General features: G+C 65.8%; 47 protein-coding genes and 1 tRNA gene (2 of these 48 cut by a window edge). 27 read left to right on the top strand and 21 right to left on the bottom strand.

Annotated elements, in window-relative coordinates:
- The 5 genes from purE to VF716_RS10220 all read right to left on the bottom strand — a co-directional run.
- Positions 1–132, bottom strand: the beginning of a protein-coding gene (gene purE, locus VF716_RS10240; RefSeq protein WP_013981400.1) for a 5-(carboxyamino)imidazole ribonucleotide mutase. 357 nt of this gene lie to the left of the window's left edge; 132 of the gene's 489 nt are visible here — the first part of the coding sequence; its start codon is at positions 130–132; its stop codon lies off the left edge, out of view.
- Between the two features lie 160 nt (positions 133–292).
- A complete protein-coding gene (locus VF716_RS10235; RefSeq protein WP_440552646.1) occupies positions 293–2785 on the bottom strand; it encodes an ATP-binding protein in 2493 nt (830 codons plus the stop codon).
- A 110-nt stretch (positions 2786–2895) separates the two neighbouring features.
- Positions 2896–4821, bottom strand: a complete 1926-nt coding sequence (locus VF716_RS10230) for a bifunctional sugar phosphate isomerase/epimerase/4-hydroxyphenylpyruvate dioxygenase family protein (RefSeq protein WP_440552644.1) — start codon at positions 4819–4821, stop codon at positions 2896–2898.
- A 67-nt stretch (positions 4822–4888) separates the two neighbouring features.
- A complete protein-coding gene (locus VF716_RS10225) occupies positions 4889–7624 on the bottom strand; it encodes an AMP-binding protein (RefSeq protein WP_440552642.1) in 2736 nt (911 codons plus the stop codon).
- A gap of 181 nt (positions 7625–7805) precedes the next feature.
- Entirely contained in the window at positions 7806–8714 is a 909-nt protein-coding gene (locus VF716_RS10220; protein WP_125885821.1) for a LysR substrate-binding domain-containing protein, read from the bottom strand.
- Positions 8715–8876: 162 nt separating this feature from the next.
- On the opposite strand from VF716_RS10220, the gene VF716_RS10215 reads away from it, so the two are divergent.
- Together VF716_RS10215 and VF716_RS10210 are read left to right on the top strand one after the other, a co-directional pair.
- Positions 8877–10301, top strand: coding sequence for an aspartate ammonia-lyase (locus VF716_RS10215; RefSeq protein WP_111481781.1), 1425 nt, complete (start codon positions 8877–8879; stop codon positions 10299–10301).
- A gap of 89 nt (positions 10302–10390) precedes the next feature.
- Positions 10391–11650: a dicarboxylate/amino acid:cation symporter gene (locus tag VF716_RS10210; protein WP_049341272.1), complete on the top strand. Its 1260-nt coding sequence runs from the start codon at positions 10391–10393 to the stop codon at positions 11648–11650.
- Positions 11651–11661: 11 nt separating this feature from the next.
- Here VF716_RS10210 and VF716_RS10205 read toward each other — a convergent pair whose 3' ends face one another.
- The gene (locus VF716_RS10205; RefSeq protein WP_014595486.1) at positions 11662–12480 is read right to left on the bottom strand and encodes a helix-turn-helix domain-containing protein; all 819 of its coding nucleotides are present in this window, start codon (positions 12478–12480) and stop codon (positions 11662–11664) included.
- 171 nt (positions 12481–12651) lie between these two features.
- Between VF716_RS10205 and VF716_RS10200 the strand changes: the two genes are divergently transcribed.
- The 3 genes from VF716_RS10200 to VF716_RS10190 all read left to right on the top strand — a co-directional run bounded on the left by VF716_RS10200 (position 12652) and on the right by VF716_RS10190 (position 16104).
- Positions 12652–14073: an alanine/glycine:cation symporter family protein gene (locus tag VF716_RS10200; protein WP_020307965.1), complete on the top strand. Its 1422-nt coding sequence runs from the start codon at positions 12652–12654 to the stop codon at positions 14071–14073.
- A 109-nt stretch (positions 14074–14182) separates the two neighbouring features.
- On the top strand, positions 14183–15166 hold the full coding sequence (locus VF716_RS10195) for an asparaginase (RefSeq protein ID WP_125856161.1): 984 nt from the start codon (positions 14183–14185) through the stop codon (positions 15164–15166).
- Between the two features lie 128 nt (positions 15167–15294).
- Positions 15295–16104, top strand: a complete 810-nt coding sequence (locus VF716_RS10190) for a substrate-binding periplasmic protein (protein WP_125856162.1) — start codon at positions 15295–15297, stop codon at positions 16102–16104.
- 4 nt (positions 16105–16108) lie between these two features.
- On the opposite strand, the gene VF716_RS10185 is transcribed toward VF716_RS10190, so the two are convergent.
- The 6 genes from VF716_RS10185 to VF716_RS10160 all read right to left on the bottom strand — a co-directional run bounded on the left by VF716_RS10185 (position 16109) and on the right by VF716_RS10160 (position 22500).
- Complete coding sequence (locus VF716_RS10185) at positions 16109–16807, bottom strand: carbonic anhydrase (RefSeq protein ID WP_011911437.1); 699 nt, start codon at positions 16805–16807, stop codon at positions 16109–16111.
- Between the two features lie 44 nt (positions 16808–16851).
- The gene (gene glsB / locus VF716_RS10180; RefSeq protein WP_020307968.1) at positions 16852–17760 is read right to left on the bottom strand and encodes a glutaminase B; all 909 of its coding nucleotides are present in this window, start codon (positions 17758–17760) and stop codon (positions 16852–16854) included.
- Positions 17761–17824: 64 nt separating this feature from the next.
- Complete coding sequence (locus tag VF716_RS10175) at positions 17825–18127, bottom strand: P-II family nitrogen regulator (protein WP_014595482.1); 303 nt, start codon at positions 18125–18127, stop codon at positions 17825–17827.
- 1 nt (position 18128) lies between these two features.
- Positions 18129–19070 carry a sodium-dependent bicarbonate transport family permease gene (locus VF716_RS10170; RefSeq protein ID WP_017245951.1) on the bottom strand — a complete coding sequence of 314 codons (942 nt, stop codon included), beginning with the start codon at positions 19068–19070 and terminating at the stop codon, positions 18129–18131.
- 189 nt (positions 19071–19259) lie between these two features.
- A complete protein-coding gene (gene oadA / locus VF716_RS10165) occupies positions 19260–21074 on the bottom strand; it encodes a sodium-extruding oxaloacetate decarboxylase subunit alpha (protein ID WP_440552638.1) in 1815 nt (604 codons plus the stop codon).
- A gap of 10 nt (positions 21075–21084) precedes the next feature.
- Positions 21085–22500, bottom strand: coding sequence for an acetyl-CoA carboxylase biotin carboxylase subunit (locus tag VF716_RS10160; protein WP_014595480.1), 1416 nt, complete (start codon positions 22498–22500; stop codon positions 21085–21087).
- Between the two features lie 238 nt (positions 22501–22738).
- On the opposite strand from VF716_RS10160, the gene VF716_RS10155 reads away from it, so the two are divergent.
- Positions 22739–23698 (top strand): LysR family transcriptional regulator, encoded by a 960-nt coding sequence (locus VF716_RS10155; RefSeq protein WP_279643821.1) that lies wholly within the window; start codon positions 22739–22741, stop codon positions 23696–23698.
- Here the strand turns inward: VF716_RS10155 and VF716_RS10150 are convergent.
- Positions 23643–23855: a PA3496 family putative envelope integrity protein gene (locus tag VF716_RS10150; protein ID WP_011911430.1), complete on the bottom strand. Its 213-nt coding sequence runs from the start codon at positions 23853–23855 to the stop codon at positions 23643–23645. The genes VF716_RS10155 and VF716_RS10150 overlap by 56 nt on opposite strands.
- A 97-nt stretch (positions 23856–23952) precedes the next feature.
- Positions 23953–24819 carry a transcriptional regulator HexR gene (hexR, locus tag VF716_RS10145; RefSeq protein WP_013981383.1) on the bottom strand — a complete coding sequence of 289 codons (867 nt, stop codon included), beginning with the start codon at positions 24817–24819 and terminating at the stop codon, positions 23953–23955.
- A 141-nt stretch (positions 24820–24960) separates the two neighbouring features.
- On the opposite strand from hexR, the gene zwf reads away from it, so the two are divergent.
- From zwf to trhP, 8 genes are all read left to right on the top strand, one after another.
- Positions 24961–26403, top strand: a complete 1443-nt coding sequence (gene zwf / locus VF716_RS10140; RefSeq protein WP_013981382.1) for a glucose-6-phosphate dehydrogenase — start codon at positions 24961–24963, stop codon at positions 26401–26403.
- A gap of 633 nt (positions 26404–27036) precedes the next feature.
- Positions 27037–27552, top strand: a complete 516-nt coding sequence (gene ectA, locus VF716_RS10135; RefSeq protein ID WP_013981381.1) for a diaminobutyrate acetyltransferase — start codon at positions 27037–27039, stop codon at positions 27550–27552.
- Positions 27549–28826, top strand: coding sequence for a diaminobutyrate--2-oxoglutarate transaminase (ectB, locus tag VF716_RS10130; RefSeq protein WP_019407431.1), 1278 nt, complete (start codon positions 27549–27551; stop codon positions 28824–28826). Before ectA ends, ectB begins: the two co-directional genes overlap by 4 nt.
- A gap of 10 nt (positions 28827–28836) precedes the next feature.
- Positions 28837–29238, top strand: coding sequence for an ectoine synthase (locus VF716_RS10125; protein WP_013981379.1), 402 nt, complete (start codon positions 28837–28839; stop codon positions 29236–29238).
- Between the two features lie 67 nt (positions 29239–29305).
- The gene (gene thpD, locus VF716_RS10120) at positions 29306–30214 is read left to right on the top strand and encodes an ectoine hydroxylase (protein ID WP_011911424.1); all 909 of its coding nucleotides are present in this window, start codon (positions 29306–29308) and stop codon (positions 30212–30214) included.
- Between the two features lie 152 nt (positions 30215–30366).
- A complete protein-coding gene (locus tag VF716_RS10115; RefSeq protein WP_013981377.1) occupies positions 30367–31797 on the top strand; it encodes an aspartate kinase in 1431 nt (476 codons plus the stop codon).
- A gap of 184 nt (positions 31798–31981) precedes the next feature.
- A complete protein-coding gene (locus VF716_RS10110) occupies positions 31982–32200 on the top strand; it encodes a YdcH family protein (RefSeq protein ID WP_283259126.1) in 219 nt (72 codons plus the stop codon).
- Positions 32201–32323: 123 nt separating this feature from the next.
- Complete coding sequence (gene trhP / locus VF716_RS10105) at positions 32324–33697, top strand: prephenate-dependent tRNA uridine(34) hydroxylase TrhP (RefSeq protein WP_125871545.1); 1374 nt, start codon at positions 32324–32326, stop codon at positions 33695–33697.
- Between the two features lie 21 nt (positions 33698–33718).
- Here the strand turns inward: trhP and VF716_RS10100 are convergent, their stop codons facing one another.
- Positions 33719–36550 carry a putative bifunctional diguanylate cyclase/phosphodiesterase gene (locus VF716_RS10100; RefSeq protein ID WP_125841888.1) on the bottom strand — a complete coding sequence of 944 codons (2832 nt, stop codon included), beginning with the start codon at positions 36548–36550 and terminating at the stop codon, positions 33719–33721.
- A 257-nt stretch (positions 36551–36807) separates the two neighbouring features.
- Here VF716_RS10100 and uvrD point away from each other — a divergent pair, with 257 nt between their 5' ends.
- The 3 genes from uvrD to VF716_RS10085 all read left to right on the top strand — a co-directional run bounded on the left by uvrD (position 36808) and on the right by VF716_RS10085 (position 41202).
- Positions 36808–38997 (top strand): DNA helicase II, encoded by a 2190-nt coding sequence (gene uvrD / locus VF716_RS10095; protein WP_017245941.1) that lies wholly within the window; start codon positions 36808–36810, stop codon positions 38995–38997.
- 73 nt (positions 38998–39070) lie between these two features.
- Positions 39071–40174, top strand: coding sequence for a TRAP transporter substrate-binding protein (locus VF716_RS10090; RefSeq protein WP_440552634.1), 1104 nt, complete (start codon positions 39071–39073; stop codon positions 40172–40174).
- 185 nt (positions 40175–40359) lie between these two features.
- Positions 40360–41202, top strand: a complete 843-nt coding sequence (locus VF716_RS10085; RefSeq protein ID WP_440552632.1) for a Tim44 domain-containing protein — start codon at positions 40360–40362, stop codon at positions 41200–41202.
- Between the two features lie 160 nt (positions 41203–41362).
- Here the strand turns inward: VF716_RS10085 and VF716_RS10080 are convergent, their stop codons facing one another.
- Entirely contained in the window at positions 41363–42313 is a 951-nt protein-coding gene (locus VF716_RS10080) for an alpha/beta fold hydrolase (RefSeq protein ID WP_125460243.1), read from the bottom strand.
- Between the two features lie 37 nt (positions 42314–42350).
- The gene (locus VF716_RS10075) at positions 42351–42779 is read right to left on the bottom strand and encodes an organic hydroperoxide resistance protein (RefSeq protein WP_019407425.1); all 429 of its coding nucleotides are present in this window, start codon (positions 42777–42779) and stop codon (positions 42351–42353) included.
- 116 nt (positions 42780–42895) lie between these two features.
- Between VF716_RS10075 and VF716_RS10070 the strand changes: the two genes are divergently transcribed.
- The 9 genes from VF716_RS10070 to VF716_RS10030 all read left to right on the top strand — a co-directional run bounded on the left by VF716_RS10070 (position 42896) and on the right by VF716_RS10030 (position 53531).
- Positions 42896–43732, top strand: coding sequence for an AraC family transcriptional regulator (locus VF716_RS10070; RefSeq protein WP_125460244.1), 837 nt, complete (start codon positions 42896–42898; stop codon positions 43730–43732).
- A gap of 145 nt (positions 43733–43877) precedes the next feature.
- Positions 43878–46952, top strand: a complete 3075-nt coding sequence (gene fdnG, locus VF716_RS10065; RefSeq protein WP_148099506.1) for a formate dehydrogenase-N subunit alpha — start codon at positions 43878–43880, stop codon at positions 46950–46952.
- Positions 46952–47890 carry a formate dehydrogenase subunit beta gene (gene fdxH / locus VF716_RS10060; protein ID WP_020307990.1) on the top strand — a complete coding sequence of 313 codons (939 nt, stop codon included), beginning with the start codon at positions 46952–46954 and terminating at the stop codon, positions 47888–47890. The genes fdnG and fdxH overlap by 1 nt, the downstream gene beginning before the upstream one ends.
- A 57-nt stretch (positions 47891–47947) precedes the next feature.
- Entirely contained in the window at positions 47948–48571 is a 624-nt protein-coding gene (locus tag VF716_RS10055; protein WP_017245933.1) for a formate dehydrogenase subunit gamma, read from the top strand.
- 126 nt (positions 48572–48697) lie between these two features.
- Positions 48698–49615 (top strand): formate dehydrogenase accessory protein FdhE, encoded by a 918-nt coding sequence (gene fdhE, locus VF716_RS10050; protein WP_125460245.1) that lies wholly within the window; start codon positions 48698–48700, stop codon positions 49613–49615.
- Positions 49612–51021 carry an L-seryl-tRNA(Sec) selenium transferase gene (gene selA / locus VF716_RS10045; protein ID WP_125864960.1) on the top strand — a complete coding sequence of 470 codons (1410 nt, stop codon included), beginning with the start codon at positions 49612–49614 and terminating at the stop codon, positions 51019–51021. The genes fdhE and selA overlap by 4 nt, the downstream gene beginning before the upstream one ends.
- The gene (selB, locus tag VF716_RS10040) at positions 51018–52934 is read left to right on the top strand and encodes a selenocysteine-specific translation elongation factor (protein ID WP_125460247.1); all 1917 of its coding nucleotides are present in this window, start codon (positions 51018–51020) and stop codon (positions 52932–52934) included. Before selA ends, selB begins: the two co-directional genes overlap by 4 nt.
- 39 nt (positions 52935–52973) lie before the next feature.
- Positions 52974–53069, top strand: a tRNA-Sec gene (locus VF716_RS10035).
- Positions 53070–53213: 144 nt separating this feature from the next.
- Positions 53214–53531, top strand: a complete 318-nt coding sequence (locus VF716_RS10030) for a hypothetical protein (protein WP_111481790.1) — start codon at positions 53214–53216, stop codon at positions 53529–53531.
- 66 nt (positions 53532–53597) lie between these two features.
- Here VF716_RS10030 and VF716_RS10025 read toward each other — a convergent pair whose 3' ends face one another.
- A complete protein-coding gene (locus tag VF716_RS10025) occupies positions 53598–54062 on the bottom strand; it encodes a glycine cleavage system protein H (RefSeq protein ID WP_125460248.1) in 465 nt (154 codons plus the stop codon).
- Positions 54059–54433 carry a DsrE family protein gene (locus VF716_RS10020; protein ID WP_019407417.1) on the bottom strand — a complete coding sequence of 125 codons (375 nt, stop codon included), beginning with the start codon at positions 54431–54433 and terminating at the stop codon, positions 54059–54061. Before VF716_RS10020 ends, VF716_RS10025 begins: the two co-directional genes overlap by 4 nt.
- Positions 54434–54584: 151 nt before the next feature.
- On the opposite strand from VF716_RS10020, the gene cfaB reads away from it, so the two are divergent.
- Positions 54585–55766 carry a C17 cyclopropane fatty acid synthase CfaB gene (gene cfaB, locus VF716_RS10015; protein ID WP_125872509.1) on the top strand — a complete coding sequence of 394 codons (1182 nt, stop codon included), beginning with the start codon at positions 54585–54587 and terminating at the stop codon, positions 55764–55766.
- 47 nt (positions 55767–55813) lie between these two features.
- Here the strand turns inward: cfaB and VF716_RS10010 are convergent, their stop codons facing one another.
- Together VF716_RS10010 and VF716_RS10005 are read right to left on the bottom strand one after the other, a co-directional pair.
- Complete coding sequence (locus VF716_RS10010; protein ID WP_125852486.1) at positions 55814–56665, bottom strand: universal stress protein; 852 nt, start codon at positions 56663–56665, stop codon at positions 55814–55816.
- Between the two features lie 260 nt (positions 56666–56925).
- Positions 56926–57671: the 3' portion of an HD-GYP domain-containing protein gene (locus tag VF716_RS10005; RefSeq protein WP_440552627.1), read on the bottom strand. It continues 472 nt past the right edge of the window; only the last 746 of its 1218 coding nucleotides appear in the window; the start codon falls outside the window, past its right edge; its stop codon occupies positions 56926–56928.

The following is a 57671-nucleotide window of genomic DNA, read 5'->3' as shown; positions in this document are numbered from 1 at the left end:
ATCCGGGGTGCGGTGGGCGGACACCACCGTCACTTCATGGGGAATGCCCAGCTTTTCCAGCATGTCGGCGGTGTGGCTCAGGGTGGACCAGTCGGACTTGGAGCCCATGATCACGCCTACCAGTGCGCTCATCGTCGTGCCTCTCGTCGGGCGCCCGCGGGCGCGTCAATAACAACAAACCACGCAAAAGAGCGTGGCCTGGATGGGCGCGAACCAGCCACAGGCCGCCCGCGCGAAAGCCGCGCAGTATAGCGCAAGGCGTGACCGGCCAGTACCCCGCATGGTCGGGCCGCTAGCTCGATGCGGCCGGCGCCAGCCGTGGCAGCTCGATCCAGAAACGGCTGCCGACGCCCGGCTCGCTGTGCAGACCCATCTGGCCGTTCATCAGCCTGGCGAACTCCAGGCACAGCGACAGGCCGATACCGGTGCCCTGGATCATGCTGTTCTCCCGTCCGAGCCGCTGGAAGGGCTCGAACACCTGCGCCTGCTGCGCGGGGTCGATGCCCAGACCGGTGTCCTCCACCAGCAGCCGTACATGGCTCGGGCTGGTCTCGGCACGCAGGCTGATGTGCCCCTCGGGCACGTTGTACTTCATGGCGTTGGACAACAGATTCAACAGCACCTGGCGCAGCCGCCGCGGCTCGGCGAGCACCAGCAGGCGCTCGTCCGGCAGGCTTAGGTCGAGCCGCAGCCCACGCTGCTGGATGTCCAGCGAGACCAGCTCGGCGCATTCGCGCATCAGCTCGCAGACGTTCACCGGCTGCAGCTCGAGCTGCGCCGGCTCGTTCTGCAGGCTCGACCATTCGAGGATTTCCCCCAGCAGCTGATTGAGGTGCCGGCTGGCCAGCAGGATCTCGTCGAGGTACTCGGCCGCCTCGGCCTGGCTTTCATCGTCGCAGTCCATGCGCATCAGCTGGGCGAAGCCGAGGATGGCGTTGAGCGGCGTGCGCAGCTCATGGCTGATGCCCGACAGCAGCCGGCCCTTGGCTTCGCTGGCAGCCTGGGCCTGCAGCGTTGCCTCGCGCAGCTCCTCCTCGACCCGCTTGAGTGCATCGATGTCCACATGGGTGCCGGCCAGCACGCGCGCCGCGCCGGTGTCCGGATCATGCTCGAGCACGCGCCCGCGACTGAGCAGCCAGTGGTATCCGCCCATGCTGTCGGCGAAGCGGTACTTGGCCTCGTAGCGCTGCTGCAGCCCCTCGCGCACCCGCTCGATCTGCGCCAGCGCCTGGGGCAGGTCGTCCGGGTGGATGCGCTGACGGAAATCGCTGTCGCTGAGCTGCCCGGACGGAAGGCCGAAGCGCGCCACCATCGCGCCACGTACGCGCAGCGAATGGTTCGCCATGTCGTACTCCCAGAGGCTCTCGGTGGCGCTTTCCAGCACCAGTTCCAGGCGCCGCTGCGCTTCCCAGCGCTCGGACTCGCTGTAGGCCAGGCGGCTGCCGATCTCCTGGGTGTGCCGCGACATCTCGTCGAGTTCACGGATCTGCGCCTGCAGCGGCTCAGGCCGCCAGCGACCCAGGCCGATCTCGCCGAGCATCCGCGAGATGCCGGCGATGGGCGTCAGCAGCGCCTGGCTGAGCTGGCGCGCACGCAGCCACATGAGGGCAAAGAAGCCGATGTAGAACAGCACCAGGCCGGCGATCAGCAGGTAGCCGATCTGCCGATAGCGGCTGGCCAGGGCATTGGTCTGACGGAACACCGCGGCCTCGTCGACCACCGTCAGCAGATGCCAGCCGGTCTGCGCCACGGTGGTCCAGGCCACCCGCTGCGGCCTGCCGCCGAGCATCACCTGCTGCACGCCGCTGGCGGCGCCGGATATCGCCGCGGCCAGCTCGGCCGTTTCGGGACGTCGATCGAGGCGAAAGTCCTCGGGCTTGAACATCTCGCTGCGGATCGCATCCAGGTAGGAATGGTTGGTCAGCTCGGCCAGGCCGAAATCCGTCTCCCCGGGCTCCGGCAGGGCCATGATCGTGAGGTCGTCGCTGACCAGCATGGCATAGCCGCCCCAAGGCACCTGCAGCTGGCCGATCTGTTCGAGAATGCCGCTGACGGTGATGTCGATGCCCACCACGCCTTCGAGGAAATCGTCGCGGTAGACCGGTGCGATCGCCGACATCATCCAGCCATGTCCGGCCGGGTCGAGGTACACATCGGTCCAGACCACGCCGCGCTCCGGGTTGTGCTCGGCATCGGCGAGGTAATAGAAGTTGTACTTGGGGATATCCATGTCCGCCGGGTACTGGTCGAGGGTGAAGAACCACGGGTAGATATGGTTGAAGCTGTCCCAGCTGTTGAAGTAGAGGCTGGCGATCAGCGGATTGCGCGCCTCGATCTCCTTCATCAGCGGCTCGAGCTGTCGCAGCCGCGCGATCTTCTCCAGATCGTGGCGCTCGGCGGGCGTCGCTCCGGAGTAGAAGACCGCGGCACCGCCATTGTTTTCCGGGCTGTAGCGCACGCCATCGGCGCTCAGCGCCAGCTCTGGCAGTGCCGCTGGCTCGCCGCTGTGCAGCGCCTGGGCCGTGAGGTTGCGATACACCTGAGTGAGCGCGCCGATCTGGCTGAGCTGCTCGCTGACCAGGCGCGATTCGAGGCTGGCCGACGCCTGCAGGTCGTTCAGCGCAGTCTCGCGCAGGTGCTCGATCTGGGCGTCGCGGATCGCGCTGTTGGTCAGCAGGTAGATGGCAATCAGCCCCGCCTCCACCAACACCAGTGGAATCAGCGCACTGCGAACGAAAGCCCGCCAGATCCATTGACGCAGGCCGATTGGTTTTGGGGTGGGCACGACAGGGCTCCAGCGGCCGCACGAAACAGGCAATCCGCAAGGGGGCGGGCCGCTCGCGATCATAGCATCGCTGCCGCGGCCACAAGCTAGGGCCTTTGGCTAATGAACCATCAGCCGGCGCTGGCCATGACACGTGTGGCCGGGGCAGCGCGGCGGCATTGCTTGGCCATGGCGGCCAGGCGTACCGCCACGTTGGCCGTTCCGTAACCGGCGTAGTCGTTGCAGCGCTGCAGGATCTCGAAGAAGAAACGCCCCTCGAACGGCTCGGTGTAGACGTGGAACAGTTCGCCGCCGTCGGCATCGCGGTCGTACAGCACGTTGTAGCGGGCGAGCTCGGCGAGCAAAGCGTCGTCGAAATCGAAGCGCGCGGCCAGATCATCGTAGTAGTTGCGCGGAATCTTCAGCAGCGGCACTCCGGCCGCCTGCGCCCGCGCGACCTCGGCGAAGATGTCGTCGCAGGCGAATGCCACATGGTGCACGCCGGCGCCGCGGTAACTGGACAGCGCCTGGGCGATCACCGTGTCGCGGTCCTGCGAGGTGTTGAGCGGCAGCCGCACCCGTCCGCAGGGACTGCGCATGGCGCGGCACTTCATCAGGCCGTAGGGATCGGGCAGCAGCAGCTCGTCGTCGGCCTCGAAGTCGAACAGACTGCGGTAAAACAGCACCCAGCTGGCCAAACTCTCGGCCGGCAGTGCGGTGGCCATGTGATCGATGCGCTGCAGGCCAGTGCCTGCTGACGCGACGGCGTGCAGGCGGAAGTCGATGTCGTAGTTGCTCTGCCCCGGCGCGCCGGACTCGAGCAGATAGATCAGGCTGCCGTCCGGCGCACGCACGGCCGGAATCTGCCGCTCGTTCGGCCCGATCAGCCCACGATAGGGCTGACCACCGAAGGCGCAGGCGCGCGCCAGGGCCGAGGCCTCGTCATCGATCTTCAGCGCCATGGCGCACACCGAGGGGCCGTGCGCCTCGAAGTAGTTGTGCGCGAAGGAATACGGCTCGGCGTTGAGCACGATGTTGATCTCGCCCTGGCGGTACAGCTGTACCTCCTTCGAGCGGTGCTGGCCGACGTGGGCGAAGCCCAGCTGCTGCAGCCAGTTGCCCAGGCGCGCGGCATGAGGCTCGTCGACGGCGAACTCGAGAAAGTCGATACCCTCGTAACGGGGCGCGGGTGGCGGTGCGAACAGCGCCTGGGCGGCTGGCGCCGAGCTGGCGCTGGTCGCCAGACGCTGGCCGGTCAGCTCCTCCAGGTGCAACAGCGCACGCAGACCATCGGCGGCGATGCCCCTGGGCGGCGCGGCGCGAAACCCGTCGTTGAACACCTCCAGCGACAGCGGCCCGCTGTAGCCGGCCTGCAGCACCGGCGCGAGGAACCCTGCCAGGTCGAATTCGCCCTGACCGGGGAAACAGCGGAAGTGCCGGCTCCACTCCAGCACGTCCATGGCCAGCACGGGCGCATCGGCCAGCTGCACGAAGAAGATCCGCTCGCCGGGAATCTCGACGATGCCGCTCGGATCGTCGCCCAGGGCCAGGGTATGGAAACTGTCGAGAATCACCCCCAGCGCCGGATGATCGACCTGCCGCACCAGCGTCCAGACATCGCGCCAGGTCTTCACGTGGCGGCCCCAGGCCAGCGCTTCGTAGCCGACCCGCAGCCCGCGAGCGCCGGCGCGCTCGGCGATGAGGGCGAGGTCGCCGAGTAGCGTTTCGCGGTCGCCCAGCGCGTCGGCCTGCACGTTGCTGCACAGCAGCATGAGTTCGGCGCCGAGCTCCTGCATCAGATCGAACTTGCGCTCGGCGCGGTCGAGGTTGCGCTGCAGGCGCTCGCGCGGGCAGCCCTCGAAATCGCGAAACGGCTGGAACAGGGTGATCTCGAGCCCCAGGTCCTCGCAGCGTCGACGAATGTCCTGCGGGCTGCCGGAGTGATAGAGCAGGTCATTCTCGAACAGCTCGATGCCATCGAAGCCGGCGGCGGCCACGGCTTCCAGTTTCTCCGGCAAGGTACCGCTCAGGGATACGGTGGCGATCGAGCGTTTCATGCGGTTACTCCTGTTACCGAGGGACGCGGGAAGCTGTGCGGCAGCAGCGGGCTCGACACGTGCATGATCAGGGCACCAGGCCATCGCGCTCACCCGGCTCGGTCAGCGGCAACATCAAGCCACTCTGACCAGGCATCGCCGCAGCCGAATCCTCCAGCAACGCGCGCAGTGGCGTGGCGATGGAGGCGGTGTAGTCCTTCACGCAGCGGTGGTGGTCGCCGAGCACGTCGTAGCTCTCGAAGCTGGTGCCCATGTTGCGCCAGGCGCGGCTGGTGTAATCGGCGGAGAAGTACACCACCGGTGCGTCGATGCGCTCGGGCAGGTAGCGCGCCATCACCAGCGAGTAGCGCAGGAAGCGCGCGCGCACCTCGCGGTCACGCGCGGTGGGCGGCGTCGGCACATGGCCGGCCAGGCGCTCGCGCACCATGCGCACGCTGCGCCGCGCGACCTTCCAGGCCAGGTTGGCGATGCGCTTGGGATAGGGCCACTTGCTGGTTTCACCGAAGCGGCTGAGGGCCTCGTAGGCCCGCGCCAGGTACATGTCCGGCAGGACGCGATCGAGGCTGCGCAGGATCACCCGCGACCAGGGCCGCACGTTGGCCGTCGGCGGATCGATCAGCGCGACGATCTCCACGCTGTGGCCGGCCTCGCGAAGCATGCGCGCGGCCTCGAAGGCCACCAGCGCGCCGTTGCAGTAGCCACCGATGCGATATGGCCCCTGCGGTTGGCGTTCGAGGATCAGTGGCAGGCGCTCGCGGGCCATCTGCTGCACCGACTCGGGGATCGCCTCGTCGCCCATGCCATGCGGCGCGATGGCGGTCAGCGGCTGCTGCGGCCCGAGCAGGCGCGCCAGGCGCCGGATGTAATAGCCACCGTGGGCGAAATCGCCGTGGAACCAGAACAGCGACTGCCGTCCGGCCTGGGCGTTGAAGTCGATCACCGGGATGACGTGCGAAGCCAGGTTTTCCAGGCGCAGCGCCAGCTCGCGGGCCGTCTCGGCGTCCACCAGCACCGACTCGGGAATCACCCGACCGAGCATCTGTTCCAGTTCGGTGAGCATCTCGGTGGCCAGCAGCGAATCACCGCCGCTGTCGAGAAAGTTGTCCTCAGGGCCGACCGCATCGGTCTTCAGCAGGCGCCTCCAGATGGCCAGCACGTCCTGTTCCAGCTGCGAAGCCGCGACCGCGCCGGTCGCCAGCCGGGCACGCTCGCTGCGCTGCTGGACGTAGTCGTCGGCCAGGCGATGGCGCAGCACCTTGCCGGTCAGCCCGCGCGGCAATGCCTCGACGATCTGCACACGCCGCGGCACCTTGAAGTAGACCAGCTCGTCGCGCAGGAAACGCTGCAGCTCGGCGCCCGTCACCGCCATTGCCGGACGCAGTACCACGGCCGCGGCGACGTCCTGGCCGAGGCGCTGATGGGGTACGCCGAACGCCGCGGCTTCGGCCACGGCCGGATGGCGCAGCAGCGCGGCATCGACTTCCGAAAGGCTGACCTTCTCGCCACCGCGGTTGATCACCTCGCGCAGACGCCCGTGCAGGTGCAGGAAGCCTTCTTCATCGAGGCTGCCGATGTCGCCGGTGTGGAACCAGCCGTCACGCAGCGCCTCGTGGTTGAGTGTCTCGTCGCCGAGGTAGCCAGGCATCACCGTGGCGCCGCGCACGCGGATCTCGCCGCGCTCGCCAGGGGCGACCGGCTGACCGTCCTCGCCGACGATGCTCAGGGTCTCCGGCCAGGGACGCCCGACCGTGCCGGGCTTGCGCGCGTCCGGGGTGTTGGCGGCGATCTGCGCGGCCTCGCTGGAGCCGTAGTGTTCCAGCAGCGGGAAGCCCAGGGTGCGCTCGAAGCTGTCGATGATCTCCTGCCCCAGCGGGGCGCCGCCGGAAGAAGCGAAACGCGGCCGCTGCCGCCCCAGGCCCTCGGGATGCGCGCGGGCCGCCTCGAGGATCGCCAGGTGCAACGCCGGCCCGGCGGAATACCAGCTCGGCCGCAGCGTCTCGAACCATTCATGCACGTCCACCACCGCCGGACTGAGCGGAAAGGCCACGCTACCGCCGCCGAGCAGCGGCGTGAGGATGGTGACCTTCAGGCCGTGGGAGTAGTAAGGCGCCGAAACGCACAGGCAACGATCGCCGTCATTCAGGCCGAACCAGCGCTGCCACTTGCGCGCGGCGGTCAGCATGTTGCGATGGGTGAAGGGAATCAGCTTGGGCAGCGCGGTGGTGCCCGAGCTGCGCAGGATGAACGCCGGGGCGTCCGGTTCCGGCAGCTCATCCGGTGCAGGCTGTGCCGCGACCGGCATCGCGAGTTGCAGCGCCGGCGAGCCGTCTTCCGCCGCCTCGGCGCTGATCAATGGCAGGCCGTGGCGTTCGGCGGCGCGTCGCCCCTGCTGGTCGCCATCGCTGGCAATCAGCAACGCATCGAGCGGAAGCTGCTGGAGGAACTGGTCCAGCTCGGCCGTGCCGAGGCGCGGATCGAGCGGTACGGCGACCGCCGAACAGGCGATGGCGATGATGGCGACCGCGGCCTGCGGCGCTTCCGGCAGCATTACACCGATGCGCGCATCGCGGCCGAAACCGGCCTGGCGCAGCTGCCGGCGGGTCTGCTCGATCACCTGTTGCAGGCCGCGGTGATCCAGCGCTGCGTAGCGCGTGGAGAGCACGGCGGGCTGCTCCGGTACGCGGCTCGCCAGCTGGGCGAATGCCGCATACAGGGTGGTGGACTCGGCGCTGACAGAGTCGGAGTCGGGCGCAGGGCAAGCCGACCCCGATTGGGGCACGGCGGCGTCGAAGTCGTGGTTCACGGCTGTCTTTCCTTGGCTAGGGATCCGGCCTGGCCATGGCACGGATTGCAGACCTAAGACAGCGTGAATGCGAAAAGTTACCACTCAACTATCAACAAAAAGTTGCCGTAAATACTCGATCGCGCCAACTTTTCGTCATATGCATTCGTTAAATCGCCCCTTGTCCCGCTCTGCCCCGGCTCTATTCACCCCCGGGTACCCGGCTCTCCAGTCGTCGCCAAAGCAGGCGCACCGCCCCCTTGCGCATCAGCGAGCAGCGATACAGGCGAATTTCCAGCGGCACTCGCCACTGCTCGCCGCCACAGATCGCCAGCTCGCCGCGCTCGAGTTCCGGCTCCACACTCAACCGCGGCACCCAGGCGATCCCCAGCCCCTGCAGCGCCATGCTTTTCAGGCTGTCGGCCATGGCTGTCTCGTAGACGGTAGTCGAGCGCAACGCGCGCTGGCGCAGCAGCAGGTTCACCGAACGGCCAAGAAAGGCACCAGCGCTGTAGGCCAGCAAGGGCACGGTCTGGCCACTGTCGACGTCATACAGCGGCATGCCGTCGGCGCCGACTGCACAGACCGGCAGCATCTCGGTACGGCCCAGGTGCAGCGAGGGAAACAGTTCCGGGTCGAGCTGCAGCGCGGCATCCGGATCGTAGTAGGCGAGGATCAGGTCGCAGCCGCCCTCGCGCAGCACATGCACCGCCTCGCCGACGTTGGTGGCGATCAGTCGGGTGGCCAGATTCAGCCCATCGTTGCGCAGACCGGCGATCCACGCCGGGAAGAAGCCCAGCGCCAGCGAGTGCGCCGCGGAAATCTGCAGCACCTCGCCCTGCTGGCCTTCGACATGGTGCAGGTGACGCACCACCTCGCCGAGCTGCTCGACCATGTTGCGCGCACTGACCAGAAACAGCTGGCCGGCCTCGGTCAGTTCGATGGGCGTGCGCGAACGGTTGATCAGTTGCAGGCCCAGGGCCTCTTCCAGCGAACGGATGCGCCGACTGAACGCCGGTTGGGTGACGAAGCGGCGCTGCGCCGCCTGGGAGAAGCTGCGGGTTGCCGCGAGGGCGACGAAGTCTTCCAGCCACTTGGTTTCCAGATTCAATATGAAGCTCCTCGATACGATGGCGACGAACGGGAAGTCACACGCTCATTATGCCGTTTCGGCATGGGACAGCCAGCAACGGCATTGGCCGCACACGCCCCGCAGGCCTTATTTTAGGGCCACTGCAGCACTGCCTGCGCCTATCCGAGCCACGTTACCATCATGTCCGAAGTTGCATCATCGCGAATCGAAAAAGACCTGCTTGGCACCCTCCCCGTTCCCTCCGAGGCCTATTACGGCATCCAGACCCTGCGCGCACTGCACAACTTCCGCCTGTCCGGCGTGCCGCTGTCGCACTACCCGAAGCTGATCGTGGCCCTGGCGATGGTCAAGCAGGCGGCGGCGGATGCCAATCGCGAGCTGGGCTACCTGCCCGAAGCCAAGCACGTGGCCATCAGCCAGGGCTGCGCGCGACTGATTCGCGGCGAGTTCCACGAGCAGTTCGTTGTGGACATGATCCAGGGCGGCGCCGGCACCTCGACCAACATGAATGCCAACGAGGTGATCGCCAACCTGGGTCTTGAGGCCATGGGCCACGCCAAGGGTGAATACCAGTACCTGCACCCGAACAACGACGTGAACATGGCGCAGTCCACCAACGATGCCTATCCCACCGCCATTCGCCTGGGCCTGTTGCTCGGCCATGACACGCTGCTGGCCAGCCTGGAGAGCCTTTGCGAGGCGCTGACCGGCAAGGGCCACGCCTTTGCCCATGTGCTGAAGATGGGCCGCACCCAGCTGCAGGACGCGGTGCCGATGACCCTCGGTCAGGAATTCCATGCCTTCGCCACCACCCTGGGCGAAGACCTGCAGCACCTGCGCCGCTTCGCCCCGGAGCTGCTGCTGGAAGTGAACCTCGGCGGCACCGCCATCGGCACCGGCATCAATGCCGACCCGCGCTACCAGGCCATCGCCGTGCAGCGCCTGGCCCAGATCAGCGGCCAGCCGCTGCGCCAGGCCGCCGACCTGATCGAGGCCACCTCGGACATGGGTTCGTTCGTGCTGTTCTCCGGCATGCTCAAGCGCCTGGCGGTGAAGCTGTCGAAGATCTGCAACGACCTGCGCCTGCTCTCCAGCGGCCCGCGCACCGGCTTCAACGAGATCAACCTGCCACCGCGCCAGCCGGGCAGCTCGATCATGCCGGGCAAGGTCAACCCGGTGATCCCCGAGGCGGTCAACCAGGTCGCTTTCGAAGTGATCGGCAACGACTTGGCGCTGACCATGGCAGCCGAAGGCGGGCAGCTGCAGCTCAACGTCATGGAACCGTTGATCGCCTACAGGCTGTTCGATTCGATCCGCCTGCTGCAGCGCGCCATGGACATGCTGCGCGAGCATTGCATCGAAGGCATCACCGCCAACGAAGCGCGCTGCCGCGAGCTGATGGAAAGCTCCATCGGCCTGATCACCGCGCTCAATCCCTACATCGGCTACGACAACAGCACTCGCCTGGCCCGTGAGGCCCTGCTCGGCGGCCGCAGCGTGCTGGAGCTGGTGCGCGAAGAGCGGCTGCTGGACGAGGCCATGCTGGCCGAGATCCTGCGCCCTGAAAACATGATCGCGCCACGCCTGGCCCCGCTGGCGGTGTGATCGCTCCCTGCGCCCGGCATATAGCCGGGCGCTTGCTTTACGGGCCGCCAGCCCGGCCCGTTCGCACAATAAAAACAACAGGAAGACCCATGACTCAGAGTACGACCCTCTCCGCTCCCCTGCGCCTGCTCGTCCGCCTGCCGCTCTGGCAGCAGATTCTCATCGGCCTGGCCCTCGGCGTCGCCGCCGGCATGGCCTTCGGCGCGGATGCGCAGCTGCTGGCCCCCGTCGGCACGCTGTTTCTCAACGCGATCAAGATGCTCATCGTGCCGCTGGTGTTCGTTTCGCTGGTGGCTGGCATCACCTCGATGCAGGACAGCGCCAAGCTCGGGCGCATCAGCCTCAAGACCATCGCCATCTATCTGGTGACCACCGCCTTTGCGGTGAGCATCGGCCTGCTGTTCGGCGCGCTGTTCAGCCCCGGCGAAGGGATGAACATGGTCGCCAGCGGCACCCAGGAGGCCAAGCAGGCGCCCTCGCTGGTGTCGATCCTGGTCGGCCTGGTGCCATCCAACCCGGTCACCGCCTTTGCCGAAGGCAACATTCTGCAGATCATCGTTTTCGCCATTGCCCTGGGTGTGAGCATCAACCTGATCGGCGAGCGCGGCGCGCCGGCGGTGCGCCTGTTCGATGCGCTGGCCGAGACCTTCTACAAGCTCACCGACCTGGTGATGCGCGTCGCGCCGATCGGCGTCTTCGCCCTGACCGCCGGCGTGGTCGGCAGCCATGGCGCCGAAGTGCTGCTGCCGCTGGCGGGCGTGATCGGCGTGATCTACCTGGCCAGCATCGCCCATGTGCTGCTGGTTTACGGCGGGCTGCTCGGCCTTCTGGGGCGGCTCAACCCGCTGCGTTTCTTCCAGGGCATCGCCCCGGCGCTGGCAGTGGCTTTCAGTACGTCCAGCAGCTCCGGCACGCTGCCGGTGTCCATCGAATGCGCACGCAAGAACCTCGGCGTGTCCGAGGGTGTGGCCGGTTTCGTACTGCCGGTGGGCGCCACGATCAACATGGACGGCACGGCGATCTACCAGGGCGTGCTCGCACTGTTCATCGCCCAGGCCTTCGGCATCGACCTCAGTGCCGGGCAGTACGCGATGATCATCCTCACCGCGACGCTGGCCTCCATCGGCACCGCCGGCATTCCCGGCGCCGGGCTGATCATGCTCGGCCTGGTGCTCACCGCCGCCGGCCTGCCGCTCGAAGGCGTGGCGCTGATCGCCGGGATCGACCGCATCCTCGACATGGCGCGCACCACGGTGAACGTCGCCGGCGACCTGATGACCACCACCCTGGTCGGTCGCAGCGAAGCCGAACTCGACCGCGCGGTATACGACAGCAGCAACAAGGAGTGAGGACGCACGACTCACTCGATGCCGAACAGCCCGTTCTCCACACGCGGCGTCGCCAGACGCTCGCGGATGTCCGGGTCGATACGCGGGTCGTCCGGGCTGTAGAGCATCACCTGGCGGTAGGCACTGACGCGGTTGATCTCGCTGCCCAGATATTCCCACACCACCGGCGTGCTGGCCGGGGTACGGCGGTCACCGGAGGAGACGCCGGTCTTCAGCCCGTTGAGGCGGGTGATGCGGCTCTTGAAGCTGGGAATGAGGATGGTCTGGCTCATCTCGTTGAGCGTCAGCGACTCGTAGTCGATCAGGAACAGGCGGTCCTGCAGGCCGAACGCAGCACCCAAGTAACGACAGCGAACCCAGTCCTCGGCCTGGCCGAGCGTCGGGCTGGCGCGCTCCTGGCGCTCCTGGCGCTCGAACAGGTACAGGCCGTCCTCCTCGCGCAGATGCACCAGGGAGATCAGCACGCTGCCCGGTACCGACATGCAGTTGGCGTATTCGAAGTAGTAGCCGCAGTAGCGCGACAGGCTGGAGGCGTGCTCGCGCAACGGCTGCAGCAGGCTCAGCAGCGGGTCGCTGCGCGGCATTGCCTGGGCTTCCGGATGGCGGGCGCCGATCAGCCGAGCGAACTGCTCGGGCGGCATTTCCAGCTCGTAGCCTTCGACCCCGAAGAAGTCGCCGATGCGCTTGAGGTTGAACGGCGTCGGCCGGCTCTGCCCGCCCAGGTACTTGTTGAACTGGGCGCGATTGATGGCGAGCTTGCGGCACACCTCGGCGATGGACCGGTAGTGGCTGCACAGCAGCTTGAGATTTTCAGCAAGGTGGGAGGTCACAGGAGATGGCCCTGATCTGGCGCGAGTGTCGCCATTGTAGCATCAGGTCGCGCCACATCGCGGCCAGCCGCGAAATTGCTCCGCACGCCCTGCTGTTGAAACATCCCCCGCTTGCACGGCGCAGCGGCGCGCGCCGGACGCCCTAACAACGACAACAAGGTGAACATCGCCATGCTCGACCTTCTCAACGACCTTATCTGGAGCAAACTGCTGATCGTCATGCTGATCGGTCTGGGTCTGCTCTTCACCATCCGTTCCGGCTTCGTCCAGTTCCGCTATTTCGGCAACATGTTCACGATCTTCGGCCACGCCTTCGAGCGGCAGCCGGGACAGCTCTCTTCCTTCCAGGCGCTGATGCTCTCGGTAGCCGGCCGGGTCGGCGCGGGCAACATCGCCGGCGTGTCCGTGGCGATCATGCTCGGCGGCCCGGGCGCGATCTTCTGGATGTGGGTGGTGGCGCTGGTGGGCATGGCCACCAGCTATTTCGAATGCTCGCTGGCACAGCTGTACAAGCGTCGCGAGCCCGACGGCACCTATCGCGGCGGCCCGGCGTTCTACATCCAGCACGGCCTCGGCCAGCGCTGGCTGGGCATCCTGGTGTCGATCCTGCTGCTGATGACCTTCGGCTTCGGCTTCAACGCCGTGCAGTCGTTCACCGTCGCCAGCTCGCTGCACGACACCTTCGGCGTACCCACCGTGGCCAGCGGCATCGCCCTGACCCTGGTGATCGGCGGCATCATCTTCGGCGGCATCCGTCGCATCGCCAAGTGGGCCGACGTGCTGGTGCCGGTCATGGCGTTTTCCTACCTGGGCATGGCGCTGTTCGTCATCGGCAGCAACTTCAGCGCGATTCCGGAAACCTTCGGCCTGATCTTCCGTAGCGCCTTCGGCCTCGAGCAGGCCTTCGCCGGCGGTATCGGCGCGGCCATTCTGATGGGCGTCAAGCGCGGCCTGTTCTCCAACGAGGCGGGCCTGGGCAGTGCGCCGAACGTCGCTGCGGTGGCCGAGGTCAAGCACCCGGTGGCGCAGGGTATCGTGCAGTCGCTGTCGGTGTTCATCGACACCATCATCCTGTGCAGCTGCACCGCGCTGATCATCCTGCTCTCCGGCGTCTACGAGCCGGGCATGGACCAGGCCGGCGTGGTGCTGACCCAGACCGCCGTCGCTGCCGTCGTTGGCGAGTGGGGCCGGGTGTTTGTCAGCGTCGCACTGCTGCTGTTCGTGTTCACCACGCTGATCTACAACTACTACCTGGGCGAAAACGCGCTGGGCTTCTTCACCGAGAAGCGCACCCCGGTGGTGATCTACCGCGTGCTGGTGATCATCCTCGTGCTGTGGGGGTCGGTGCAGGACCTGGGCACCGTGTTCGCCTTCGCCGACGTCACCATGGGCCTGCTGGCCATCGCCAACCTGATCGCCGTGGCCCTGCTGTTCAAGGTCGGCCTGCGCCTGATGCGCGACTACGACAGCCAGATCCGCGCCGGCATCGAGCAGCCCGTGCTCGATCCGAAGAACTACGCCGATCTGGACCTCGATCCGGCCGTGTGGCAGGCCAATGCCTCTGCCACGACGGACGCCTCCGCGCGGCGCTGACCGCGACGCGACAGGCCGGTCACCCGCCGCTCCGTTAACATGCGACGGCGGGTGGCCAGCCCACCCGCCCGATTTCCCGACGACCTGCGCCGACCAGCGAGGAGCGCGCGTGAACCCATTTATCCAACGCCTGCTGGTCCTCTACACTGGCGGCACCATTGGCATGCAGCAAAGCGCCGCCGGGCTGATGCCGGCCTCCGGCTTCGAAGCCCGCATGCGCGAACAGCAGGCGCACGAGGCCGGGCCGCTGCCGGACTGGACCTTCGACGAGCTGCAGCCGCTGCTGGACAGCGCCAACATGCATCCACGCCACTGGCAGCAAATGGCCGAGCGCATCCGCAGCGCGGTGACTGCGGGGGGCTGCGATGCCGTCCTGCTGCTGCATGGCACCGACACCCTGGCCTACAGTGCCGCCGCGCTGTCGTTTCTGCTGCTCGACCTGCCCGTACCGGTACTGCTCACTGGCGCCATGCTGCCGGCCGGTAGCGAGAGCAGTGATGCCTGGCCCAATCTGTTCGGCGCCATGCGCGCCCTGCAGGCCGGCCGGGTGAGCGGTGTGCAGCTGTACTTCAACGGTGCGCTGCTGCACGGTGCGCGGGTCAGCAAGCTGCGCAGCGACGCCTTTGATGCCTTCGCCGAAGCGCCGCGCCAGCGCCTGGCGAACGCCACCGCCGAGCGAGCGCCGGCATTGCTGCCGCAGCACTTGGCGCAGGTCATGGTGCTGCCGCTGTATCCCGGCGTCGGCGCGGCACAGGTCCGGGCGCTGGTGGCCAGCGGCGCCCAGGCGCTGCTGCTGGAATGCTACGGCAGCGGCACCGGGCCGGCGGACGACGCCGAGTTCGTCGCGGCGCTGCGCCAGGCACACCGCCAGGGCGTGGTGCTGGCGGCGATCAGCCAGTGCCCGGGCGGCCATGTGGATTTCGGGGTCTATGCTGCCGGCAGCGCGCTGCGTGATGCCGGGCTGGTCTCCGGCGGCGGCATGACTCGCGAAGCGGCTCTGGGCAAGCTGTTCGCCCTGCTCGCCGCCGGCCTCGACCAGGCCCAGGTGGAACACTGGTTCTGCCGTGACCTGTGCGGCGAAATGGCGGGCTGACGCCAGCCCCCGGTGAAACGCCTGCGGCGCCGATCGGCAGCCGCACTGTTGACTGGCGAGACCCGCCCGGCACCGCTACTCTCTGATGCGCCAACAACTACAAAAAAATGCGTCAAGGAGCCGATGCCATGGCCAGATCCCGAACTGCCCGGGCGCTGTTCGCCCTGCTCGTCAGTGCTGCGTTCAGCGTCCGGGCCGAACTGCCCGCCAACTACCCGATCACCCTGCAGACCGACAGTTTCCCGCCTTTCAACATGGGGCCCAACAGCAAGGGCTTCGCCCGCGGCGACGACGTGCAGGGAATCGCTGCCGATACGGTGCGCGACATCTTCCGGCGCGCCGGCGTCTCCTACAACCTGACCCTGCGTGGCCCCTGGAGCCGGCTCTACGAACAGACCCAGCAGCAGCCCGCCCACGGTCTGTTCTCGGTGGCGCGCACGCCGCAGAACGCCGGTCAGTTCAAATGGGTCGGGCCGCTGGCACACCATGACAGCGTACTGCTGGCGCCGGCCGGCAAGGGCCTGAAGTTCGACAGCCTGACCCAGGCCCAGGGCTACCAGATCGGTGGACATGCCAACGGCACCGTCAGCCTGTTTCTGGAGAGTCAGGGCATCCGCACCAGCAACAGCCTCAACGATGCCGAAAACCTGCGCAAGTTGCTGACCGGGCGCATCGACCTCTGGGCCGTGGCCGATCCGGTGTGGCGCTACTTCGCCCGGCAGCAGGGCGTCGAGGAAGGCCAGCTGCAGGTGGCGCTGAGCTTTCGCAGCGAACCGCTGTACCTGGCGCTGAGTCCGGATACCCCCGATGCCGTGGTGAACCGTCTGCAGAAAGCCCTCGACGAGGTGATCGCCGAAGGTTACGCCGGCTGCAGCAAGACACCGGACCTCTGCTACCTGATCCAGAACCGCGGCAAGACGCTGGCCGGCAGCCGCTGAGCCCTCAGCTCGCCTGATAGCGGGCGCGTGGCGTGGCCATTGGCAGTGGGCCGTCGCCGATCATGCGGAACTCGCCTTTCTCGGCGTCGTAGGCGCGGATCTCGCTGGTGCCGATGTTGTAGATCCAGCCATGGATGAACAGCTGACCGCTGGCCAACCGCGCCGCCACCGAAGGATGGGTGCGCAGGTGGTCGAGCTGCGCGACCACGTTCTCCTCGGTGAGGATGCCCAGGGTGTTGTGGTCGGCACAGCCGCAGTTCTGCTCCACGACGATCTTGGCCACCTCGGCATGTCGCAGCCAGCCCTTGACCGTCGGCATCCGCTCCAGCTGCGCGGGATTGAGCACCGCCTTCATGGCACCGCAGTCGGAATGGCCGCAGACGATGATGTGCTGTACGCCGAGGGCCATCACGGCGAATTCGATGGCGGTCGACACGCCGCCGTTCATTTGCCCGTACGGCGGGACCACGTTGCCGACGTTGCGGGTGACGAACAGGTCGCCGGGCGAACTCTGGGTGATCAGCTCCGGGATGATCCGCGAGTCGGCACAGGTGATGAACATCGCCCGGGGTTTCTGCTCGTAGGCGAGCTTCTCGAACAGTTCGCGCTGCTGCGGATACACCTCTTCGCGGAAGCGCTTGACGCCTGAGACGATGTGGTCGAGGGCCTCCTGGGCGGTTTCGCCCGTCTTGTCGTCGCTCATGTTCACTTCTCTCCAGTTGCAAGGGTAGGCGCCATCACGGCGCGTCAGAATACGGACCAGCCAATGCGCTGCGACAGCGCCTCCAGCGCGGCCATGCCGATCAGCGAGTTGCCGGCGGCGTTCAGTTCGGGCGACCAGACGCAGACGGTGAAGCGCCCCGGCACCACCGCGACGATGCCGCCGCCGACACCGCTCTTGCCGGGCAGCCCGACCCGGTAGGCGAAGTTGCCGGCCTCGTCGTAGAGGCCGCTGGTGGCCATGATGGCGTTGACCTGCTTGGCCTGGCGCGGCGTGAGCACGGCCTCGCCGCCCTGCGGGCAGACGCCGTCGCGGGCGAGGAAGCCGAACGCACGGGCCAGATCGACGCAGCTCATACGCAGCGCGCAGTGGTGGAAGTAGCTGCGCAGTACCGCCTCGACGTCGTTGTGGAAGTTGCCGAACGACTGCATCAGGTAGGCCATGGCGGCATTGCGTGCGCGATGCTGGTACTCGGACTCGGCCACCCGGGTGTCGGAGATGACCAGCGGGTTGCCGGACAGGTGCCGGACGAAGTCGCGCATCGACAGTTCGGGCGTGGCGAAGCGCGACTGGTTGACGTCGCAGATCACCAGCGCGCCGGCGTTGATGAACGGATTGCGCGGCCGGCCGCGTTCGAACTCCAGCTGCACCAGCGAATTAAACGGTTGCCCGGAGGGTTCGTGGCCGAGGCGCTCCCATAGCGATTCGCCGCGATGGCCGATGGCCTGCACCAGGCTGAACACCTTGGAAATGCTCTGGATCGAGAACGGCGTCTGCGCGTCGCCGGCGTGGAACAGCTCGCCGTCGGCGCTGCACACGGCGATGCCCAGCTGATCGGGCGCCACGTCGGCCAAGGCCGGGATGTAGCTGGCCACACGGCCCTGCCCGAGCAGCGGGCGCACCCCGTCGAGAATCTCCTGCAACAGCGCGTGCATCGTCAGCTCCATCGGTCCTGGTGGAGGATGGACGCCCGCGCGGGCCATGGCATCACAGCGCGGCTCAGAACTTCTCCGGGCGCAGCACTTCCACCTCGGCCAGGTAGCAGACCATGGCGAAGTTCGCGTAGTAGCGCGCCTGCAGGTGCTCGGCGATCCGCTCGGCCAGCTCGCGGTTGCAGATCACTTCCAGGCGGATGTTGCCATCGGTGTCCCAGCCGGCGCTGCGTACCCCGCGGCTGCCGCTGCCGCGAGCGTCGGACAGGGTCCAGCCCGGGGCACCCAGGGTTTTCAGGTCGGCTTCCAGCTTGTGTTCCAGAGCCGCCTCGCAGATCACGGTCAGCAGTGTTCGGTTGTGCGCGTTCATGTCAGAACCCCCAGGCGATCAGCCGCTCGGCCAGGGCCAGGTAGAGCGGAATGCCGATCAGGATGTTGAACGGAAAGGTGATGCCCAGCGATGCGGTCAGCGACAGCGACGGATTGGCCTCCGGCACCGCCAGACGCATCGCCGCCGGCACCGCGATGTAGGACGCACTCGCCGCCAGCGTGGCGAGCATTGCCGTGCCGCCCAGCGAAAGCCCCATGAAGCGCGCCAGCAGCGCGCCGATCAGCGCACCGATCAGCGGCATTACCAGGGCGAAGGCGGCAAGCTTGACGCCGTAACGCTTGAGCGAGCCGAGCTGGCCGGAGGCGATCAGGCCCATCTCCAGCAGGAAGAACGCCAGTACCGGTTTGAACATGCTGGTGTACAGCGGTTCGAGGGGCTTGATCGCCTCCTTGCCGGCAATGGCGCCGATCAGCAGGCCGCCGAGCAGCAGCATGATGCTCTTGCCGAGGAAGATCTCGCGGCCCAGCTCCTTCCAGTCGGTGTCCTTCGACACACCCTTGGCCAGCAGGATGCCCACCAGGATCGCCGGGATCTCGAGGATCGCCACGAACAGCGGCATGTAGCTTTCGAAGAACACCTCGCGCGCCGCCAGGTACGCCACCACCACGGCGAAGGTACCGGCACTCACCGAACCGTAGTGCGCCGCCACCGCCGCGGCGTTGACCCGGTCGAAGCGCAGGCTGCGCAGCAGGACGAACGCCAGGATCGGCAGCAGCACGCCCAGCGCCAGCACCAGCAGCGACTGGCCGAGCAACGCGGCACTGGCCTGCTCGGCCAGCTCCACCCCGCCATGCAGACCGATCGCCAGCAGCAGCACGATCGACAGCGTCTCGTAGAGCGCTGGTGGCAACTTCAACTCGCTCTTCACCAGTCCGGCGAACAGGCCGAAGACGAAGAACAGCACTACCGGGTCGATACCCATCTAGATTCTCCACAGCTCGGAAATTGAACCGCTCCCTGGCAGACACTGGCTCGAAAAAAAGGAGCCGCTGGGGCTCCCAAAGGGGACACATTGCCAGCGCCTTGCGTTCCGCCGCCCGCTGCACAGCGCGAGCAGATGGATCGAAACGACGCTGGCGTGGCGCGATCGAATCGCCACGCCACCCTTCACTCAGCCCTCGATCTCTATCAAGACTTCTCCCGGGTTCACCCGGTCACCTTTGGCGACGTGAACGGCTTTCACCGTGCCGGCGATGGGCGCCTGGATCTCGGTCTCCATCTTCATCGCCTCGCTGACCAGTACGGTCTGCCCGGCCTTCACCACGTCGCCGACGGCGACCAGCACGTCGACCACGTTGCCCGGCATGGTGGTGCTGACGTCGCCCGGCGCGCTGGCCTGCTTGCGCTGGCTGCCGCCACCGCCGACAAACGCGTTCAGCGGTTCGAACACCACTTCCTCGGGCATGCCGTCGATGGAGAGATAGAAGTGCCGCTTGCCCTCGCCCTTGACGCCGACGCCGGTGATGTCGACGCGGTAGGTCTCGCCGTGCACATCGATGACGAACTCGGTCGGCGTGCCCTCGACGCTGGCGGCCGCGGCCTTGCCGTCGGGGATCGGCAGCAGCACCTCGGGCTGCAGCGTGCCGGCCTCGCGCTCCTCGAGGAACTTGCGGCCGATGTCCGGGAACATGGCGAAGGTCAGCACGTCTTCCTCGCTCTTGGCCAGCTCGCCGATGTCCTTGCGCAGCTTGTCCAGTTCCGGCGCCAGCAGGTCGGCCGGGCGGCACTCGATGACCTCCTCGCTGCCGATGGCCTGGAAGCGCAGGTGCTCGCAGACCGGTGCCGGCGCCTTGCCGTAACGGCCCTGCAGGTAGTACTTCACCTCGGTGGTGATGGTCTTGTAGCGCTCACCGGCGAGCACGTTGAAGAACGCCTGGGTGCCGACGATCTGCGAGGTCGGCGTGACCAGCGGCGGGTAGCCGAGGTCCTTGCGCACCTTGGGAATCTCCGCCAGCACTTCGTCCATGCGGTGCAGCGCACCCTGCTCCTTGAGCTGGTTGGCGAGGTTGGAAATCATCCCGCCGGGCACCTGGTTGACCTGCACGCGGGTGTCGACGCCGGTGAACTCGCTTTCGAACTGGTGATACTTCTTGCGCACGGCGTAGAAGTACAGGCCGATCTCCTGCAGCAGCTCGAGGTCGAGGCCGGTGTCGTACGGCGTGCCCTTGAGCGCGGCGACCATGGACTCGGTGCCCGGATGGCTGGTGCCCCAGGCCATGGAAGAAATGGCGGTGTCGATGTGGTCGGCACCATTCTCGATGGCCTTGAGCTGGCACATGCTGGCGACGCCAGCGGTGTCGTGGGAGTGGATCACCACATCCAGCTCGGGCAGTGCGGCCTTCAGCGCCTTGACCAGTTCGCCCGTGGCATAAGGGGTCAGCAGGCCGGCCATGTCCTTGATGGCGATGGAGTCGACGCCCATGGCCGCCATCTGCCGCGCCTGCTCGACGAACGCCTCGGTGGTGTGCACCGGACTGGTGGTGTAAGCGATGGTGCCCTGGGCGTGCTTGCCGCTCTTCTTCACCGCACGGATGGCGGTTTCCAGATTCCGCACGTCGTTCATCGCGTCGAAGATGCGGAACACGTCGATGCCGTTCTCTGCCGCCTTGGCGACGAATGCCTCGACCACATCGTCGCTGTAGTGGCGGTAGCCGAGCAGGTTCTGGCCACGCAGCAGCATCTGCAGGCGGGTATTGGGCAGCGCTGCCTTGAGCTGGCGCAGGCGCTCCCATGGGTCCTCCTTGAGGAAGCGCACGCAGGCGTCGAAGGTGGCGCCACCCCAGACTTCCAGCGACCAGTAGCCGACACGGTCGAGCTTGTCGCAGATCGGCAGCATGTCTTCGGTGCGCATGCGGGTGGCCAGCAGCGACTGGTGGGCGTCACGCAGGATGGTGTCGGTGACGGTGATTTTCTTCTGGGCAGTCATGGTGCGTTCCTCACAGGCCTGCGTGGGCGGCGATGGCGGCGGCGATGGCCAGGGCCAGTTCGCCCGGCTTGCGTTTGATCGAGTAGTTCAGCAGTTCCGGATGGTTGTCGACGAAGCTGGTATTGAACTGGCCGCTGCGGAAATCCGGATTGGCGAGAATCTGCTGGTAGTAGGTGGCAGTGGTCTTCACACCCTGCACGCGCATGTCATCCAGCGCGCGCGAGCCGCGGGCCAGCGCCTCTTCCCAGGTCAACGCCCAGACCACCAGCTTCAGGCACATGGAGTCGTAATACGGTGGAATGGTGTAACCGGTGTAGATCGCCGTGTCGGTGCGCACGCCCGGCCCGCCGGGAGCGTAGTAGCGGGTGATCTTGCCGAAGCAGGGCAGGAAGTTGTTGCGCGGATCCTCGGCGTTGATGCGGAACTGCAGGGAGAAGCCACGATGCTGGATGTCTTCCTGCTTGACCGACAGCGGCTGGCCCGAAGCGATGCGGATCTGCTCGCGCACGATGTCGATGCCGGTGATTTCCTCGGTGATGGTGTGCTCCACCTGCACCCGGGTGTTCATCTCCATGAAGTACACCTCGCCATCGGCGAGCAGGAACTCCACGGTACCGGCGTTCTCGTAACCCACCGCCTTGGCGGCACGCACGGCCAGGTCGCCGATATAGGCGCGCTGCTCGGGGGTGAGCTGCGGGCTGGGGGCGATCTCGATGAGCTTCTGGTTGCGCCGCTGGATCGAGCAGTCGCGCTCGAACAGGTGCACGGTGTTGCCGAAACTGTCAGCCAGTACCTGCGCCTCGATGTGCTTGGGCTCGACGATGCACTTTTCCAGGAACACCTCGGCACTGCCGAAGGCCTTGGTCGCTTCGGAGATCACCCGCGGGTAAGCCGACTCGAGCTCTGCCTGCGAGTTGCAGCGACGAATGCCGCGGCCACCACCACCGGAGGTGGCCTTGAGCATCACCGGATAACCGATGCGCTCGGCTTCGCGCAGCGCCTCGGCGAGGTCCTTGACGTTGCCTTCGGTGCCCGGCGTGACCGGCACGCCGGCCTTGATCATGCTGCGACGGGCTTCGGTCTTGTCGCCCATGCGGCGAATCACGTCTGCCGAAGGCCCGACGAACTTGATCCCGCGCTCGGCGCAGATTTCCGCCAGTTCGGCGTTCTCGGAAAGGAATCCATAGCCCGGATGCAGGGCATCGCAGCCGGTCTCTACCGCCAGGTTCACCAGCTTGCGCGGGTTCAGGTAGCCGGCCAGCGGGTCCTCGCCGATGAAATAGGCCTCGTCGGCGCGCTTGACGTGCAGCGCATGGCGGTCGGCTTCGGAGAACACCGCCACCGAGCGGACGCCCATTTCGGCACAGGCGCGGACGATGCGCACCGCGATCTCCCCGCGATTGGCGATCAGCAGCTTCTTGATCACGCTGTCTTCCCTCGGATCGTTGAGCAGGCGACCCGCGAGCGGGTCAGGATCACTCGCCTTGCTGGCGATTCGTTTCACCCTACGCCCGTGAGGGGGATTACTGAAAATGAATAATTGTTTTCTTTGGGATAAGTATTTACTTATATGTGTGTCAGGAATGACTGTTTCTTGACCAGTCAGACAGAAACGCCGCAGGTTTGACTGTTCCGCGAAATGCAGGCGAACTACTGGTAAAAAGATGCGAAAATCATTGATGCGCATGACATTGCGCCAGCTTCAGGTGTTCCGCGCGGTCTGCGAGACGCTTTCCTACAGCCGCGCAGCGGAGGAGATGGCGCTGACCCAACCGGCGGTGAGTCTGCAGATCCGCCAGTTGGAAGAACTGGTCGGCCAGCCGCTATTCGAATATGTCGGCAAGAAGCTCTACCTCACCGACGCGGCCGAGGCGCTGCAGCGCGCCAGCACCGACATCTTCGGTCGGCTGGACAGCCTCGACATGCAGCTCTCCGACTTGCAGGGCTCGCTGCAGGGCCAGCTCAACCTCGCCGTGGAGTCCAGCGCCAAGTACGTCACGCCGCATCTGTTCGCCGCGTTCAAGCGCCTGCATCCGGAAGTCAGCCTGCAGCTGGTGGTGGTCAATCATGCCCAGGCGGTGAAACGCCTGTCGGTCAGCCGTGACGACCTGCTGATCATGTCCCAGGTACCCACCGACATGGACCTGGAGTTCATGCCCTTCCTCAACAATCCGATCATCGCCGTGGCGCCCGCCGAGCACCCGCTTTGCCACGCGGCGACGCTGTCGCTGCAGGACCTGACGAGCTATCCGCTGCTGGTACGCGAACCGGGCTCCGGCACGCGCAAGGCCGCCGAGGACTACCTGCGGCAGAAACGCGCGCACTTCACCCAGACCCTTCAGGTCGCCTCGCTGGATGCGCTGCGCGAATGCGTGGTGGCCGGCCTCGGGCTGGCACTGCTGCCGCGCCACGCGGTACATCTTGAGCTGGCCGCCGGCCTGCTGCGGGAATTGCCGGTAGCGGAATTGCCGCTGTATCGCAGCTGGTGTGTGGTGCATCCGCGCGGCAAGCGCCTGAGCCCGGTGGCCCAGGCATTCTTCGCCTTCCTCCGTGAAGAACGCGCGCAGATCAGTGCGCTGGCGGAGCGCTTCGCCGGCCCGCCGACGACTCGATCAGCGAGTTGAACACCAGCGTATCGGCATAGTCGTCCAGTTCGGCGTGCAGCTGGCGCTGCTCGGTGTAGCTTTCGATGGCGCGGCGGAAGCGCATGCGGCGCTCATCCTGCTGCTTGCGACGAGCCTTGCTGTCGAGTGGCGCGGTGACGTCGTTGTGCCGGAGCATGGGCGGTCTCCCAGATCAGGTAACGGGAGACCAGCATCGGCGCTGCGGATGACAGCCTGAAGTCAGCGCGATGACGCGTCCATGAAGCCGCCGCGGCTCACTCCTCGTGCGTCTTCACCGTCTTCGGCGACAGACGCAGGCTGCGCAGGCTGCGCTTGACGCTCTTGAGGTGGTTGACCAGGCTCGGCCCGCGAGCCATGGCCACCCCCATCGCCAGCACGTCGATCACCACCAGGTGGGCGATGCGCGAGGTCAACGGGGTATAGATCTCGGTGTCTTCCTGCACGTCGATGGCCAGGTTGATCGTGGCCAGCTCGGCCAGCGGCGTCTGGCTCGGGCACAGGGTGATCAGGGTAGCGCCCGACTCACGCACCACGTTGGCAGTGATCAGCAGGTCCTTGGAGCGGCCGGACTGGGAAATGCAGATCGCTACATCGGTGGGCTTGAGCGTGACCGCTGACATCGCCTGCATGTGCGGATCGGAATAGGCCGCGGCCGACAGCAGCAGACGGAAGAACTTGTGCTGCGCATCGGTGGCCACCGCACCGGACGCGCCGAAGCCGTAGAACTCGACCCGCTCGGCCTTGGCCATGGCGGTGATGGCGCGCTGCAGGGCATCCGGGTCGAGGCGCTCACGCACCTCCATCAGGGTGTGCAGCGTGGTGTCGAAGATCTTCAGCGCGAAGTCAGCCACCGAGTCGTTCTCGCTGATGGCGAACTGGCCGAAGCTGGCGCCGGCGGCCAGGCTCTGCGCCAGCTTGAGCTTGAGGTCCTGGAAGCCGAGGCAGCCGATGGCCCGGCAGAAGCGCACGATGGTCGGCTCGCTGACGCCGACGGTGTGCGCCAGGTCGGCCATGGAACTGTGCATCACCGAGGCCGGATCGAGCAGGACATGGTCGGCCACCTTCAACTCCGACTTCCGTAGCAGGCTTCTCGACTGGGCGATGTGTTGCAGCAGATTCACGTGGCGGGCTCGCTATGCTCACGACTGAGGGCTCGTTCGGGCGCGACAGGCACCGCTCGGCCATCAGCGGGTTGTAGTGGGGCGGTAGTTATACTACAAGCCTCGCCATGACGCCCATTTTTTGCCCCTGGGAGAGATTCGATGTCGATTTCCTGTGACATGCTCGTGTTCGGCGGGACCGGTGACCTGACGCTGCACAAACTGCTTCCGGCGCTGTATCACCTGCACCGCGACGGCCGCCTGCATGCCGACGTGCGGATTCTCGCCCTGGCGCGCAAGAAGCTTGACCGCGACGGCTACCTGGCCCTGGCCGAGCGTCACTGCCGCGCGCAGGTCGCACGCGGCGACTTCAGCCCGGACACCTGGCAGGCCTTCGCCCAGCGCGTCGACTACTTCGCCATGGACGCCTCCCAGCGCAGCGACTACCTGCGTCTGGCCCAGCACCTCGGCCAGGCCAACGGCCGCGTGCGGGTCTACTACCTGGCCACTGCGCCCGATCTGTTCGAACCCATCGCCGCCAACCTGGAAAGCGCAGGGCTTGCCGGTGACGATGCGCGCATCGTGCTGGAGAAGCCCATCGGCCATTCGCTGGATTCGGCGCTGGAGATCAACGAAGCCATCGGTGCGGTGTTCCCCGAAGCGCGCATCTACCGGATCGACCACTACCTGGGCAAGGAAACGGTGCAGAACCTCATGGCGCTGCGCTTCGCCAACGCCCTGTTCGAACCGATCTGGCGCGCCGGGCATATCGACCACGTGCAGATCACCGTGGCCGAAACCCTTGGCGTGGAGAACCGCGGCGGCTACTACGACAATGCCGGCGCCATGCGCGACATGCTGCAGAACCATCTGCTGCAGCTGCTCTGCCTGGTAGCGATGGAGGCGCCGGTGCGTTTCGATGCCAAGCACATCCGCGGCGAGAAGGTGAAGGTGCTCGAAGCGCTCAAGCCGATCACCGGCAACGACGTGCTGGACAAGACCGTACGCGGCCAATACGGCGCCGGGCGCATCGGCGGTCACGACGTGCCGGCCTACTACTTCGAGCCCAACATCGACAACGACAGCGACACCGAAACCTTCGTCGCGGTGAAGGCCGAGATCGACAACTGGCGCTGGGCCGGCGTGCCCTTCTACCTTCGCACCGGCAAGCGCATGGCGCGCAAGCGCTCGGAGATCATCATCACCTTCAAGCAGGTGCCGCACCTGCTGTTCGCCAAGGGCGAGGTCAACCGCCTGGTCATCAGCCTGCAGCCGGAAGAAAGCATCAGCCTGCAACTGATGGCCAAGGCACCCGGCAAGGGCATGCAGCTCGAGCCGGTGGAACTGGACCTCAACCTGGCCCATGCCTTCAGCAGCACCCGCCGCTGGGAGGCCTACGAGCGCCTGCTGCTGGATGTCATCGAAGGCGATTCGACGCTGTTCATGCGCCGCGACGAGGTGGAAGCCGCCTGGAACTGGGTCGATCCGATCCTGCGCGGCTGGAGCAGCTACTACCGCAAACCGCGACCCTACCCGGCCGGCGAGGACGGTCCGGAACAGGCACACCAGTTCATCGAACGGCAAGGCCACAGCTGGTGGCAATGATCCTTTTTCGTGACCAGAAAGTTACCGGATGAGATGCCCGCAATTGCTCTCTCGCGAATTAGCCCGGAGCGCCCGAATAATGCGCGCTAGAGGGCAGCGAGAACTTTGCGGCGACTACGAAGCGTGACTCAAACAATTAAGAGCGGGAGCCGGGAGAACTGCGGAATATATGGGCGTCACACTAGCGCCATATATTCCGGACTCGATCACAGAAGTCTTACGAATATCGAATCGCCCAGCGCGGCCTTATCCGCCCAGCCCCTTCGTTTTTCCCAGACGCCCCGCGCAAGCTACCAATCCGCCGCGCCAAGTACCGCCACAGCCCTCGCCCGGCGTGGCTTTCAGCCAGACAGACCGCCAGTCAGAGAACTTCTGACGCGCTTTGCGCTCGAACTTCCAGCCTGAATTCAAATTGCATTTCGGTGACAGCTAAGTTGCCCGGCAAGCTGACCATCGCAATACACAGAAACATTCTGCGCGCCAGCGCAGTTATCATGCGGGTTTCAGCGGCAACAGCGACGCACACTTCCCATATTCCGTTACATGGGTTGAGAAACTTGTGCGGATATGCCTACCCTAAAAAGGAATTCAATCAACAACCCCAAAGGCATTGTTTTGAGTTTCCCCACCGTAATGCTCCGTCGCCCAACCGACGGCGACGGTTACAACCTTCATCAGCTGGTGGCGCGCTGCCAGCCCCTCGACACCAATTCGGTCTACTGCAACCTGCTGCAGTGTTCCGATTTCGCTGATACCGCCATCGCCGCAGAGAACGCCCAAGGCGAGCTGGTCGGTTTCATCTCGGGTTACCGCCCCCCTTCGCGGCCGGACACGCTGTTCGTCTGGCAGGTCGCCGTCGACAGCTCGATGCGCGGTCAGGGGCTGGCCCTGCGCATGCTGCTGGCACTGACCGCCCGGGTCGCTCGCGAGTACGGCGTGCGTTACATGGAAACCACCATCTCGCCGGACAACGGGGCGTCACAGGCGCTGTTCAAGCGGGCCTTCGACCGCCTCGATGCCAACTGCACGACGCGCACGCTGTTCGCCCGCGACACACATTTCGCCGGTCAGCACGAGGACGAGGTGCTCTACCGCGCCGGCCCGTTCACCGTTTCCCATCTAGAAGAAGAGCTCAAGGAGCACGCATGAAAACTTTTGAACTGAATGAATCCAGGGTTCGCAGCTACTGCCGTTCCTTCCCCGTGGTCTTCAAGCAGGCCCAGGGCGCCGAACTGGTCACCCAGGACGGCAAGCGCTACATCGACTTCCTCGCTGGTGCCGGCACGCTCAACTACGGGCACAACCACCCGGTGCTCAAGCAGGCGCTGCTCGAGTACATCGAGAGCGACGGCATCACCCACGGCCTGGACATGTACACCGAAGCCAAGGAGCGTTTCCTCGAAACCTTCAACCGGCTGATCCTCGAGCCACGCGGCATGGGCGACTACCGCATGCAGTTCACCGGCCCGACCGGCACCAACGCGGTCGAGGCGGCGATGAAGCTGGCGCGCAAGGTCACCGGGCGCAACAACATCATCAGTTTCACCAACGGCTTCCACGGCTGCAGCATTGGCGCGCTGGCCGCCACCGGCAACCAGCATCACCGCGGCGGCTCCGGCATCGGCCTCTCCGACGTCAGCCGCATGCCCTACGCCAACTATTTCGGCGACAAGACCAACACCATCGGCATGATGGACAAGCTCTTGTCCGACCCATCCAGCGGGATCGACAAGCCCGCCGCGGTGATCGTCGAGGTGGTCCAGGGCGAAGGCGGTCTGAACACAGCATCGGCCGAGTGGATGCGCAAGCTCGAGAAGCTCTGCCGCAAGCACGAGATGCTGCTGATCGTCGATGACATCCAGGCCGGCTGCGGCCGCACCGGGACTTTCTTCAGCTTCGAAGAGATGGGCATCCAGCCGGATATCGTCACGCTGTCCAAGTCGCTGTCCGGCTACGGCCTGCCGTTCGCCATGGTGTTGCTGCGCCAGGAGCTGGACCAGTGGAAGCCCGGCGAACACAACGGCACCTTCCGCGGCAACAACCATGCATTCGTCACGGCGGCCGCGGCAGTCGAGCACTTCTGGCAGAACGACACGTTCGCCAACAGCGTGAAGGCCAAGGGCAAGCGCATCGCCGACGGCATGCAGCGCATCATCCGTCGCCACGGCCCGGATTCGCTGTTCCTCAAGGGCCGCGGGATGATGATCGGCATCAGCTGCCCCGATGGCGAGATTGCCGCCGCAGTGTGCCGCCACGCCTTCGAAAACGGCCTGGTGATCGAGACCAGCGGCGCCCACAGCGAAGTGGTCAAGTGCCTCTGCCCGCTGATCATCAGCGATGAGCAGATCGACAAGGCACTTTCCATCCTCGACAAGGCCTTTGCCGCCGTGATGAGCGAGCAGACCGAGAACCAAGCTTCCTGAGGTATCCGCCATGATCGTCAGAACCCTCGCCGAGTGCGAAAAGACCGACCGCAAGGTCCACAGCCAGACCGGCACCTGGGACAGCACGCGCATGCTGCTCAAGGACGACAAGGTGGGATTCTCCTTCCACATCACCACCATCTACGCCGGCAGCGAGACGCACATCCACTACCAGAACCACTTCGAGTCGGTGTACTGCATCAGCGGCAATGGCGAGATCGAAACCATCGCCGACGGCAAGATCTACAAGATCGAGCCGGGCACGCTGTACGTGCTGGACAAGCATGACGAGCACCTGCTGCGCGGTGGCAGCGAAGACATGAAGCTGGCCTGCGTCTTCAACCCGCCGCTCAACGGGCGCGAAGTGCATGACGAAAGCGGCGTCTATCCGCTGGAGGCCGAAACCGTCTGATACCGGTTAACCGGGGCGGCCACCGCGCCGCCCCGCCATTACAAGAAAGGAGGTAAGCGTGAACCCTATGCAAGCCGACCTGTATCCCTCGCGCCAGGAAGACCAGCCCAGCTGGCAGGAACGCCTGGATCCGGTCGTCTACCGCAGCGACCTGGAGAATGCGCCGATCGCGGCAGAGCTGGTCGAACGCTTCGAACGCGACGGCTACCTGGTCATCCCCAATCTGTTCAGCGCCGACGAAGTCGCGCTGTTTCGCGCCGAACTCGAGCGCATGCGCCAGGACCCGGCCGTCGCCGGTTCGGGCAAGACCATCAAGGAACCCGACAGCGGTGCGATCCGCTCGGTGTTCGCCATCCACAAGGACAACGAGCTGTTCGCCCGCGTCGCAGCCGACGAGCGCACCGCCGGCATCGCCCGCTTCATCCTTGGCGGCGACCTGTACGTGCACCAGTCGCGAATGAACTTCAAGCCCGGCTTCACCGGCAAGGAGTTCTACTGGCACTCGGATTTCGAGACCTGGCACATCGAGGACGGCATGCCGCGCATGCGCTGCCTGTCCTGCTCGATCCTCTTGACCGACAACGAGCCGCACAACGGCCCGCTGATGCTGATGCCCGGCTCGCACAAGCACTACGTGCGCTGTGTCGGAGCCACACCGGAAAATCACTACGAGAAGTCCTTGCGCAAGCAGGAGATCGGCATCCCCGACCAGAACAGCCTGAGCGAGCTGGCCAGCCGCTTCGGCATCGACTGCGCCACCGGCCCCGCCGGCAGCGTGGTGTTCTTCGACTGCAACACCATGCACGGCTCCAACGGCAACATCACGCCCAGCGCGCGGAGCAATCTGTTCTACGTCTACAACCACGTGGATAATGCCGTGCAGGCTCCGTTCTGCGAGCAGAAACCGCGCCCGGCCTTTGTCGCCGAACGCGAGAATTTCAAGCCGCTGGACATTCGGCCGCAACAGTATCTCTGAGGCGATGGGGCGCGTCTGATGACGGGCCCCTTCCCCCGGCTTGGCCGATCGCTACCGGCCCAGGGAAATTCACTCCAGCTCGTTGATCGACAGGTGCGCCAGCTGCGCGCCGGGCCCGTCAACGGCCTGCCAGATTCGGACGCTATAAAAAGATGCATACCGTGGAAAAGATCGGCGGCACGTCGATGAGCCGCTTCGAGGAAGTTCTCGACAATATCTTCATCGGCCGCCGGGAAGGCGCAGCGCTGTACCAGCGTATCTTCGTCGTCTCGGCCTACAGCGGCATGACCAACCTGCTGCTGGAGCACAAGAAGACCGGCGAGCCCGGCGTCTACCAACGCTTCGCCGATGCGCAGAGCGAAGGTGCCTGGCGCGAAGCGCTGGAGGGTGTGCGCCAGCGCATGCTCGCCAAGAACGCCGAGCTGTTCAGTTCCGAGTACGAACTGCACGCCGCCAACCAGTTCATCAACTCGCGCATCGACGATGCCAGCGAGTGCATGCACAGCCTGCAGAAGCTTTGCGCCTACGGCCACTTCCAGCTCTCCGAACACCTGATGAAGGTGCGCGAGATGCTCGCTTCCCTCGGCGAAGCCCACAGCGCCTTCAACTCGGTGCTGGCGCTCAAGCAGCGCGGCGTCAACGCGCGCCTGGCCGACCTCACCGGCTGGCAGCAGGAAGCACCGCTGCCGTTCGAGGAGATGATTTCCAGCCACTTCGCCGGCTTCGACTTCAGCCGCGAACTGGTGGTCGCCACCGGTTACACCCATTGCGCCGAAGGCCTGATGAACACCTTCGATCGCGGCTACAGCGAGATCACCTTCGCCCAGATCGCCGCCGCCACCGGCGCACGCGAGGCCATCATCCACAAGGAATTTCACCTCTCCTCGGCCGACCCGAATCTGGTGGGTGCCGACAAAGTGGTCACCATCGGCCGCACCAACTACGACGTCGCCGACCAGCTGTCGAACCTCGGCATGGAGGCGATCCACCCGCGCGCCGCCAAGACCCTGCGTCGCGCCGGCGTCGAACTGCGCATCAAGAATGCCTTCGAGCCCGAGCATGGCGGCACGCTGATCAGCCAGGACTACAAGTCCGAGAAGCCCTGCGTCGAGATCATCGCCGGGCGCAAGGACGTCTTCGGCATCGAGGTGTTCGACCAGGACATGCTCGGCGACATCGGCTACGACATGGAGATCAGCAAGCTGCTCAAGCAGCTCAAGCTCTATGTGGTGAACAAGGATTCCGACGCCAACAGCATCACCTACTACGCCTCCGGTTCGCGCAAGCTGATCAACCGCGCCGCGCGGCTGATCGAGGAGCAGTACCCGGCCGCCGAGGTCACAGTGCACAACCTGGCCATCGTTTCGGCCATCGGCTCCGACCTCAAGGTCAAGGGCATTCTGGCCAAGACCGTGGCCGCTCTGGCCGAGGCCGGCATCAGCATCCAGGCGATCCACCAGTCGATCCGTCAGGTGGAGATGCAGTGCGTGGTCAACGAGGAAGACTACGACGCCGCCATCGCCGCGCTGCACCGCGCACTGATCGAGCCGGAAAACCATGGCGACGTGATCGCCGCAGCCTGATTCGGGCTTGCAACACAAAACGCCGGGCTCGTCCCGGCGTTTTGTTGTCTGCGCGACCGCCCATCCCGTATGACGCCGATCAATACCGCCCGCTCGGGGCGGGAGGACCATGGCTGCAAGCGGCGCCTGCCGGTCGCAAGACGCGCGAGGCGCCCCATCGCTCCCCCATGAAGCAGGAGTTGCCATGTTCCCCGAGTACCGCGATCTGATCACCCGTCTCAAGGCTGAAAACAAGACCTTTGCCCGCCTGTTCGACGAGCACAACGACTTCGACCAGCGGGTGAAGAACATCGAGGCGCACATCGTGCCGGGCACCGACAGCGAGGTGGAAAACCTGAAGAAGCAGAAGCTGCAGCTCAAGGATCGCCTCTACGACATGCTCAAGGAGGCATCTGTCGCCTGACCCCCTGCGCGCCCCGCTCGCTGGGCGCTGCCTGCCGCGTCGTTGCGGACAACGCTCGACGCGCAATCGCCCGGCAAGCGCAGTAAAATGCCGCGCTTTCGATACCCCTGCGAGTCCCGCGCCATGAACACCCCCAACCGCACCGAGCTGCTGTCGCCTGCCGGCACGCTGAAATCCATGCGCTACGCCTTCGCCTACGGCGCCGATGCGGTGTACGCCGGGCAGCCACGCTACAGCCTGCGCGTACGCAACAACGAGTTCGACCACGCCAACCTGAAGGTCGGCATCGACGAGGCCCACGCGCTGGGCAAGCAGTTCTACGTGGTGGTCAACATCGCCCCGCACAACGCCAAGCTCAAGACCTTCATCAAGGACCTGGAGCCGGTGGTGGGCATGGGGCCGGACGCGCTGATCATGTCCGACCCGGGCCTGATCATGCTGGTGCGCCAGCATTTTCCGCAGCAGACCATCCACCTCTCGGTACAGGCCAATGCGGTGAACTGGGCGACGGTGAAGTTCTGGGAAAGCCAGGGCGTCTCCCGGGTGATCCTTTCCCGCGAGCTGTCGCTGGAGGAGATCGGCGAGATACGCGAGCAGGTGCCGGGCATGGAGCTGGAAGTGTTCGTCCATGGTGCGTTGTGCATGGCCTATTCCGGTCGCTGCCTGCTGTCGGGCTACATCAACAAGCGCGATCCCAACCAGGGCACCTGCACCAATGCCTGCCGCTGGGAATACAAGACCCACGAGGCCAAGGAGGACGAACTGGGCAACTCGGTGCACCTCTACGAGCCCATCGCCGTGCAGCAGGTCGAGGCGCAGGGCAACCCGACCCTGGGCGTCGGAGCGCCCACCGACAAGGTGTTCCTGCTCGAGGATGTCTCGCGGCCCGGCGAGTTCATGGAGGCGACCGAGGACGAGCACGGCACTTACATCATGAACTCCAAGGATCTGCGCGCCGTGCAGCATGTCGAGCGGTTGGTGCAGATGGGCGTGCACTCGCTGAAGATCGAAGGCCGCACCAAGAGCCACTACTACGTGGCGCGTACCGCGCAGGTCTACCGCAAGGCCATCGATGATGCACTGGCCGGCCGGCCGTTCGACAAGTCGTTGATGGACACCCTCGAATCCCTGGCCCACCGCGGCTATACCGAGGGTTTCCTGCGCCGTCACGTGCACGACGAATACCAGAACTACGAGCGCGGCTTCTCGCTCTCCGAGCGCCAGCAGTTCGTCGGCGAGCTGACCGGCGAGCGGCGCAACGGCCTGGCCGAGGTGAAAGTGAAAAACCGCTTCGCGGTCGGCGACAGGCTGGAGCTGATGACACCGCAAGGCAATCTCAACCTGCGCCTGGAGACCCTGGAAAGCAGCCGCGGCGAGGCCATCGAGGTTGCGCCGGGCGACGGCCACACCGTCTATCTGCCGGTCCCGCAGGACGTGGACCTGCACTTCGGCCTGCTGATGCGCGAGCTGGAGGGCGGCAGCAGCACCCGCGGCTGAAGCTGGGCGGGCAACCCCCCGCTAGCGCAGCAGCTCGGCGAACTGCTCGGCCGGCACCGGCGGGCTGAGCAGGTAGCCCTGGATTTCGTCGCACAGGTTGGCCTTGAGGAAGTCCATCTGCGCCTGGGTTTCCACGCCCTCGGCCACCACTCGCCGTTCCAGGCTGTGAACCATGGCGATGATGGCACGGGTGATCGCCGCATCCTGGGTGGAATGCTCCACCTCGCTGATGAACGAGCGGTCGATCTTCACGTAGTCCACCGGGAAGCGCTTGAGGTAGCTCAGCGACGAGAAACCGGTGCCGAAGTCGTCGATCGCCAGCTTCACGCCCAAGGCACGCAATTGCTCGCTGATGCTGATGGCGTTATCGATGTCGTCCAGCAGCTGACTCTCGGTCAGCTCCAGTTCCAGCATCGCTGGCGGCAGCCCGGTCTCTTCCAGCACCTGGCGCACCAGACTGACGAAGTTGCCCTGACGCAGCTGCTTCACGGAGAGGTTCACCGACACGCGGATGTCCGCCAGCCCTTCCTGCTGCCAGCGGCGTGCCTGGCGGCAGGCCTCGCGCAGGACGAACTCGCCCAGCGGAATGATCAGCCCGGTTTCCTCGGCCAGCGGAATGAAGTCCGCCGGCGTGACCAGTCCGCGCTGCGGGTGGCGCCAGCGCACCAATGCCTCGGCGGCTTCCAGGCTGTCGTCGGCCAGACTCAGGCGCGGCTGGTAGAAGACTTCCAACTGGCCGACTTCCAGCGCCTTGCGCAGCTGGTTCTCCAGTTGCAGGTAGTGCATGCCGGATGCCTGCGGGCGGTCGGTGAAGAACTGCAGGGTGTTGCCGCCCAGGTGCTTGGCCTGCTGCATGGCGGTGCTGGCCTGGCGCAGCAGGACCTCGGCATCGCGGCTGTTGTCCGGCAGCAGGCTGACACCGATGGAAGCGCTGATCACCAGCTCCTGTTCGCCGATGACGATCGGCTTGCGGATGCGCTGCAGCAGACGACTGCCCAGGTGCGCCAGACCGCTGAGGCTGCCGTAGGCATCGAGCAGCACGACGAATTCGTCGCCGGACAGGCGGGCAATGGTGTCGGCCTCACCGAGGGTCTGGCTCAGCCGTCGAGACACCTCGCGCAGCAACGCATCGGCCGCCTCGTGGCCGAGGCTTTCATTGAGCAGCTTGAAACGGTCCAGATCGATATACAGCACCGCCATGTTGCGGCCGTTGCGGCGAACCCGCTGACAGGCTTCCTGCAGCCGCTCCTTCAGCAGGCCGCGGTTGGCCAACCCGGTGAGGTCGTCGTAATGGGTCAGGTAGCGCAAGCGCTCCTCGATCTTGCGCCGCACGCTGAGGTCGGAGACGAAGGCGACCACATGGGTGACGCTGCCGTTGGCATCACGCACCTCGCGCAGCTGCACCCACTGCGGATAGACCTCGCCGCTCTTGCGCGTCTCGATCAGCTCGCCCTGCCAGTGGCCGTGCCGCTCCAGCGCCTCGCGCATGGTCTCGTACTGCCGCTGGCTCTCCGGCGAGCCGGCGATACGCGCCACGCTGTGGCCGAGCAGTTCTTCGCGGCTGTAGCCGGACAGCGTGCAGCAGGCGTCATTCACCGCCAGGACACGGTAGCGATCATTCATGATCACGATGCCTTCGCTGGCGGCCTCGAACACCGTGGCGGCCAGGCGCTGCTGCTCGGCCTGACTGCGCAGCTCGCTGATGTCACGGCGCGTGCCGATCATGCGCAGCGCACGGCCATTGGCGTCACGCTGGATCACCCGCCCGCGGTCTTCCAGGCATAGCTCGCTGCCATCGGCGCACAGGGCACGGTACTCGATGACGAAGGATTCGGTTTCGCCCTTCAGATGGGCGATCAGGGTGGCACGCACGCGCTGCAGGTCGTCGGGATGGATATCCGGCAGTCGCGAACCGTCTTTGCCGTAGCGATTTTCCAGGCCGATGCCGAACACCACCTGCATGCGCGAGTGATGTACACGGTTGTACTGCAGATCCCAATCCCACAGGCCGAGGTCACTGGCCTCCAGCGCCAGGGTCAGCCGCGCCTCGCTCTCGCCGAGTTCGGCGGTGCGCTCGGCGACGCGCTGTTCGAGGCCGTCGTAGGCGCTGCGCAGCTGCTGTTCGGCATGCCGGCGCTGCTCGACCTCGGTGGCCAGGCGGCCATTGAGCAGGTCGGCTTCGCGGCCGGCCTTCTCCAGCCGCTCGATCAGCCGCTGCCGGTGCAGGCGTTGTTCGATGCTGTCGGTAACCAGCCGGCTGATCTGCCAGGCGATCAGACTGAGCGTCGCCAGCACGATCATCGCCAGCACGCCCCAGCCCTGCTGCAGCGGCTCGCCGCTGGTCATCAGCAGCAGTCCCGCCGGCAACAGACAGGGCACGGCGAAACTGAAAAAGGCCGGCAGGCTGACGCCATAGGCGACACTGGCGGCCAGCACCACGGAGCCCATCAAGCCGTAGAGCAAGGCCTGGGTGACAAAGGTATCGGCCGGCACCAGCGCCACCATGGCGTAGGACAGGCTCAACGCCGAGGCACTGCTGCCCAGCAGGAAGCGCCAGCGCCAGTGCGGCGCCGCCTGCGCCTCGGGGCTGGCTCGATTGAAGGCTCCGACCTGCTGCAGGCGCAGCAGCCCGAGCGTGGCCATCCAGCCCAGCCAGACGCCGAGTTCGATACCGCCCTGTTCGGGCCAGAGCACCACCCCGCAGATCAGCGTGGTGAGCAGCAACAGCAGGGCGGGAGTGCGCGAACCGCGATACAGCAACCGCGTGTGCTCGGCAGCCTGCTCGACCGCCGAAGCCTCGTCAGTGACATGCTGCGTTGACGCCGGGCAGGCGGCTCGAATGGAATCGGTCATGAATATTGTTCTAGTAGTAACTGCACCCGAATCAGGTTCCGGCGGAACCACAACACGGCCGATAATGGCACGTTGCTAGCCTCACGTCATATCGCGCTGTGTCGGAAATGCCATGATCGCCGTCCGAACCGACCAGCGGATCGTCGGCACCAGACGTGATGCCGCCTTTGCTGCAGCTGCGCCGGATTGCCGCAAATGCCGCGCCCGAACGGACCACAGGGCGAGCGCAGCGCGGGCATTTCCAATAGAATGCCGCGATGCATGACGATCTCTCCCTTCTCCTGAATTCCCTCAACGATGCCCAGCGCCAGGCCGTGGCCGCGCCGCTGGGCCGGCAACTGGTGCTGGCCGGCGCCGGCTCGGGCAAGACCCGTGTACTGGTGCACCGCATCGCCTGGCTGCACCAGGTCGAGCGCGCATCATTGCACTCGATCCTGTCGGTGACCTTTACCAACAAGGCCGCCGCGGAGATGCGCCAGCGTATCGAGCAGCTGCTGCACGTCAACCCGCAGGGCATGTGGGTCGGCACCTTCCACGGCCTGGCCCATCGCCTGCTGCGCGCGCACTGGCGCGAGGCGAAGCTGGCGGAGAATTTTCAGATTCTCGATTCCGACGACCAGCAGCGCCTGGTCAAGCGGGTGATCCGCGAGCTCGGCCTCGACGAGCAGCGCTGGCCGGCGCGCCAGGCACAGTGGTGGATCAATGCGCAGAAGGACGAAGGGCTGCGCCCACGCAACATCCAGGCCGGCGGTGATCTGTTCCTCGCCACCCAGCTGAAGATCTACGAAGCCTATGAAGAGGCCTGCGCCCGCGCCGGCGTCATCGACTTCTCCGAGCTGCTGCTGCGTGCGCTGGATCTGTGGCGCGACCACCCCGGCCTGCTCGAGCACTACCAGCGGCGCTTCCGCCACGTGCTGGTGGACGAGTTCCAGGACACCAACGCCGTCCAGTACGCCTGGCTGCGACTGCTGGCCAAGGGCGGCGAGAGCCTGATGGTGGTCGGCGACGACGACCAGTCGATCTATGGCTGGCGCGGCGCGCGCATCGAGAACCTGCACCAGTTCAGCGCGGACTTCCCGGATGCCGAAACCATCCGCCTGGAACAGAACTACCGCTCCACCGCCTGCATTCTCAAGGCCGCCAACGCGCTGATCGCCAACAACCAGGGTCGCCTCGGCAAGGAACTCTGGACCTCCGGCTGCGAAGGCGAGCCGATCAGCCTGTACGCCGCGTTCAACGAGCACGACGAAGCGCGCTACGTGGTCGAGAGCATCGAGAAGGCCATCCGCGACGGCATGAGCCGCAGCGAGATCGCCATCCTCTACCGCTCCAACGCCCAGTCGCGGGTGCTGGAAGAGGCGCTGCTGCGCGAGAAGATCCCCTACCGCATCTACGGCGGCCAGCGCTTCTTCGAGCGTGCCGAGATCAAGAACGCCATGGCCTACCTGCGCCTGATCCAGACACGCGACAACGACGCGGCGCTGGAACGGGTGATCAACGTGCCGGCCCGCGGCATCGGCGAGAAGACCGTTGAATGCCTGCGCCAGCTGGCGCGTGAGCAGGGCCTGTCGATGTGGGCGGCGCTGCACCAGGCGGTCGGCACCAAGGCGGTGTCCGGGCGCGCCGCCAGCGCGCTGAACGGCTTCGTCGAACTGGTCGACACCCTGGCGCTGAAGGTCGAGAAACTGCCGCTGCACAGCATGGCGCAACTGGTCATCGAGGAATCCGGGCTGCTGGCCTACCACCGCGACGAGAAGGGCGAGAAGGCCCAGGCGCGAGTGGAAAACCTTGAGGAACTGGTGTCCGCCGCCCGCGCTTTCGACAGTTACAGCGAAGAGGAAGACGACATCCAGTCGCCCCTGGCCGCCTTCCTCGACCACGCCTCGCTGGAGGCCGGCGAACAGCAGGCCGGCGACCACGAGGACAGCGTGCAGCTGATGACCCTGCACAGCGCCAAGGGTCTGGAGTTTCCGCTGGTGTTCCTGGTCGGCATGGAAGAAGGCCTGTTCCCGCACAAGATGAGCCTGGAGGAGTCCGGCCGTCTGGAAGAGGAACGCCGCCTGGCTTACGTGGGCATCACCCGCGCCATGCAGCAGCTGGTGATCACCTACGCCGAAACGCGCCGGCTGTACGGCAGCGAGACCTACAACAAGGTCTCGCGCTTCGTCCGCGAAATTCCACCGGCGCTGGTGCAGGAAGTGCGGCTGAGCAACACGGTGACGCGCTCGTTCAGCGGCAAGAGTATGAGCGGCTCGTCGCTGTTCGACGGCGCCGGCGTGCCGGAAACACCGTTCAACCTCGGCCAACGCGTGCGCCATTCGCTGTTCGGCGAAGGCACCATCCTCAACTTCGAAGGCTCCGGCGCCCAGGCTCGGGTGCAGGTGAATTTCGAGGACGAGGGCAGCAAATGGCTGATGCTCAGCTACGCAAAACTTGAAGCCCTGTGAGGTTGACGCTAACGTCAATCCGCCATACCAACCAGTCATTCCTATAAGAAGAATCTTCCAAGGATACCGACCCATGAAACGCCGCCATCTGTTCGGTGCTGCCGCTGCCTTGCTTGCCACCCTCGGCCTCGCCGGTTGCAACGATGACAAGAAAGTCGAAACCACTGGCCAGCAGGCCGCCAGCGAACCCGCCAAGACGTACACCTGGAAGATGGTCACCGCCTGGCCGAAGAACTACCCGGGGCTGGGCACCGCCGCCGAACGCCTGGCCGAGCGCGTCAAGGTGATGAGTGACGGTCGCCTGACCATCAAGGTCTACGCCGCCGGCGAACTGGTGCCGGCGCTGGAAGTGTTCGATGCCGTCTCCCGCGGCACCGCCGAACTGGGCCATGGCGCTGCCTATTACTGGAAGGGCAAGGTGCCCACCGCGCAATTCTTCACCTCCGTGCCGTTCGGCCTGTCGGCCATCGAGATGAACGCCTGGCTGAGCAAGGGCGAAGGCCAGAAATTCTGGGACGAGGCCTATGCCCCGTTCGGCGTGAAGCCCATGGTGGTCGGCAACACCGGCATGCAGATGGGCGGCTGGTACAACAAGGAGATCAATTCGCTGGGCGACCTGCGCGGCCTGAAGATCCGCATGCCGGGCCTGGGCGGCGAAGTGCTGGCGCGTCTCGGCGCGACCACCGTGAACCTGCCCGGCGGCGAGGTGTTCACCGCGCTGCAGACCGGTGCCATCGACGCCACCGACTGGGTCAGCCCGTACAACGACCTGGCCTTCGGCCTGCACAAGGCCGCGAAGTACTACTACTACCCGGGCTGGCAGGAGCCGCAGGCGGTGCTGGAACTGCTGGTCAACCAGAAGGCGCTCGATACCCTGCCCGAGGACCTGCAGGCCATCCTCACCGAGGCGACCCGTGCCGCCAGCCGCGACATGATGGATGACTACGTCTACAACAACGCACTGGCGCTCGATCAGCTCAAGCAGCAGGGTGTGGAGCTCAAGCGCTTCCCCGACGAAGTGCTGGACGCCATGCAGAAGCAGTCGGAGCTGGTGCTCGGCGAGCTGGCCGCGCAGAGCGAGCTGAACGGCCGCATCTGGGCCTCGATGAAAGCCTTCCAGGAGCAGGTCAAGCCGATGCACGAGATTTCCGAGAAGGAACTGTACAACTGGCGTTGACTGCCCTGACGAACGGAGCACCGGGCTCCGTTCGCTTTCCAGGACCAGCGCAAGCGTCTGCCGGCACCGCCGGAGGCGACCAACGGTCGCAAGCAAAAGCTCGTAACATACTGCCCCTCGCCAACCCCTGCCCGGCTCGGCAGGATGGCGCGCGTACCTCCACTTAATTCAAGCGGGAACACTCAATGCAACCTGTGCTTAGCATTTTCATGGCGCTGTGTATCAGCCTGACCTTCGCGCTGGATGCCCACGCCAAGCGCTTTGGCGGCGGCAAGAGCTTCGGCTCGGCACCGAGCCACCAGACCCGCCAGGCGCCCCAGCAGACCCAGGCCGCACCGTCCCAGGCCGGCAAGCAGGCTGCGGCTGCGCCCAGTGGTGCCTCGCGCTGGCTCGGCCCGCTGGCCGGTCTGGCCGCCGGCGGCCTGCTCGCCTCGATGTTCATGGGCGACGGCTTCGAGGGCATCCAGTTCATGGATATCCTGATCTTCGGCCTGATCGCCTTCCTGCTGTTCCGCTTCCTCGCCGCCCGTCGCCGCCAGCAGCAACCAGCCATGGCCGGTCACGCTCCAATGCAGCGCGAGATGCCGCAGCAACCCGCGACCTCCATCTTCGGTGGCAGCGCCGCCCCGGTCGCCGCCGCTCCGGTGATCAATGCGCCGGCCTGGTTCAACGAGCAGAACTTCGTTGCGGCCGCGCGCGAGCACTTCCTCTCGCTGCAGCAGCACTGGGACGCCAACGAGATGGACAAGATCGCCGAGTTCGTTACCCCGCAGCTGCTGGGTTTCCTCAAGCAGGAGCGCGCCGAGATCGGTGATGCCTATCAGTCGACCTACATCGACGATCTGCAGATCCAGCTCGACGGCGTCGACGACAACGCCGAGAAGACCACCGCAACGCTGACCTTCAGCGGCGTGGCCAAGACCTCGCGCTTCGACCAGGGCGAACCCTTCAGCGAGAGCTGGCGCATGGAGCGTGTGCAGGGCGAGAACCAGCCCTGGCTGGTGGCCGGTATCCGTCAGAACGCCTGATCGGCACCGTTCCGGAACCCACACCGGCCTGCCTCCGGACAGGCCACGATAACCCCGCCCCGGCGGGGTTTTTCGTTTCTGCCGCGCCCTCCTCGACCTTTTGCTGCGCAAAAAAAACCGGCCGCGGAGCAAACCGCGGCCGGCACAGCGACGCATCCGATCATTTCCTGAGGAAGTCCAGCAGGTCCTGATTGAAGCGCGCCTTGTGGGTGTCGGTCAGGCCGTGCGGTGCACCGGAGTAGACGATCAGCTTCGCGTCCTTGATCTGCGCTGCGGATGCCTTGCCGGAGATGTCCAGCGGCACGATCTGGTCGTCGTCACCATGGATCACCAGGGTCGGCACGTCGAACTTCTTCAGGTCCTCGCGGAAGTCGGTGGCCGAGAAGGCGGCGATGGAGTCATAGGTGTTCTTGTGCCCGGCCTGCATGCCCTGCGCTCGCCAGTTGTCGATCAGCCCCTGGGAAACCTTCGCGCCCGGCCGGTTGAAGCCGTAGAACGGGCCGGAGGCAAGGTCCAGGTAGAGCTGCGCACGATCTTCCAGCGAGGCCTTGCGAATGCCGTCGAACACCTCCAGCGGCAGACCGTCAGGATTGTCCTCGGTGCGCAGCATCATCGGCGGCACGGCGCTGACCAGCACGGCCTTCTTTACCCGCCCGGTGCCGTGGCGACCAATGTAGCGCGCCACCTCCCCGCCTCCGGTGGAGAAACCCACCAGGGTCACGTCCTGCAGGTCGAGCGCGTCGATCACCGCCGCCAGGTCGTCGGCGTAGTGATCCATGTCGTTGCCTTCCCAGGGCTGGCTGGACCGGCCATGGCCGCGGCGGTCATGGGCGACCACGCGGTAGCCCTCGGATGCGAGAAACAGCATCTGCGATTCCCAGCTGTCGGAACTCAGCGGCCAGCCGTGGCTGAAGGTCACCACCGGGCCGTCCTTCGGGCCCCAGTCCTTGTAGTAGAGCTGCACGCCATCGGCGGTAGTGATGGTGCTGGCTGTATGTGCGGCAACAGCGGCGCTGCCGGGCTTCGCCGGTTGTGCGGCCTGGGCGGCGAAGGCGGGCTGCAGCGCGATGGCCAGCAGCGGCATGGCGAGGGTACGGGTGATCGGATTCATGGCATGGGTCTCCTGTACGAAAGGGTGGCGGTCCGGCTCAGTCGGCGATGACCAGCGTGACGTCGATGTTTCCGCGGGTAGCGTTGGAATAGGGGCAGACGATGTGGGCCTGCTCGACCAGGTTCCGCAGCAGGTCGCGGGCAACGCCGGGGGCACTGATGATCAGCTCGGCCTCGATACCGAAGCCGGTGGGGATCTGGCCGATGCCGACCTTGCCGGTGATGCGCGTATCCACCGGCAGAGTGACCTTCTGCTTGCCGGCGACGAACTTCAGCGCCCCGAGAAAGCAGGCCGAGTATCCGGCGGCGAACAGCTGCTCGGGATTGGTCCCGGCACCACCGGCGCCGCCCAGCTCGCGCGGCGTGGACAGCTGCACGTCGAGCGCCTGGTCGGAGGAGCTGGCGCGGCCTTCGCGGCCGCCGGTGGCGGTGGCAGTAGCGGTGTAGAGAATCTTCTCGATGGACATGATGGTGACTCCTGTTTCGGGTTGCCGGAGCGGTGTTGCCCGGTAAGCGCTATTCTCCTCAGCACGAAAAACTATTGATGACGTAAAGTCTCTGAAAATTGATCAGGAGTACAAAGATGGCTGACCGCCTCGCCGCACTGATGACGCACTTCCCGATGCGCGCCCTGGTGTTCAACACCGGGCCGCTGTGCGGCATCAACACGTTGCAGAGCGATGGCGTGCACGGGCAACTGCACCTGATTCGCCGCGGTGCGGTGGAGGTCCGCTACGGCCGGGAAACACTGCACGTCACGCAGCCGAGCCTGCTGCTGTTCCCGCGACCGCTGACGCATCGCTTCATCACCGCGCCGGACTGCGAGGTAGACATGGTCTGCGCGAACCTGACGTTCGAGGGGGGCAGGGCCAACCCGATCGCCTCTGCCCTGGCCGATCTGGTCTGCCTGCCGCTGGATGGCGTATGGGGCGCCGAGCCGGTGCTCTCACTGCTGTTCGAGGAAGCCTTCGAACAGCGCTGCGGGCGCATGGCGCTGGTGGAGCGGCTGGTGGAGGTGGTGATGATCCAGATCCTGCGTCAGCTGATGGAAAGCGACGAGGTCAGCGGCGGCCTGCTCTCCGGCCTCGCCCATCCGCGTCTGCGCAACGCGCTGGTGGCGATGCACGAAGCGCCCGCACAGGACTGGACGCTCGACAACCTCGCCGGCGTCGCCGGAATGTCGCGTAGCGCCTTCGCCACCACCTTCCGCGAAACGCTCGGGCAGACGCCCGGCCAGTATCTGCAGGGCTGGCGCGTCCGCCTGGCGCAGAAGGCGCTGCAGCGCGGGCGGCCGCTGAAGGTGATCGCCACCGAGGTCGGCTACGGCAGCGAAGCGGCGCTTTCGCGCGCATTCAAGGCCCAAGCCGGGCAATCGCCGCGGGAATGGAAAAACCAGCTTGCCGCCTCGACCGGCGCCTGAAACCGCCATGTGACCGATCGGCTGGCTGCAAGGGCAGCGGCGGCACCCGGAATTAATCCTTCACTTTCCGAAAGCTTGGCTAAGCTGCTTTAGCAGACGCCGGCAAAGCATCGGCGTTTCAGCCTGATAAGAAGGAGAACCTCCGATGGACATGAACCGTCGACAGTTCTTCAAGGTCTGCGGTGTGGGCCTTGGGGCGTCGAGCATGGCGGCATTGGGCATGGCCCCGCCGACGGCGTATGCCGAGTCGATCCGGCATTTCAAACTGACCAACACCCGTGAAACCCGCAACACCTGCCCCTACTGCTCCGTCGGCTGCGGGCTGATCCTCTACAGCCAGGGCAGCGGCGGCAAGAACGTCGCACAGAACATCATCCACATCGAAGGCGACTCCGATCACCCGGTCAACCGCGGCACGCTCTGCCCGAAGGGCGCCGGCCTGCTGGACTTCGTTCACAGCCCCAACCGCCTGACCCATCCGGAAGTCCGCGAAGCCGGCAGCAACGAGTGGAAGCGCATCGAGTGGAGCGAAGCCCTCGACCGCATCGCCCGACTGATGAAGGACGACCGCGACGCCAACTTCATCGAGCGCAACGACAAGGGCCAGACCGTCAACCGCTGGCTGAGCACGGGCTTCCTCGCCGCTTCGGCGTCCTCCAACGAGGCCGGTTACATCACCCACAAGGTGGTGCGCTCGCTCGGCATGCTGGGATTCGACAACCAGGCACGTGTCTGACACGGCCCGACGGTGGCAAGTCTTGCCCCGACGTTTGGCCGCGGCGCCATGACCAATCACTGGAGCGATATCCAGAACGCCGATCTGATCCTGATCATGGGCGGTAATGCCGCCGAAGCGCACCCGTGCGGCTTCAAATGGGTCACCGAAGCCAAGGCGCGCAACAAGGCGCGGCTGATCGTGGTCGATCCGCGCTTCACCCGTTCGGCCTCGGTGGCTGACATGTATGCGCCGATCCGCACCGGTACCGACATCGCCTTCCTCGGCGGGCTGATCAACTACCTGCTGGAGAACGACAAGATCCAGCACGAGTACGTGGTCAATTACACCGACGTCTCGTTCATCGTGAAGGAAGGCTTCGGTTTCGAGGACGGCCTGTTCAATGGCTATGACGCCGAGAAGCGCAGTTACCCGGACAAATCCACCTGGAGCTACGAGCTGGACGAGGACGGCTTCGCTCGCGTCGACAAGAGCCTCACCCATCCGCGCTGCGTCTATAACCTCCTCAAGCAGCACTACAGCCGCTATACACCGGAGGTGGTCAGCAACATCTGCGGCACGCCGCAGGACAGGATGCTGCAGATCTGGGAAACCATCGCCGAGACCTCGGCCCCGGGCAAGGTCATGACCATCATGTATGCCCTGGGCTGGACGCAGCACTCGGTGGGCTCGCAGATGATCCGGACCGGCGCCATGGTGCAGCTGCTGCTCGGCAACATCGGCATGCCCGGTGGCGGCATGAATGCCCTGCGCGGGCACTCCAACATCCAGGGCCTCACCGACCTGGGACTGCTCTCCAACCTGTTGCCGGGCTACATGACGCTGCCGCTGGAGGCCGAGCAGGACTACACCGCGTACATCGCCAAACGCACCGCCAAGCCGCTGCGCCCGGGACAGCTGTCCTACTGGCAGCACTACGAGAAATTCCATGTCAGCCTGATGAAGGCCTGGTATGGCAAGAACGCCACGGCGGAGAACAACTGGGGCTACGACTGGCTGCCGAAGCTGGACATCCCCGGCTACGACGTGCTCAAGGTGTTCGACATGATGTATCAGGGGCAGGTCAACGGCTATTTCTGCCAAGGCTTCAACCCCATCGCCTCGTTCCCCAACAAGGCCAAGGTGAGCGCGGCGCTGGCCAAGCTCAAGTACCTGGTGATCATGGACCCGTTGGCCACCGAGACCTCGGAGTTCTGGCGCAACGCCGGTGAGTACAACGACGTCGACACCGCCAGCATCCAGACCACGGTGTTCCGCCTGCCGACCACCTGCTTCGCCGAGGAGGACGGCTCGCTGGTGAACAGCGGCCGCTGGCTGCAATGGCACTGGAAGGCCGCCGAGCCGCCAGGCCAGGCGAAGACCGACGTGGTGATCATGGGCGGGCTGTTCCATCGCCTGCGCGAGCTCTACAGCAAGGAAGGCGGTGCCTATGCCGAACCGCTGCTGAACATCGACTGGGCCTATCGCCAGCCGGAAGAACCGACCGCAGAGGAAATCGCCCAGGAGTACAACGGCAAGGCACTGGCCGACGTCTTCGACCTGCAGACCGGCGCCCAGCTGGCCAAGGCCGGCGAGTTGCTGCCGGGCTTCGGCCTGCTGCGCGCCGACGGCACCACCTCGAGTGGCTGCTGGATCTTCTGCGGCTCCTGGACCCAGGCCGGCAACCAGATGGCCCGTCGCGACAACGCCGACCCTTACGGCATGGGCCAGACGCTTGGCTGGGCCTGGGCCTGGCCGGCCAACCGGCGCATCCTCTACAACCGCGCCTCGGCCGATCCGGCCGGCAATCCATGGGATGCGCAGAAGAAGCGCCTGGTCTGGTGGGACGGCGGCAAGTGGGGCGGCACTGACGTGCCGGACTTCAAGGTCGATTCACGTCCGGAAGATGGCATGAACCCCTTCATCATGAACCCCGAAGGGGTGGCGCGGCTGTTCGCCGTGGACAAGATGAACGAGGGGCCATTCCCCGAGCACTACGAGCCGTTCGAGACGCCGATCGGGCGCAACCCGCTGCATCCGGACAATCGCCAGGCGATCAGCAACCCCGCCGCACGGGTGTTCAAGAACGACATGGAGTTGTTCGGCAGCGCCGACGAGTTCCCCTACGCAGCGACCACTTACCGTCTCACCGAGCACTTCCACTTCTGGACCAAGCACTGCCGGCTCAACGCGATCACCCAGCCCGAGCAGTTCGTCGAGATCGGCGAGGTGCTGGCCAAGGAGCTCGGCATCGCCGCCGGCGAGCGGGTCAAGGTGTCGTCCAACCGCGGCTATATCAAGGCGGTGGCGGTGGTGACCAAGCGCATCAAGCCGCTGACGGTGGACGGCAAGACCGTGCACCAGATCGGCATCCCGCTGCACTGGGGCTTCGCCGGCGTGGCGCGCAACGGTTACCTGACCAACACGCTGACGCCGTTCGTCGGTGACGCCAACACCCAGACGCCGGAGTTCAAGTCGTTCCTGGTCAACGTGGAGAAGGCATGATGGCTACTCAAGACGTGATTGCCCGCTCCGCCACGACCACCGAGCGGCCGTCGATCCGCGAGATCGGCGAAGTGGCGAAACTGATCGACACCTCCAAGTGCATCGGCTGCAAGGCCTGCCAGGTGGCGTGTTCGGAATGGAACGACCTGCGCGACGAGGTCGGCACCAGCCACGGGACCTACGACAACCCGATCGACCTCACCGCTGAATCCTGGACGGTGATGAAGTTCGCCGAGTACGAGAACCCCGGCAGCGGCAACCTCGAATGGCTGATCCGCAAGGACGGCTGCATGCATTGCGCCGACCCGGGTTGCCTCAAGGCCTGCCCGGCGCCGGGGGCGATCGTGAAGTACGCCAACGGTATCGTCGACTTCAACCAGGACCACTGCATCGGCTGCGGCTATTGCATCACCGGTTGCCCGTTCGACATCCCGCGCATCTCCGAGAAGGACAAGAAGGCCTACAAGTGCACGCTCTGTTCCGACCGCGTGTCGGTCGGGCTGGAGCCGGCCTGCGTGAAGACCTGCCCCACCGGCGCCATCGTCTTCGGCAGCAAGGAGGACATGAAGGAGCATGCCGCCGGGCGCATCGCCGACCTCAAGGAGCGCGGTTTCGACCAGGCCGGCCTGTACGACCCCGATGGCGTCGGCGGTACGCACGTGATGTACGTGCTGCACCATGCCGATCAGCCCTCGCTGTACAACGACCTGCCGAACGAGCCCACCATCAGCCCGCTGGTCAGCCTGTGGAAGGGCGTGACCAAGCCTCTCGCCCTGCTGGGCATGGGCGCGGCGGTGCTGGCCGGCTTCTTCCACTACACGCGGGTCGGCCCGATTCGCGTCGAGGAAGAGGACGACAGGGCCGAGCTCAGCGAGCCCGTGGTGCATCAGGTCGATCCTTCGGTGCATGTGGTCGATCCCAAGGAGCCGCGACCCTGACCGCGCGGCCCCGTTCGCGGGGCCGCCTTCGGTGTCCGCTCGCTCAAGGAGTCAACGATGAACAACAACGAGATCGAACGCTACAACCCCTCGCAACGGACCAACCACTGGATCGTCGCGATTCTCTTCGTGCTCGCCGCGCTGTCCGGCCTGGCACTGTTCCATCCGGCGCTGTTCGGCCTCTCCGGGCTGTTCGGCGGCGGCACCTGGACGCGCATCCTGCACCCCTTCATCGGGGTCGCGATGTTCGTCTTCTTCCTCTGGCTGGCGATCCGCTTCGCTGGGCACAACCGCATCGAAGCACGCGACCGCCAGTGGCTCCGGCAGATCAACGACGTGGTGCACAACCGCGAGGAAAAGCTGCCGGAAGTCGGCCGCTACAACGCCGGGCAGAAGGTGCTGTTCTGGGTGCTGATCCTCAGCATGCTAGTGCTGCTGCTCAGCGGCATCGTCATCTGGCGCGAGTACTTCAGCAGCTTCTTCGGCATCGTCTCGCTGCGCTGGGCCAGCCTGCTGCATGCGGCCGCCGCCTTCGTGCTGATCGTCAGCATCATCGTGCACATCTACGCAGCCATCTGGATCAAGGGGTCGATGGGCTCGATGCTCTACGGCACCGTCAGCCGGGCCTGGGCGCGCAAGCACCATCCGGCCTGGTACCGGGAGATCAACCAGCGCAAGTAAGCGCCGCCAAGCACGCCGGAGATTCCCGCCGCCGCGGGAATCTTCGCCCGTGCATGCCATCGAAAGCCGAGCTATAACCGTGACGGACTATGCTGTTCGGCATAACCACAAGAAAAGGAGTCCTGCGTGGCAGGCACCATTCTCGAGCCCGGGCAGATCGAAGCCGCTGCCAGCAAACCACCCTTCACCAACCTGCCGCCGCGAGATCTGTTCGCCCTGCGCAGCGCGCGCCTCGCCAAGCTCGCCGAAGATCATCCGCTGGCCGACTACCTGCGCCTGCTCGCCGGCGTATGCCAGGCGCAGCAGCAGGTGCTGGACAACCCGCCTGCCAGCGCACCGCTCGACCCTGCGCGCACCCGCGAATGCTTCAAGCACGCCATGCCGCCGCTGGCCGCCGACACCCTGGTGCGCGAAGGGGCGTGGCTGCCGCTGCTCGATGCCTGGCTGGATGCCTTCGCGGTGCCGGACAACCTGTCGGTCATCGCTGCCATCGACCAGCTGCGCCGCGCCGACAGCGGCCAGCGCAAGGCCTGGGCCGTGGCGCTGGTCAGTGGCCAGTACGACAGCCTGCCGCCGGCGCTGGTGCCCTTTCTCGGCGCCGCGCTGCAACTTGCCTGGACCCACTGGCTGCTCCAGCTCGACCTCTCCGACCTGCGCGAACGCGAAGACCAGACGCTCTGCCCCTGCTGCGGCGCACCGCCCATGGCCGGGGTGATTCGCCACCGCGGGCAGCTCAACGGCCTGCGCTACCTGGTCTGCTCCCTGTGCGCCTGCGAATGGCACTACGTGCGCCTGAAATGCAGCCACTGCCGCAGCACCAAGAAGCTCGACTACCTGCACTTCGAAGGCTCGCCCAACGGCATCAAGGCCGAGGCCTGCCCGGAATGCAACGGCTACCTCAAGCAGCTCTATCTCGAATTGGCACCGGACGGCGAAAGCCTGTCCGCCGACCTGGCGACGCTGGACCTCGACCTGCTGCTGGCCGATCAGGGCTACAACCGCCAGGCACCCAACCTGCTGCTGGCACCGGGGAACGAGGCATGAGCAGCAGCCATCTGCCCTCGGTGGACAAGCTGCTGCGCGATCCGGCCTGCCAGCCACTGCAGCAGCGCTATGGTCGTCAGGCGCTGCTGGCGACGCTGCGCGACCTGCTCGACGAACTGCGCGAACCAGCTCGCCGTGGCCAGCTGGCCGCGCTGGAACTGTCCGAAGCGGTGCTCGCCGGGCGCGCCGGCGAACGCCTGGCCAGCCAGCACAAGAGCCGCGTGCGCCGAGTGTTCAACCTCACCGGCACAGTGCTGCACACCAACCTCGGTCGCGCCCTGTTGCCGGATGAGGCCATCGAGGCGATCACCCTTGCGGCGCGCTACCCGCTCAACCTGGAATTCGATCTCGCCACCGGCAAGCGCGGCGATCGCGACGACCTCATCGAAGGACTGATCCGCGAGCTGACCGGCGCCGAGGCGGTCACCGTGGTCAACAACAACGCCGCCGCCGTGCTACTGGCCTTGAACAGCCTCGGCGCACGCAAGGAAGGCATCATTTCCCGTGGCGAGCTGATCGAGATCGGTGGCGCCTTCCGCATCCCGGACATCATGGCCCGCGCCGGCGTGAAGCTGCATGAAGTCGGTACCACCAACCGCACCCACGCCAAGGATTACGAAGCGGCCATCAACCCTCGCTCAGGGCTGTTGATGCGCGTGCACACCAGCAACTACAGCGTGCAGGGTTTCACCGCCAGCGTCGCCACCGCCGAACTGGCGCGCATCGCCCATGCCCACGATCTGCCGTTGCTGGAAGATCTCGGCAGCGGCAGCCTGCTCGACCTCTCGCGCTGGGGCCTGCCCAAGGAGCCGACGGTGCAGGAAGCGCTGCGCGACGGCGCCGACATCGTCACCTTCAGCGGCGACAAGCTGCTCGGCGGCCCGCAGGCCGGGCTGATCGTCGGCAGCAAGGCGCTGATCCAGAAGATCAAGAAGAACCCGCTCAAGCGCGCCCTGCGCGTCGACAAACTGACCCTTGCGGCGCTGGAAGCGGTGCTTAACCTCTATCGCGACCCCGACCGCCTGGCCGAACGCCTCACCAGCCTGCGCCTGCTCAGCCGCCCGCAGGCGGAGATCCGCGCCCAGGCTGAACGCATCGCTCCGGCGCTGGCCGCCGTGCTCGGCGAGAGCTGGCATGTCGCAGTAACCGATGCCCTGGGCATGATCGGCAGCGGCGCGCAGCCGGTGGCCCGTCTGCCCAGCGCCGCCCTGTGCATCCGCCCGCAGCAGCCCAAGCGCCTGCGCGGCCGCAGCCTGCGCCAGCTTGAAGAAGCGCTGCGCTGCCTGCCGATTCCGGTCCTCGGGCGCATCGACGACGACGCCCTCTGGCTCGACCTGCGCCAACTGGACGACGAACCGGCCTTCCTCCAGCAACTGGCGCACCTGCAAGAGGAGCTGGCCCGTTGATCGTCGGGACCGCCGGCCATATCGATCATGGCAAGACCGCACTGCTCCACGCCCTCACCGGGCAACAGGGCGACCGCCGCCGCGAGGAGCGCGAGCGTGGCATCACCATCGACCTCGGCTACCTCTACGCCGACCTCGGCGAAGGCAGCCTCACCGGTTTTATCGACGTGCCGGGCCACGAGCGCTTCGTGCACAACATGCTGGCCGGCGCCAGCGGCATCGACTGCGTACTGCTGGTGGTAGCCGCCGATGACGGCGTGATGCCGCAGACCCGCGAACACCTGGCCATCGTCGAGTTGCTCGGCATCCGCCGGGCACTGGTGGCGCTGACCAAGATCGATCGCGTCGAGCCGGCGCGCATCGCCGAAGTCGAGCAACAGATCGAAAACCTGCTGGCCGCCGGAGCACTGGCCGGAGCGCCGATCTTTCCGGTTTCCAGCATCCGCGGCGATGGCATCGACGCCCTGCGCGCCGCGCTGATCGACGAAGCCGCGCATACCGCCGCCCGCAGCGACAGCGGCCACTTCCGCCTGGCCATCGACCGCGCCTTCAGCGTCACCGGCGCTGGCGTGGTGGTCACCGGCACCGCCTTTGCCGGGCGCGTGCGAATCGGCGACGAACTGCTTCTCGGCCCCGCCGGCAAACGCGTGCGCGTCCGCGGCCTGCACGCGCAGAACCGCGAAGCGGACGAAGCCCATGCCGGCCAGCGCGTGGCCCTGAATCTTGCCGGCGAGCGGCTGGCAGTGGAGCAGATCCATCGCGGCGACTGGCTGCTGCACCCACTGCTGCACGCGCCGACCCAACGCGTCGACGTCGACTTCCAGCTGCTGCCCGGCGAAGCCCACGAACTCAAGCACTGGACGCCCGTGCACGTGCACCTCGGCGCCCAGGACGTCACCGCCCGGGTCGCCCTGCTCGAAGGCACGAGCCTGGCGCCGGGCGAACACGCCTTCGCCCAGCTACTGCTCAACGCACCGAGCCACGCGGTACATGGCGACCGCATCGTCCTGCGCGACCAGTCCGCCCGGCGCACCCTTGGCGGTGGCCGTGTGCTCGACCCCTTTGCACCGCCACGCAATCGCCGTCGTGCCGCGCGGCTGGAGCAACTTCGCGCCCTAAACCAGCCGAGCCTGGAGCAGGCATTGCCGCCACTGCTCGCCAGCGCCACCAATGGCATCGACCCGCAAGGCCTGGAACGCCAGTTCAACCGCCCGCGCGAAGGCTGGCAGCTCCCCCACGGCGTATTGGAAGTCGGCACCCGACTCGGCCCACGGCTGTTCGACCAGGCCCGCTGGCGCGAACTCGAAACCGAGCTGCTCGACGCACTCCAGCGTTTTCACGAAGAACAACCCGACGAACTTGGCCCCGACCGCGACCGCCTGCGTCGCTACGCCCTGCCGCAGCTGGAGCGGCCGGTGTTCATCGCCCTGCTGGAACAGGCACTGGCCGCCGGCCGCATCGAAACCAGCGGCCCGTGGCTGCACCGCCCCGATCACCGGGTGCGCCTGAGCGATGCGGAAGAAGATTTGAAAGCGCGCCTGTGGCCACTGCTCGAAGCCGGCCATTTCGACCCACCCTGGGTCCGCGACCTGGCCCGCGACCTCGGTGTCGACGAAATGCAGATGCGCAACCTGCTACGCAAGCTCGCCCGTCTCGGCCTGCTGCAACAGGTGGTGAAAGATTTGTTCTACCCCGAGTTCACCATTCGCCAACTCGCGGGGCATGTACTGCAACTGGAAGCGCAAAGCGGCGTAATCCGCGCCGCCGCCTTCCGCGACCGCATCCAGCTCGGCCGCAAACGCAGCATCCAGCTGCTCGAACACTTCGACCGCATCGGCCTCACCCGCCGCTTCGGCAACGAACGCAAAGTCCGCCAGGACAGCGCCTTGGCGATCCAGTCAGGCCTGGGGTAGGCTGGTCGCGGCTTCCTTTCCCAGATCAAGACCAGATAAGGAAGGCAATCGCACCCGGTGGTGCGGCCGGGCTTCAAACCCGGTTGGGGGCGGCAGCCGCTCCCGGGTGAGTTCGACTCTCACTGCCTTCCGCCAATCTTCCTCGCCTCAACCCTCTCTCCAGCCGCCAAGTCGGTCTGCGACAGTCTGACCCATATCGCGATATCAAAAAGCCATCGCCTTATCATGCGAAGCGCGTCACAATCGGCGTTTTTCTTTCCAGGGATGGGAGAGACCCTTGTGAACGATCGGATCGATGAGCGGCGTGCGTTTCACGCGCTGCGAGACCATATCGATTGCCTGTTGGCGGCAGGTGCTTCGCTGGTGGGCCGGGACCCGGTGCAGCTGAGCCTGCAGGGCCGCACGTTGACGGTACGGCATGGAATGCTGGTCAACGAGAATGGTCATCAGGACCTGATCGAGACGCTGGCCGAGCTGGAATGGTCGAACAAGCGCACCCGCGATATGGCGATCGAACTCTGTATCCGCCAGCTCGATCAGGCGATCAAGGAAAGCTGCGACAAGGTACTGGGTTGTTCGACGCCCGATAAATCCTGAGATTGCGCCTGGGCATGTTGTTGAGGGTGGGCTGAAGCCCACCGTACCGAGCAGCCTGCAGCACCGTTACTTCCACTGCAACGCCTGCACATGGGCGTTGGCCGGGTCGAAGTTGTCCAGGCGCATGCGTTCGGCGATTGCCGGCTGGGCTGCTTCACCCAGTGGGAAGGCGTCGCGCACAGCAGCCCACATCTCGGGTTGCAGGCGGACCATCCAACCTTCGTCGTAACAGTCCTGGTTGATCAGCCCGGGGCGCTTCAGCAGCGCTTCGTTCACCGCCAACAGTGTGCCGCTAAGTGGACAGCGTGCCGAGGACGCGGCCTTGGCGAATTCCACCACGCCGAAGCTGCGGTCGCGCTCGATGCGGGCGCCGACGCGCTTGGGAGTAAAGGCGAATATCTGGCCGTAGAGCGCGCAACCGTAGGCAGTCAGGCCGAGGGTGACGCTGCCGTCGGCTTCCTCGCGCAGCCACAGGCTGTGCTCCGGCGCGTAACGCAGCGTGTCGGGAAATTCCAGGCCCTGCACATTCATAGGGTCAGCACCCGCTCGTACTCCAGGATCATCTGCGCCAGCTCGCCACCGCTGGAGATGTCGTCCAGCTCGGCGATCAGCGCGGAGGCCTCCAACTGGGCGCCGGGCTGGCGGCACATCAGCAGCCGCGCGCCCGCCGCTTTGGCATTGCGTATAAAGTGCAGCAACGGTTCGCCCCCGTCCACCGCGCACAGCGTTGCGGCGACCTCGGGGTGCGCCAGCTGCGTGGCCTCTCCGGTGAGGTAGAGGGTGACCTCGGCATCCATGCAGGCGAGCAGCGTCGCGATGTGGAACGGCGCGGCGCAACGGGCGGGGGTACTGGGGCCGCTGGCTACCAGGATCAGCACGCGGGGTGAGGGAGACTGCTGCATGACGCCTCTTCTGGACCAGGCCGACGAGTTAAGCCGTCAAGCGCACGTTCGCCGCCGTTCGGGCCATTGCATGAAACTATCATCACCATAGCCTACAGTTTCGATTTCATGGTCTAGGATTTTTCACGGATGCACAGATAGGAGATCGAGCATGCTGGCGACATTGCTACCGGCCCTGAAAGAACTCGCCGTGCCACTGAAACTGCAGCTGTGGGATGGCAAGGAGATCGACATCGGCCCCGCCCCTTCCGTCACGCTGGTCATCAGGGACCCCAGCCTCGTCACTCAGTTGGCCAGTCCCAGCCTGGATGTGCTTGGCGCCGCCTATGTCGAAGGTCAGATCGACCTGCACGGGCCGGTGGATGAGGTCATCCGTATCGGCGACGTGATCAGTCGGGCAATGAGCCAGGACGATTTCTCGACACCGGCACGCGAGGCCCATGACAAGGCGACCGATGCCGAGGCCATCTCCTACCACTATGACCTGTCCAACGACTTCTACCAGCTCTGGCTGGACCGCGACATGGTCTATTCCTGTGCCTACTTCGAGACCGGCGAAGAGGCTATCGACCAGGCGCAGCAGGCCAAGCTGCGCCTGATCTGCCGCAAGCTGCGGCTCAAGCCCGGCGACCGCCTGCTGGATGTCGGATGCGGTTGGGGCGGATTGGCCCGCTTCGCCGCCCGCGAGTTCGGCGCCCGGGTGTTTGGCATCACCCTCAGCCGCGAGCAGCTGGCGCTGGCCCGCGAGCGCGTGGCGGCCGAGGGGCTGCAGGATCAGGTACAACTGGAGCTGATGGATTACCGCGACCTGCCGCAGGACGAGCGCTTCGACAAGGTGGTCAGCGTCGGCATGTTCGAGCACGTCGGCCACGCCAATCTGCCGCTGTACTGCCAGCGGCTGTTCAGCGCGGTGCGTCCGGGTGGCTTGGTACTCAACCACGGCATCACCTCGCGCCATCTCGATGGCCGGCCGGTGGGCCATGGCGCCGGCGAGTTCATCGATCGCTACGTGTTTCCCCATGGCGAGCTGCCGCACCTGGTGAACATCAGCGGCTGCATCAGCGAAGCGGGGCTGGAGATCGTCGACGTGGAAAGCCTGCGCCTGCATTACGCACGTACGCTGCAGCTGTGGAGCGAGCGGCTGGAAGCCCGGCTCGCCGAGGCCCAGGCGCTGGTGCCCGAGCGGGCGCTGCGTATCTGGCGGCTGTATCTGGCGGGTTGCTCCTATGGTTTCCGCCGCGACTGGATCGACCTGCATCAGATTCTGGCGACCAAGCCGCTGCCGGACGGCTCCCACGAGCTGCCCTGGACGCGCGCCGACCTGTACCGCTGAAGAGGCTGGCCGCTGCGCCCGACGTCGATGGGCGCGGCGTGCTGCCGTCAACGCAGCAACAGCAGCGGCGTGCGGGTGGTGCGGATCATGTTGGTGGTGGTGCTGCCGACGAAGAACTGGCGAATGCGCGAATGACCGTAGGCGCCCATCACCAGCAGATCGATGCCGTGCTCGGCCTGATAGGCATGAAGGGTCGGCTCGACCTCACCGTCGCGGATGGCGATCTGCACCGCGAAACCGGCCGACGCCAGTACGGCGCGCGCATCTTCCAGTTGCGCGCGGTGCTCGGTGCCATCCTGCCCAACCATCACCAGATGGATCGGCATGCCTTTGAACAGCGGGCTGCCGGCCAGCATTTCCATGCCCTTGCGACTGGTGGCACTGCCGTCGAAGGCGAGCATCACGCTCTGCGGCGCACTGAATTCGCCGGGTACCACCAGGATCGGTCGCTGCATGGTGCGGATGACATTCTCCAGCTGGCTGCCGATGTGCTGGAGGGCATCGTCGCTGTCCTCACCCTGGCGGCCGATCACCAGCAGGCGCGTTTCGTTCTGCAGATCGCGCAGGGCTTCGACCAGGTCGCCATGACGCTGCCGGCATTCCGGCTGGGCGACACCGGCGGCAATCGCCCGCTGGCGCGCCGCATCGAGCATCATGCGGCCCTCCTCAAGGGCGAGCTTGGCGCGCTTTTCGTCCAGCGTCGCCAGCTCCTGCAGCAGGAACTCGCGGCTGCCGAGCCCGATGATGCCGCTGAGGTCGCCCGACATCGGGTACTGCTGGCGATCCAGCACGTGCAGCAGCGTCAGCGGCGCGCCCAGCCGCCGGCTGGCCCAGGCCGCGCAATCACAGACCGCCGCGGCCTGCGGAGAGCCGTCGATACAAGCCATTACATGAGTCATGGTGCTTCTCCTGGTCAGTGGCTCACGATCAGGTCGATGGCCGCGGGTTTGCCATGCACGCCAAGGCGATCGTCGCGCTCGCTTGTTGAGACCCGGCACCCGGGCATCGGTGCCGTCGCGGCGGTCATTGCAGCCTGCTCACCAACGGCTCGTCTACCCGAACACGGTAGGCCAGGGCGCAGGGGATGACCACCGCCAGGACGGCAGTCGTCTGGCCATCGGGAACGACGAAGGCTCGACTGGCGAGCCGGGCTGCCGAGCTAGGTCCAGAGCTCGTCCAGGTTGTTGAACCCCCAGGCGGCGGGATCTTCCCGGCCGACGATGCGGTCGCCGCATTGGGGGTTGGAGAGATCCAGCTCCTGGGCGGGAATCGCCGCCCGGGTGCGCACCGAATAGAACAGTTTCAGCCGCGGCGCGGTCAGTTGCTGCGGATGATGCTCGATGACCACGCCGAGCCGACCCGACTGCAGCCGCACCAGCGAGCCCAGCGGATAAATGCCCACGGTACGGACGAAGGCGTGCAGCAGCTGCGTATCGAAATGCCCTTGCCACTGGGCCATGCGTGCCAGCGAGCCCGAGGCATCCCAGGCCGTCTTGTACGGGCGGTTAGAAGCGATGGCGTCGTACACATCGCAGATCGCACCCATGCGAGCCAGCAGGCTGATCTCTTCGCCCGCCAGCCGGTGCGGGTAGCCGGTGCCGTCGACCTTTTCATGGTGATGCAGGCAGACGTCCAGCACCGCGTCGGATACGGCGGTCTGCGCGGCGAGCAGCATGGCATGGCCGCGCTCCGGGTGGCTGCGCATGATGGCGTACTCGTCGTCGCTCAGCTTGCCCGGCTTGTTGAGCACATCCAGCGGCATGGCCATCTTGCCGATGTCGTGCAGCAACCCGGCCATCCCGGCTTCGTGCACCTGATCCTCGGGCAGGTCCAGCTGACGGGCGAGCGCGACCATCAGCGCGCACACCGCCACCGAATGCATGTAGGTGTATTCGTCCTTGGTCT

The organism is Stutzerimonas sp. Brlt_14, from assembly GCF_051948915.1.
Taxonomy (GTDB): domain Bacteria; phylum Pseudomonadota; class Gammaproteobacteria; order Pseudomonadales; family Pseudomonadaceae; genus Stutzerimonas; species Stutzerimonas stutzeri.
Note: the sequence above shows the minus strand (reverse complement) of the source record. Positions and strands in the feature narration are given on the sequence as shown.

What these genes read in the sequence shown, in the direction of transcription:
- VF716_RS10230 (WP_440552644.1), bottom strand. Translation starts at nt 4,821, where the DNA reads ATGAAACGCTCGATCGCCACCGTATCCCTGAGCGGTACCTTGCCGGAG.
- VF716_RS10215 (WP_111481781.1), top strand. Translation starts at nt 8,877, where the DNA reads ATGTCCGAAGTTGCATCATCGCGAATCGAAAAAGACCTGCTTGGCACC.
- VF716_RS10210 (WP_049341272.1), top strand. Translation starts at nt 10,391, where the DNA reads ATGACTCAGAGTACGACCCTCTCCGCTCCCCTGCGCCTGCTCGTCCGC.
- VF716_RS10200 (WP_020307965.1), top strand. Translation starts at nt 12,652, where the DNA reads ATGCTCGACCTTCTCAACGACCTTATCTGGAGCAAACTGCTGATCGTC.
- VF716_RS10190 (WP_125856162.1), top strand. Translation starts at nt 15,295, where the DNA reads ATGGCCAGATCCCGAACTGCCCGGGCGCTGTTCGCCCTGCTCGTCAGT.
- VF716_RS10185 (WP_011911437.1), bottom strand. Translation starts at nt 16,807, where the DNA reads ATGAGCGACGACAAGACGGGCGAAACCGCCCAGGAGGCCCTCGACCAC.
- glsB (WP_020307968.1), bottom strand. Translation starts at nt 17,760, where the DNA reads ATGCACGCGCTGTTGCAGGAGATTCTCGACGGGGTGCGCCCGCTGCTC.
- VF716_RS10175 (WP_014595482.1), bottom strand. Translation starts at nt 18,127, where the DNA reads ATGAACGCGCACAACCGAACACTGCTGACCGTGATCTGCGAGGCGGCT.
- VF716_RS10170 (WP_017245951.1), bottom strand. Translation starts at nt 19,070, where the DNA reads ATGGGTATCGACCCGGTAGTGCTGTTCTTCGTCTTCGGCCTGTTCGCC.
- oadA (WP_440552638.1), bottom strand. Translation starts at nt 21,074, where the DNA reads ATGACTGCCCAGAAGAAAATCACCGTCACCGACACCATCCTGCGTGAC.
- VF716_RS10155 (WP_279643821.1), top strand. Translation starts at nt 22,739, where the DNA reads ATGCGAAAATCATTGATGCGCATGACATTGCGCCAGCTTCAGGTGTTC.
- VF716_RS10150 (WP_011911430.1), bottom strand. Translation starts at nt 23,855, where the DNA reads ATGCTCCGGCACAACGACGTCACCGCGCCACTCGACAGCAAGGCTCGT.
- zwf (WP_013981382.1), top strand. Translation starts at nt 24,961, where the DNA reads ATGTCGATTTCCTGTGACATGCTCGTGTTCGGCGGGACCGGTGACCTG.
- ectA (WP_013981381.1), top strand. Translation starts at nt 27,037, where the DNA reads ATGCTCCGTCGCCCAACCGACGGCGACGGTTACAACCTTCATCAGCTG.
- ectB (WP_019407431.1), top strand. Translation starts at nt 27,549, where the DNA reads ATGAAAACTTTTGAACTGAATGAATCCAGGGTTCGCAGCTACTGCCGT.
- VF716_RS10125 (WP_013981379.1), top strand. Translation starts at nt 28,837, where the DNA reads ATGATCGTCAGAACCCTCGCCGAGTGCGAAAAGACCGACCGCAAGGTC.
- thpD (WP_011911424.1), top strand. Translation starts at nt 29,306, where the DNA reads ATGCAAGCCGACCTGTATCCCTCGCGCCAGGAAGACCAGCCCAGCTGG.
- VF716_RS10115 (WP_013981377.1), top strand. Translation starts at nt 30,367, where the DNA reads ATGCATACCGTGGAAAAGATCGGCGGCACGTCGATGAGCCGCTTCGAG.
- VF716_RS10110 (WP_283259126.1), top strand. Translation starts at nt 31,982, where the DNA reads ATGTTCCCCGAGTACCGCGATCTGATCACCCGTCTCAAGGCTGAAAAC.
- trhP (WP_125871545.1), top strand. Translation starts at nt 32,324, where the DNA reads ATGAACACCCCCAACCGCACCGAGCTGCTGTCGCCTGCCGGCACGCTG.
- VF716_RS10100 (WP_125841888.1), bottom strand. Translation starts at nt 36,550, where the DNA reads ATGACCGATTCCATTCGAGCCGCCTGCCCGGCGTCAACGCAGCATGTC.
- uvrD (WP_017245941.1), top strand. Translation starts at nt 36,808, where the DNA reads ATGCATGACGATCTCTCCCTTCTCCTGAATTCCCTCAACGATGCCCAG.
- VF716_RS10090 (WP_440552634.1), top strand. Translation starts at nt 39,071, where the DNA reads ATGAAACGCCGCCATCTGTTCGGTGCTGCCGCTGCCTTGCTTGCCACC.
- VF716_RS10085 (WP_440552632.1), top strand. Translation starts at nt 40,360, where the DNA reads ATGCAACCTGTGCTTAGCATTTTCATGGCGCTGTGTATCAGCCTGACC.
- VF716_RS10080 (WP_125460243.1), bottom strand. Translation starts at nt 42,313, where the DNA reads ATGAATCCGATCACCCGTACCCTCGCCATGCCGCTGCTGGCCATCGCG.
- VF716_RS10075 (WP_019407425.1), bottom strand. Translation starts at nt 42,779, where the DNA reads ATGTCCATCGAGAAGATTCTCTACACCGCTACTGCCACCGCCACCGGC.
- VF716_RS10070 (WP_125460244.1), top strand. Translation starts at nt 42,896, where the DNA reads ATGGCTGACCGCCTCGCCGCACTGATGACGCACTTCCCGATGCGCGCC.
- fdxH (WP_020307990.1), top strand. Translation starts at nt 46,952, where the DNA reads ATGGCTACTCAAGACGTGATTGCCCGCTCCGCCACGACCACCGAGCGG.
- VF716_RS10055 (WP_017245933.1), top strand. Translation starts at nt 47,948, where the DNA reads ATGAACAACAACGAGATCGAACGCTACAACCCCTCGCAACGGACCAAC.
- selA (WP_125864960.1), top strand. Translation starts at nt 49,612, where the DNA reads ATGAGCAGCAGCCATCTGCCCTCGGTGGACAAGCTGCTGCGCGATCCG.
- VF716_RS10025 (WP_125460248.1), bottom strand. Translation starts at nt 54,062, where the DNA reads ATGAATGTGCAGGGCCTGGAATTTCCCGACACGCTGCGTTACGCGCCG.
- VF716_RS10020 (WP_019407417.1), bottom strand. Translation starts at nt 54,433, where the DNA reads ATGCAGCAGTCTCCCTCACCCCGCGTGCTGATCCTGGTAGCCAGCGGC.
- cfaB (WP_125872509.1), top strand. Translation starts at nt 54,585, where the DNA reads ATGCTGGCGACATTGCTACCGGCCCTGAAAGAACTCGCCGTGCCACTG.
- VF716_RS10010 (WP_125852486.1), bottom strand. Translation starts at nt 56,665, where the DNA reads ATGACTCATGTAATGGCTTGTATCGACGGCTCTCCGCAGGCCGCGGCG.